Annotated in this window: 43 protein-coding genes, 2 rRNA genes and 1 other RNA gene (2 of these 46 running past the window's edge); 27 read left to right on the top strand and 19 right to left on the bottom strand. The window is 72.7% G+C overall.

What is annotated here, in order from left to right; all coding sequences use genetic code 11:
• Together R4Z63_RS12115 and rrf are read left to right on the top strand one after the other, a co-directional pair.
• Positions 1-45 (top strand): 23S ribosomal RNA (locus R4Z63_RS12115); it begins 3,074 nt to the left of the window's first position.
• A 79-nt stretch (positions 46-124) separates the two neighbouring features.
• Positions 125-241 (top strand): 5S ribosomal RNA (gene rrf, locus R4Z63_RS12110).
• A gap of 288 nt (positions 242-529) precedes the next feature.
• On the opposite strand, the gene R4Z63_RS12105 is transcribed toward rrf, so the two are convergent.
• The 5 genes from R4Z63_RS12105 to R4Z63_RS12085 all read right to left on the bottom strand — a co-directional run bounded on the left by R4Z63_RS12105 (position 530) and on the right by R4Z63_RS12085 (position 6,144).
• Positions 530-1,840, bottom strand: a complete 1,311-nt coding sequence (locus tag R4Z63_RS12105; protein WP_384455541.1) for a DUF58 domain-containing protein — start codon at positions 1,838-1,840, stop codon at positions 530-532.
• Complete coding sequence (locus R4Z63_RS12100) at positions 1,840-2,826, bottom strand: AAA family ATPase (protein ID WP_384455537.1); 987 nt, start codon at positions 2,824-2,826, stop codon at positions 1,840-1,842. Before R4Z63_RS12100 ends, R4Z63_RS12105 begins: the two co-directional genes overlap by 1 nt.
• A complete protein-coding gene (locus tag R4Z63_RS12095; protein ID WP_491522537.1) occupies positions 2,823-4,094 on the bottom strand; it encodes a DUF4350 domain-containing protein in 1,272 nt (423 codons plus the stop codon). The genes R4Z63_RS12100 and R4Z63_RS12095 overlap by 4 nt, the downstream gene beginning before the upstream one ends.
• A 114-nt stretch (positions 4,095-4,208) precedes the next feature.
• A complete protein-coding gene (locus R4Z63_RS12090) occupies positions 4,209-4,886 on the bottom strand; it encodes a DUF4129 domain-containing protein (RefSeq protein WP_384455532.1) in 678 nt (225 codons plus the stop codon).
• Between the two features lie 7 nt (positions 4,887-4,893).
• The gene (locus R4Z63_RS12085) at positions 4,894-6,144 is read right to left on the bottom strand and encodes a hypothetical protein (RefSeq protein WP_384455529.1); all 1,251 of its coding nucleotides are present in this window, start codon (positions 6,142-6,144) and stop codon (positions 4,894-4,896) included.
• Between the two features lie 234 nt (positions 6,145-6,378).
• Here R4Z63_RS12085 and mtrA point away from each other — a divergent pair, with 234 nt between their 5' ends.
• The 6 genes from mtrA to R4Z63_RS12055 all read left to right on the top strand — a co-directional run bounded on the left by mtrA (position 6,379) and on the right by R4Z63_RS12055 (position 13,658).
• Complete coding sequence (gene mtrA, locus R4Z63_RS12080; protein WP_189747360.1) at positions 6,379-7,068, top strand: two-component system response regulator MtrA; 690 nt, start codon at positions 6,379-6,381, stop codon at positions 7,066-7,068.
• An 88-nt stretch (positions 7,069-7,156) separates the two neighbouring features.
• Positions 7,157-9,019 carry an MtrAB system histidine kinase MtrB gene (mtrB, locus tag R4Z63_RS12075; RefSeq protein WP_037924216.1) on the top strand — a complete coding sequence of 621 codons (1,863 nt, stop codon included), beginning with the start codon at positions 7,157-7,159 and terminating at the stop codon, positions 9,017-9,019.
• The gene (locus R4Z63_RS12070) at positions 9,009-10,901 is read left to right on the top strand and encodes an LpqB family beta-propeller domain-containing protein (RefSeq protein ID WP_384455525.1); all 1,893 of its coding nucleotides are present in this window, start codon (positions 9,009-9,011) and stop codon (positions 10,899-10,901) included. The genes mtrB and R4Z63_RS12070 overlap by 11 nt, the downstream gene beginning before the upstream one ends.
• Before the next feature lie 58 nt (positions 10,902-10,959).
• Complete coding sequence (locus tag R4Z63_RS12065) at positions 10,960-11,688, top strand: ComF family protein (protein WP_037923211.1); 729 nt, start codon at positions 10,960-10,962, stop codon at positions 11,686-11,688.
• Between the two features lie 330 nt (positions 11,689-12,018).
• Positions 12,019-12,714, top strand: coding sequence for a ribosome hibernation-promoting factor, HPF/YfiA family (gene hpf / locus R4Z63_RS12060; protein WP_384455544.1), 696 nt, complete (start codon positions 12,019-12,021; stop codon positions 12,712-12,714).
• A gap of 191 nt (positions 12,715-12,905) precedes the next feature.
• Positions 12,906-13,658 carry a response regulator gene (locus R4Z63_RS12055; RefSeq protein ID WP_037923214.1) on the top strand — a complete coding sequence of 251 codons (753 nt, stop codon included), beginning with the start codon at positions 12,906-12,908 and terminating at the stop codon, positions 13,656-13,658.
• A 207-nt stretch (positions 13,659-13,865) separates the two neighbouring features.
• On the opposite strand, the gene R4Z63_RS12050 is transcribed toward R4Z63_RS12055, so the two are convergent.
• Together R4Z63_RS12050 and R4Z63_RS12045 are read right to left on the bottom strand one after the other, a co-directional pair.
• Entirely contained in the window at positions 13,866-15,047 is a 1,182-nt protein-coding gene (locus R4Z63_RS12050; protein ID WP_384455521.1) for a winged helix-turn-helix domain-containing protein, read from the bottom strand.
• 53 nt (positions 15,048-15,100) lie between these two features.
• A complete protein-coding gene (locus R4Z63_RS12045; protein ID WP_384455518.1) occupies positions 15,101-15,676 on the bottom strand; it encodes a GNAT family N-acetyltransferase in 576 nt (191 codons plus the stop codon).
• 239 nt (positions 15,677-15,915) lie between these two features.
• On the opposite strand from R4Z63_RS12045, the gene secA reads away from it, so the two are divergent.
• Entirely contained in the window at positions 15,916-18,705 is a 2,790-nt protein-coding gene (gene secA / locus R4Z63_RS12040) for a preprotein translocase subunit SecA (protein WP_037923220.1), read from the top strand.
• A 185-nt stretch (positions 18,706-18,890) separates the two neighbouring features.
• On the opposite strand, the gene R4Z63_RS12035 is transcribed toward secA, so the two are convergent.
• Positions 18,891-19,340 (bottom strand): Rv3235 family protein, encoded by a 450-nt coding sequence (locus R4Z63_RS12035; protein WP_384446224.1) that lies wholly within the window; start codon positions 19,338-19,340, stop codon positions 18,891-18,893.
• 314 nt (positions 19,341-19,654) lie between these two features.
• On the opposite strand from R4Z63_RS12035, the gene R4Z63_RS12030 reads away from it, so the two are divergent.
• The 3 genes from R4Z63_RS12030 to R4Z63_RS12020 all read left to right on the top strand — a co-directional run bounded on the left by R4Z63_RS12030 (position 19,655) and on the right by R4Z63_RS12020 (position 26,134).
• Positions 19,655-20,155, top strand: a complete 501-nt coding sequence (locus tag R4Z63_RS12030) for a DUF6912 family protein (protein WP_037923224.1) — start codon at positions 19,655-19,657, stop codon at positions 20,153-20,155.
• Positions 20,152-20,817, top strand: a complete 666-nt coding sequence (locus R4Z63_RS12025; protein WP_037923227.1) for an HAD family hydrolase — start codon at positions 20,152-20,154, stop codon at positions 20,815-20,817. Before R4Z63_RS12030 ends, R4Z63_RS12025 begins: the two co-directional genes overlap by 4 nt.
• Before the next feature lie 367 nt (positions 20,818-21,184).
• A complete protein-coding gene (locus R4Z63_RS12020; RefSeq protein ID WP_037923229.1) occupies positions 21,185-26,134 on the top strand; it encodes an NAD-glutamate dehydrogenase in 4,950 nt (1,649 codons plus the stop codon).
• An 88-nt stretch (positions 26,135-26,222) separates the two neighbouring features.
• Here R4Z63_RS12020 and R4Z63_RS12015 read toward each other — a convergent pair whose 3' ends face one another.
• On the bottom strand, positions 26,223-27,008 hold the full coding sequence (locus R4Z63_RS12015) for an ABC transporter ATP-binding protein (RefSeq protein WP_384446221.1): 786 nt from the start codon (positions 27,006-27,008) through the stop codon (positions 26,223-26,225).
• Positions 27,001-27,909: an ABC transporter permease gene (locus tag R4Z63_RS12010; protein ID WP_384446219.1), complete on the bottom strand. Its 909-nt coding sequence runs from the start codon at positions 27,907-27,909 to the stop codon at positions 27,001-27,003. The genes R4Z63_RS12015 and R4Z63_RS12010 overlap by 8 nt, the downstream gene beginning before the upstream one ends.
• Before the next feature lie 116 nt (positions 27,910-28,025).
• Here R4Z63_RS12010 and R4Z63_RS12005 point away from each other — a divergent pair, with 116 nt between their 5' ends.
• Entirely contained in the window at positions 28,026-28,658 is a 633-nt protein-coding gene (locus R4Z63_RS12005; protein ID WP_037924223.1) for a TetR/AcrR family transcriptional regulator, read from the top strand.
• Positions 28,659-28,728: 70 nt separating this feature from the next.
• On the opposite strand, the gene R4Z63_RS12000 is transcribed toward R4Z63_RS12005, so the two are convergent.
• The 5 genes from R4Z63_RS12000 to R4Z63_RS11980 all read right to left on the bottom strand — a co-directional run bounded on the left by R4Z63_RS12000 (position 28,729) and on the right by R4Z63_RS11980 (position 38,084).
• Positions 28,729-30,987: a bifunctional glycosyltransferase/CDP-glycerol:glycerophosphate glycerophosphotransferase gene (locus tag R4Z63_RS12000; RefSeq protein WP_384446217.1), complete on the bottom strand. Its 2,259-nt coding sequence runs from the start codon at positions 30,985-30,987 to the stop codon at positions 28,729-28,731.
• A 120-nt stretch (positions 30,988-31,107) separates the two neighbouring features.
• A complete protein-coding gene (locus R4Z63_RS11995) occupies positions 31,108-32,052 on the bottom strand; it encodes a carbohydrate ABC transporter permease (RefSeq protein ID WP_384446215.1) in 945 nt (314 codons plus the stop codon).
• A complete protein-coding gene (locus R4Z63_RS11990; protein WP_384446213.1) occupies positions 32,049-33,365 on the bottom strand; it encodes a carbohydrate ABC transporter permease in 1,317 nt (438 codons plus the stop codon). Before R4Z63_RS11990 ends, R4Z63_RS11995 begins: the two co-directional genes overlap by 4 nt.
• 4 nt (positions 33,366-33,369) lie before the next feature.
• The gene (locus R4Z63_RS11985) at positions 33,370-34,728 is read right to left on the bottom strand and encodes an ABC transporter substrate-binding protein (protein ID WP_384446211.1); all 1,359 of its coding nucleotides are present in this window, start codon (positions 34,726-34,728) and stop codon (positions 33,370-33,372) included.
• A gap of 266 nt (positions 34,729-34,994) precedes the next feature.
• Positions 34,995-38,084 carry an FHA domain-containing protein gene (locus tag R4Z63_RS11980; protein ID WP_384446209.1) on the bottom strand — a complete coding sequence of 1,030 codons (3,090 nt, stop codon included), beginning with the start codon at positions 38,082-38,084 and terminating at the stop codon, positions 34,995-34,997.
• A 433-nt stretch (positions 38,085-38,517) separates the two neighbouring features.
• Here R4Z63_RS11980 and R4Z63_RS11975 point away from each other — a divergent pair, with 433 nt between their 5' ends.
• Both R4Z63_RS11975 and R4Z63_RS11970 read left to right on the top strand, forming a co-directional pair.
• Positions 38,518-40,314: a serine/threonine-protein kinase gene (locus tag R4Z63_RS11975; RefSeq protein WP_384446207.1), complete on the top strand. Its 1,797-nt coding sequence runs from the start codon at positions 38,518-38,520 to the stop codon at positions 40,312-40,314.
• A gap of 158 nt (positions 40,315-40,472) precedes the next feature.
• A complete protein-coding gene (locus tag R4Z63_RS11970) occupies positions 40,473-41,723 on the top strand; it encodes a serine/threonine-protein kinase (RefSeq protein ID WP_037923245.1) in 1,251 nt (416 codons plus the stop codon).
• Positions 41,724-41,862: 139 nt separating this feature from the next.
• Here the strand turns inward: R4Z63_RS11970 and R4Z63_RS11965 are convergent, their stop codons facing one another.
• Entirely contained in the window at positions 41,863-42,864 is a 1,002-nt protein-coding gene (locus R4Z63_RS11965) for an isopenicillin N synthase family dioxygenase (protein ID WP_384446205.1), read from the bottom strand.
• 315 nt (positions 42,865-43,179) lie between these two features.
• Between R4Z63_RS11965 and prfB the strand changes: the two genes are divergently transcribed.
• The gene (prfB, locus tag R4Z63_RS11960; RefSeq protein ID WP_037923250.1) at positions 43,180-44,289 is read left to right on the top strand and encodes a peptide chain release factor 2; all 1,110 of its coding nucleotides are present in this window, start codon (positions 43,180-43,182) and stop codon (positions 44,287-44,289) included.
• Between the two features lie 141 nt (positions 44,290-44,430).
• On the opposite strand, the gene R4Z63_RS11955 is transcribed toward prfB, so the two are convergent.
• Entirely contained in the window at positions 44,431-44,622 is a 192-nt protein-coding gene (locus tag R4Z63_RS11955; RefSeq protein WP_037923252.1) for a hypothetical protein, read from the bottom strand.
• A 238-nt stretch (positions 44,623-44,860) separates the two neighbouring features.
• Between R4Z63_RS11955 and ftsE the strand changes: the two genes are divergently transcribed.
• From ftsE to ssrA, 5 genes are all read left to right on the top strand, one after another.
• Positions 44,861-45,550 (top strand): cell division ATP-binding protein FtsE, encoded by a 690-nt coding sequence (ftsE, locus tag R4Z63_RS11950; RefSeq protein WP_030011324.1) that lies wholly within the window; start codon positions 44,861-44,863, stop codon positions 45,548-45,550.
• A gap of 15 nt (positions 45,551-45,565) precedes the next feature.
• Positions 45,566-46,516, top strand: a complete 951-nt coding sequence (ftsX, locus tag R4Z63_RS11945) for a permease-like cell division protein FtsX (protein WP_037923256.1) — start codon at positions 45,566-45,568, stop codon at positions 46,514-46,516.
• A gap of 67 nt (positions 46,517-46,583) precedes the next feature.
• A complete protein-coding gene (locus tag R4Z63_RS11940; RefSeq protein ID WP_384446202.1) occupies positions 46,584-47,762 on the top strand; it encodes a S41 family peptidase in 1,179 nt (392 codons plus the stop codon).
• 18 nt (positions 47,763-47,780) lie between these two features.
• Positions 47,781-48,266 (top strand): SsrA-binding protein SmpB, encoded by a 486-nt coding sequence (smpB, locus tag R4Z63_RS11935; protein WP_037923261.1) that lies wholly within the window; start codon positions 47,781-47,783, stop codon positions 48,264-48,266.
• 82 nt (positions 48,267-48,348) lie between these two features.
• Positions 48,349-48,737: a transfer-messenger RNA gene (gene ssrA / locus R4Z63_RS11930) on the top strand.
• A 424-nt stretch (positions 48,738-49,161) separates the two neighbouring features.
• Here the strand turns inward: ssrA and R4Z63_RS11925 are convergent.
• Positions 49,162-50,343: an SH3 domain-containing protein gene (locus R4Z63_RS11925; RefSeq protein ID WP_384446199.1), complete on the bottom strand. Its 1,182-nt coding sequence runs from the start codon at positions 50,341-50,343 to the stop codon at positions 49,162-49,164.
• A gap of 49 nt (positions 50,344-50,392) precedes the next feature.
• Complete coding sequence (locus R4Z63_RS11920) at positions 50,393-51,724, bottom strand: MFS transporter (protein ID WP_052030961.1); 1,332 nt, start codon at positions 51,722-51,724, stop codon at positions 50,393-50,395.
• Positions 51,725-51,817: 93 nt separating this feature from the next.
• Between R4Z63_RS11920 and R4Z63_RS11915 the strand changes: the two genes are divergently transcribed.
• From R4Z63_RS11915 to R4Z63_RS11890, 6 genes are all read left to right on the top strand, one after another.
• Complete coding sequence (locus tag R4Z63_RS11915) at positions 51,818-52,810, top strand: LysR family transcriptional regulator (protein WP_037923262.1); 993 nt, start codon at positions 51,818-51,820, stop codon at positions 52,808-52,810.
• Between the two features lie 97 nt (positions 52,811-52,907).
• Positions 52,908-54,275, top strand: a complete 1,368-nt coding sequence (locus R4Z63_RS11910) for an MFS transporter (RefSeq protein ID WP_037923264.1) — start codon at positions 52,908-52,910, stop codon at positions 54,273-54,275.
• A 95-nt stretch (positions 54,276-54,370) separates the two neighbouring features.
• On the top strand, positions 54,371-55,549 hold the full coding sequence (locus R4Z63_RS11905) for a uroporphyrinogen-III synthase (protein WP_052030812.1): 1,179 nt from the start codon (positions 54,371-54,373) through the stop codon (positions 55,547-55,549).
• 9 nt (positions 55,550-55,558) lie between these two features.
• Positions 55,559-56,107, top strand: coding sequence for a GNAT family N-acetyltransferase (locus R4Z63_RS11900; protein ID WP_384446196.1), 549 nt, complete (start codon positions 55,559-55,561; stop codon positions 56,105-56,107).
• 135 nt (positions 56,108-56,242) lie between these two features.
• Entirely contained in the window at positions 56,243-56,803 is a 561-nt protein-coding gene (locus R4Z63_RS11895; RefSeq protein WP_037924233.1) for a CGNR zinc finger domain-containing protein, read from the top strand.
• 104 nt (positions 56,804-56,907) lie between these two features.
• A protein-coding gene (locus tag R4Z63_RS11890) for a HelD family protein (protein WP_384446194.1) crosses the window boundary here: on the top strand, positions 56,908-57,671 show its beginning. It continues 1,570 nt past the right edge of the window; 764 of the gene's 2,334 nt are visible here — the first part of the coding sequence; the start codon lies at positions 56,908-56,910; its stop codon lies off the right edge, out of view.

Raw genomic sequence — 57,671 nt, 5'->3', positions numbered from 1 at the left:
AACGGGTGGAGCTGACTGGTACTAATAGGCCGAGGGCTTGTCCTCAGTTGCTCGCGTCCACTGTGTTAGTTCTGAAATAACGAACGGCTGTGATTACATGCCAGCGTTCTAAATTTCATAGTGTTTCGGTGGTCATAGCGTTAGGGAAACGCCCGGTTACATTCCGAACCCGGAAGCTAAGCCTTTCAGCGCCGATGGTACTGCAGGGGGGACCCTGTGGGAGAGTAGGACGCCGCCGAACAATTGTTGTGGGGAAGCCCCGTACCTTCTGGTACGGGGCTTTTCCGCGTTCACGGGCCGGTCGCGCCGGCATGACCAGTGCCGCATCCGGCGCATACGCGCGTAACGGCGTCGCTGCCGCCCCGTGTCACCAGTCCGCGGGGCAGCTCGTGAGGCCGCTCGTGTCGAGCGTCCAGACGTCGGTGAGCGAGTGCGTCCCTGGGACGACTTCCACCACCATCAGAACATTGCCGGAGATGACCCTGAGGGGTGCCCGCCCAGGGCGCCCGGGGCATCCAGCCGCGGTGCCCTACAGGCGGCCTGCGGCCTTGAGGGAGAGGTAGGCGTCGGCCAGGGCCGGGGCCAGGGCGTCGGGCGTGGAGTCCACCACGTGGACGCCATGGCGGGCGAGCTGGTCGGCCGTGCGGCGGCGCTGGGACTGGGTCTGGACGGCGGCCGCGGCCTCGTACACCGCGTCCACGCTTCCCCGTGAGGCGGCCATCGCCGCCACATGGGGGTCGGCCACCGAGGCCAGCAGGACCGTGTGACGTTGCGTGAGCCGCGGCAGGAGCGGCAGCAGGCCCTCTTCGATCGGGGCGGCGTCCAGGCTCGTCAGGAGGACCACCAGGGACCGGCGTGGGGCATTCCGGAGGATGGTCGACACCAGAGTGCGGGAGTCGGTCTCGACCAGCTCCGGTTCGAGGGTGGCCATGGCGTTGACGAAGGACGGCAGGACGTCGGCCGCCGCGCGGCCCTGCACCTGGGCGCGGGGGAGGCGGTCGTGGGCCAGGAGGTCCACCCGGTCACCGGCGCGGGTCGCCAGGGCGGTCAGGAGCAGGGCCGCGTCCATGGCCGAGTCCAGGCGGGGGGAGTCTCCCACCCGGCCCGCCGAGGTGCGGCCGGTGTCGAGGCAGATCAGGATGTGCCGGTCCCGTTCGGGGCGCCAGGTGCGGACGGCCACCTTGTGCTGGCGGGCCGTGGCACGCCAGTCGATCGAACGAGTGTCGTCGCCCGGCACGTAGTCGCGCAGGCTGTCGAACTCTGTGCCCTCGCCGCGGGTCAAGAGGCTGGTACGGCCGTCCAGTTCACGCAGTCGGGCCAGCCGGGACGGCAGGTGCCTGCGGCTGGTGAACGGCGGCAGGACGCGGACCGTCCAGGGCGCCGGCCGGGACGCCTGGCGGGCCCACAGACCCAGCGGGCCGTACGAGCGGATGGTGACACGGTCGGCGTGGCGGTCGCCGCGACGCGTCGGGAGCAGCCGGGTGGTCAGGCGGCGGCGCTCGCCCGCCGGGACGACCAGCTCGTGGCGGGAAGCGGCCGCCTCCGTGCCCGGGGCCCAGCTGCTCGGCGGCCACGCGTCGCGGACACGGGCCCGGAGCGTGCGGCCGGAGGGGTTGGTGATGGCCAGGTGGACGTCCGCCGGCTCGCCGAGGCGTACCGAGCTGTCGCCGGAGTGGGCCAGCACGAGGCCGCGTACCGGTGCGGCCAGGGCGTAGTCGACCGCGCAGGCCAGGGCGATCGGGCCGTTGACCGCGAGCATGCCCGCCCAGCTCGGCTCCAGGAAGCCGACCGGGATGCTGCCGAGGGCCGCCAGCAGCGCGGCGCGTCCGGTGAGGGCCATCAGCGCGGGACGGGGACGTGGGAGAGGATCGCCGTGATGACGGCGTCGGCGGTGACACCCTCCATCTCCGCCTCGGGACGCAGCCGGACCCGGTGGCGCAACGTCGGGAGGGAGAGGGCCTTGACGTCGTCGGGAGTGACGTAGTCGCGGCCGGTGAGCCAGGCCCAGGCGCGGGAGGTGGCCAGCAGGGCGGTCGCGCCGCGGGGCGAGACGCCGAGGACGAGCGAGGGCGAATCGCGGGTGGCGCGGCAGATGTCGACGACGTAGCCGGCGATCTCGGGGGAGACGGACACCCGGGAGACGGCCTCCCGGGCCGCATCGAGCTGGGCCGGTCCGGCGACCGGGCGGATACCGGCGGCCTTCAGGTCGCGGGGGTCGAAGCCGGCGGCGTGGCGGCTCAGGACGCCGATCTCGTCCTCGCGGGAGGGGAGGGGCACGGTGAGCTTGAGGAGGAAGCGGTCCAGCTGGGCCTCGGGGAGGGGGTAGGTGCCCTCGTACTCGACCGGGTTCATGGTGGCGGCGACGAGGAACGGCTCGGGGAGCCGGCGGGCGGTGCCGTCCACGGTGACCTGGCGTTCCTCCATCGCCTCCAGGAGTGAGGACTGCGTCTTGGGCGGGGTCCGGTTGATCTCGTCCGCGAGGAGGAGGTTGGTGAAGACGGGGCCGTCCTGGAAGGAGAACGCGGCGGTCCGGGCGTCGTAGACGAGCGAGCCGGTGACGTCGCTGGGCATCAGGTCCGGGGTGAACTGGACGCGCTTGGTGTCGAGCTCCAGGGACGCGGCCAGCGCGCGCACGAGCAGGGTCTTGGCGACACCGGGGACACCTTCGAGGAGGACGTGGCCGCGGCACAGGAGCGCGACGACGAGACCGGTGACGGCGGAGTCCTGGCCCACCACGGCCTTGCCGATCTCCGTGCGGAGCGCTTCGAGGGAAGCGCGGGCGCTGTCCGCGGTCGCGGCCGTGGACTCGGTGGCCGGGTACGTCATGAGGTGCGGACCTCTCTTTCGAGGGCGTCGAGGTGGCCGGCGAGCGCGACGAGCGCCGCGTCGTCGGAAGGGGTGGTACCGAAGAGGAGGGCGGTCACGTCCAGGGATCCGCCGGTCAGGCGGGCGGAGACGGCCGGGACCAGCGCGGCCGCCTCGTGGGCCTGGGCGGGGGATACGCCGACCAGTGCGGCCAGACGCTCGCGGGAGGCGGCGCGCAGTACGGTCGCGGCGCGGTCGCGGGCCCCGGCCCTGCGGTAGAGGCGGGCGCGGCCCTCGGTGGTCTCGGAGGCGCGGATGGCGACAGGGAGCCTCTCGGTGACGAGGGGGCCCAGTCGGCGGGCGCGCCACAGGGCGGCCAGGACGGCCGCGAGGAGGAGCTGGAGCAGGGCCCAGGACCAGCCGGCCGGAACGAGCTGGAAGAGGGTCTTGTCCTCGTCGCCGGATCCGGTGCCGGCGTCGGAGTCGGCGAGGGACGGCAGGTACCAGACGAGGTCCGGGCGGGAGCCGAGGAGCTGCAGGGCGAGGGAGGCGTTGCCCTCCTCGGCGAGGCTCTCGTTGAGGAGGACCGTCTCCGAGCCGAGGAGGACGGTGTCGCCGCCGGTGGTGCCGGTGGGCAGGACGAGGAGGGTGGGGTGGCCGCCGCTGGGGTAGCAGGCGATGGCGCCGGGGAGGGCGGTGCTGTAGCGGAGGCCGCCGCCGGTGCCGGCGCGGCCGGCGGATTCGGCGGCGGGCAGCGTACAGCGGGGGGCGAGGTCGTCGGTGGCGGCGTCGCCCTCGGTGCGGACCCCGGGGGAGAGGTCGGAGAGGCTGGGGTCGCCGGGGGCGAGCAGGACGGTGCGGCCGCCGGAGAGGTCGATGGCCGAGCGGATGGCGCTGCGCTGGGCGGCGCCGAGCAGGTCCGGCTCGGTGACCAGGAGGGTGGTGCCGGGGCCGGCCGCGTCGGCGGCCTCGCGGGCGGTGGTGACGACGCGGGTCGTGACGCCGCGTTCCTTGAGGAGCTCGGCGACGGCACGGCTGCCCGCCGGGTCGGCGGAGCGGGGGTCGAGGGCGCCGTGCCGGGTGCCGGAATTCAGGGCGGCGAGGATGACGGCGCCGGCGGCGACGACGGCCAGGACGGCGGCGGTGCGGCGTACCGTGCGGGTGGCGCGGCGCGGGTGGTGCGCTGCGGCGGGGGTGGCGGCCGTGACCGTACCCCGGCCGGGGCCTTCGCCGGGTCCCGCGGCGGCCGGGGCCCGGGGCGGGACCGGGCCCGGACGATGGCGCGGCATGCTGCTCGGCGCTGCGCGGGGACGGCCCCGGCTCGCGCCCGGCCGGGGCGGAAGCCGCGGTGCCGGACCGTGCCGGGGGGTGCTCCGGGGTGCTCCAGGGCTGGGTCGGGCCGGTCATGAGGCGGGTCCCGTCAGGAGCGGCTTGGCACGGTCCAGGGTGAGGTCGAGGGTGCGCAGGCGGGCGTAGGCGTCGGCGTCCGCGGTGCGGCCGCCGTAGGTGACGTCGTCGAAGGTGCGGGCGGCGGCGCGGAGGGCGGCGGCATGCTCCGGCAGGGAGACTGCGGCCTCGGCGGCCGCCTCGTCGGCGGTGCGGCCCGGGCGCGGATCCAGCAGGGTGCGCTCCTCCAGGGAGCGGACCACCGCGCGCATGCGTTCCTGGACGGCCTCCGTCCAGCGGCCGGCGGCGGCGTGGGCCTCCGCGGCGGTGCGGTGGTCGGCCGCGCTGCGGACGCCGTCGTCGAAGAGGGTGCCGGCGGCGGCCGTGCGGCGGGGGGAGCCCAGGCGCCACCACAGCGCGGCGGCCGCGAGGACGACCAGGAGCAGGATTGCGACCAGGCCCGCGGTGCCTCCGGGGGTCGTCCCGGAGGCGGCACCGAACAGGTCGTCGAGCCACTCGAAGAACGCGCGTAGGGCGCGGTCCACCAGGCTCGGGTCGCTCTCGTGGTACATCGGCTTGGACAGTTCGTGCTCCGCCGCTTCCTGGGCGGGCGCGCGCGGTGTCGTCACCGGTGGTGTCTCCGCACCCGGCAGGAGCGCCGCGGTGCGGTTGATGAGGCCCCCCGTGCTCATCATCGGTGGGTCAGCCTCCGGTCGTGCCGTAGTTCTCGATGCCGGCCGCCCGTGCGAGTTCCAGGTCCAGGCCCTCGCGGCGGATGCGCTGGTCGACGTAGAGGAGGACGGTGACGCCGGACTGGATGGGCATGATGATCGTCTGGGCGATGATCAGGCCGATCCCGGCGAAGATCAGCGGTGCCCAGGCGGTCTGGGCGCTGCCGTCCTCCAGGGATCCGAGGCCGCCGCCGAAGGCGAAGATGCCGATCATCTGGAACGGCGCCACGACCATCAGCGCGACCATGAAGGCGATCAGGGCGGTGAGGACCGTGATGCCGAAGATGCGCCACCATGCGCCGGCGACGAGCTTCGAGGAGCGCTGGAAGGCCTTGACGACGGTGCTCTTCTCCAGCATCAGGGCCGGGGATGCCAGGCTGAACTTGATGCCGAGCCAGGCGACGAGCGGCAGCCAGGCGGCGAAGCCGACGAAGGCCAGGCCCACGTTGCCCGCGAGGGCTCCCGGCAGGACCAGGACGGCGCCGAGCAGGATGATGCCGAGGGCCAGCAGCAGGGTCAGGCCGATCAGGCGCAGCAGCTGGGGGCGGGCCTCGCGCCAGGCGGCCGACACCGTGGAGTGCTGTCCCAGGATCGCCCGACTGAAGATCATCGTCAGCATGGCGGTGACCACGATCGTCCCGAGGACCTGGATGAACTGGTCCACCATCGACACCGTGAGTGTGCTGCCGAGGCTGTCGATCGCCTCTTCGGCGGTCATGTCCTCGGCCGAGCTGAGGGGCAGGTCGCTCAGCATGTACTTCTGCACGAAGACGCTGATCACCTGGATGACGGTGGCCACGACCAGGGTGATGGGCACGATGGAGCGCCAGTGCGTGCGCAGGGTGGCGACCGAGCCGTCGAGGATCTCGCCGAGGCCGAGCGGGCGCAGCGGGATCACCCCGGGCTTGGCGGCGGGCGGCTGCTGGCCCCACTGGCCCGGTCCGCCCGGGTAGCCGTACTGGCCGCCGTACGGGGCCGCGGGCTGCTGCCCCCAGCCGCCGGAGGGCTGCGCCGGGGGCTGCGGGGTGTCGGCCGGGGGCGTGGCGCCGGGGCTCGACCACTGGCCCGGCGGTGGCTGGTCGGCGGACCACTTGGGGTCGCCGGTGGGCCGTGCGGGCTGTTGCGCGCCGCCGTCGCTGCCCGGCCGGTCGGCAGGGGAGCCCTGCCGGTCGCCGTCGGACGGAGAGGATCCGGGCGTAGCCCAGCCCGGAGAGTCGTTCATCGTCGCTCCTTCACATCCACCTGCTGCGGCGGGGGCGCTGGTCGCTGCCATCGTGCCATGTGAGGGCCCCGAACGGACCAGCCGTCCCCCCGGATACCCGGCAGCCCGTACCTTCAAGTGTCGCCCGGATCCGGGCGAGACCGGCCGGGCCGACGTCCACGCAGGTCCGAGGGGCGATTTCCAGCCCTTTTGGCTGTGGGACAGCTCACCGCCGGGTCACGATTGGCTAATGGGATGATGTCAACCATGAAGGGACGCGTGCTCGTCGTCGACGACGACACCGCGCTGGCCGAGATGCTCGGCATTGTGCTGCGGGGAGAAGGTTTTGAGCCGTCGTTCGTAGCGGACGGCGACAAGGCGCTGGCCGCCTTCCGGGAGGCGAAGCCCGATCTGGTGCTGCTGGACCTCATGCTGCCCGGACGGGACGGCATAGAGGTCTGCAGGCTGATCCGGGCCGAGTCAGGCGTGCCGATCGTCATGCTGACCGCCAAGAGCGACACGGTGGACGTGGTCGTGGGCCTGGAGTCCGGGGCCGACGACTACATCGTCAAGCCGTTCAAGCCGAAGGAGCTGGTGGCCCGTATCAGGGCCCGTCTGCGCCGGTCGGAGGAGCCCGCGCCCGAGCAGCTGGCCATCGGTGACCTGGTCATCGACGTGGCCGGACACTCGGTCAAGCGCGACGGCGCCTCGATCGCACTGACCCCGCTCGAGTTCGACCTGCTGGTCGCGCTCGCGCGCAAGCCCTGGCAGGTCTTCACCCGCGAGGTGCTGCTGGAGCAGGTCTGGGGCTACCGGCACGCGGCGGACACCCGCCTGGTCAACGTGCACGTGCAGCGGCTGCGCTCCAAGGTCGAGAAGGATCCGGAGCGCCCCGAGATCGTCGTGACGGTGCGTGGTGTCGGCTACAAGGCCGGACCCAGCTGACGTGCAGTCCGGCACCTCGGGCAGGGTCCGGGGCGGTTCCCGCCTGTGGACCGGCAGGCTGCTCCGGGACGGGGCTCCCGCCGGCCGGATGCTGCGGCTGTTCGTACGTCTCGTACGGCGGCCGCTGCTTCCGGCTGTCCGGCTGTGGCGCCGCAACATCCAGCTCCGGGTCGTCGCGGCCACCCTGCTGATCTCGCTCTCCGTGGTGCTGGCCCTGGGCTTCGTCGTCATCGCGCAGGTCAGCAAGGGCCTCCTCGACGCGAAGGAGGAGGCCGCGCAGAGCCAGGCCGCGGGCGGGTTCGCGGTGGCGCAGGAGAAGGCCAACACCCCCGCGACCGTGGACGGGCCCGACGCGACCGACAACAAGGTCGGTCGTGACGCCAGTACGTGGATGAACTCCCTGGTCAAGCAGCTGGCCAGTGGCGGCCAGACCGCCTTCGAGGTGGTCGCGCTCGGTGCCGGCACCGGAGAGGAGCCCCAGCCCGGCGCGCAGGGCGTCCGGGGCGCCCGCGCCTCCGGGAACGTGGATCCGACGGCCAGCGTGCCGATCAGTCTGCGCCGGGCCGTCAACCACGGCACCGGCACGTTCGAGACCTTCTCGCAGATCCGCTACTCCAGCGGGGCCGACAAGAAGGAGCCCGAGCCGGCGCTGGTCGTCGGCAAGCGGCTGACCGACATCAACGGTGACCCGTACGACCTGTACTACCTCTTCCCGCTGACCCAGGAGGAGGAGTCCCTCAACCTGGTCAAGAGCACCATCGCCACCGCCGGGCTGTTCGTCGTCGTCCTGCTGAGCGGTATCGCCTGGCTCGTCGTGCGCCAGGTCGTGAGCCCGGTGCGGATGGCCGCCGGGATCGCCGAGCGGCTGTCGGCGGGTCGGCTCCAGGAGCGGATGAAGGTCACCGGCGAGGACGACATCGCGCGCCTCGGCGAGGCCTTCAACAAGATGGCGCAGAACCTCCAGAACAAGATCCAGCAGCTGGAGGAGCTGTCCCGGATGCAGCGCCGCTTCGTCTCGGACGTCAGCCACGAGCTGCGGACCCCGCTGACGACGGTCCGGATGGCCGCCGACGTCATCCACGACGCCCGCGTCGACTTCGACCCGGTGACGGCGCGCTCCGCCGAGCTGCTCGCCGGGCAGCTCGACCGCTTCGAGTCGCTCCTGGCGGACCTCCTGGAGATCAGCCGCTTCGACGCCGGAGCCGCGGCCCTGGAGGCGGAGCCGATCGACCTGCGGGAGGTCGTGCGCCGCGTCATCGACGGGGCGGAGCCGCTGGCCGAGCACAAGGGCACCCGGATCCGGGTCCTCGGCGACTCCCAGCCGGTGATCGCCGAGGCCGACTCGCGGCGCGTCGAGCGGGTCCTGCGCAACCTCGTCGTCAACGCCGTCGAGCACGGCGAGGGGCGCGACGTGGTGGTGCGGCTGGCGTCCGCCGGCGGGGCCGTCGCCGTCGCCGTACGGGACTACGGCGTCGGACTCAAGCCCGGCGAGGCGACCCGTGTCTTCAACCGCTTCTGGCGGGCCGACCCGGCGCGGGCGCGCACGACCGGCGGGACCGGCCTCGGCCTGTCCATCGCCGTGGAGGACGCCCGACTGCACGGCGGATGGCTCCAGGCATGGGGCGAGCCGGGCGGCGGTTCGCAGTTCCGGCTGACGCTGCCGCGTACCGCGGACGAGCCGCTGCGGGGCTCGCCCATCCCGCTGGAGCCGGAGGACTCCCGGGCCAACCGGGCCAAGGCTGCCGCGGACGCCGCGGCCGCGGCGTCGGGCACCGGGACCGAACGCACGGTGCCCGATGCCGGGGACCGCTCGCCGATACCGCCGCGCCCGCCCGTCGCCGGGGCGCAGGCGGTGCCCGCCGACCCGACCGCCCTGCCGGGGAGCGGGGCGCGGGTCGTTGCCCGCCCGGCCGAGCAGGTACAACAGGAGGATCGAGCCGATGGACGGTGAGCCCGTGGACGCGCGGTGGGAAAGCGCACGGGTGAAGGGCCGGCGCCGGCGCCGGCGCCTGCGCACCGTGCGGGCGTACGCCTTCGCTGCGGCCGGGCTGATGCTGGCGGGCTGCGCCTCGATGCCCGACAGCGGCGAGATTCGCGCGGTGCAGGCCTCGCAGGGCGTGGACTCGCAGGTGCGGGTGTTCGGCGTGCCGCCCGCGGACAAGGCCACCCCGGCGGAGATCGTCGACGGTTTCCTTGAGGCGATGACCAGTGACGACCCGCAGCTGGAGACCGCCCGCAAGTACCTCACGCCGGCGGCCGCGAAGTCCTGGAAGCCGAGTTCCGTCGTCACCGTGCTCTCCTCCGGCCTCAACCGGGTCGCGGTGCGCGGCGAGAAGGATCCCGAGGGGCCTCGCTGGAAGGTGACGGGCAAGCTGCTCGCGACCGTCGACGAGCACAGCGCGTACCAGCCGCAGACCGGCGCCAGGGAGTACGAGGAGCAGCTCCAGCTCGTCCAGGACGAGGACCGGCAGTGGCGCATCTCGACGCCGCCGAACGGCCTGGTGCTGAGCGAGTCGGACTTCCAGCGCATCTACATGCCGGTGAACAAGTACTACTTCGCCGGCGACACGCTCGTCGCCGACCCGGTCTACGTGCGCCAGCGCAGCGACCCCGATTCGCGGATGGACCCGACCACGCAGACCGTGCAGTCGCTCCTCGCCGGGCCGTCCCGGTGGCTCGCGCCGGTCGTGGAGTCCAGCTTCCCCACCGGTACGGAACTGCGCACGGGCACCAAGTCCCTCTCGTACGACGGCCAGAACACGCTGCGCGTGCCGCTCAACGACAAGGTGGGGAACGTCGCGCAGCCGCAGTGCAAGAAGATGGCCACCCAGCTGCTCTACACGGTCAAGGACCTGACGGGTTCCCGGCTCGACCAGGTCGAACTGCTGCGCTCCTCCGACGACAAGACGTCCTCGTTGTGTTCGGTGACCTCGGTGAGTGCGGACGCCATCGCCAACCGGCCGAAGATCCCGGAGTACCAGTACTTCGTCGACAACGAGAAGCGTCTGGTCCGGATGAAGCTCGACGTGGGCGGTGAGGACCAGCAGATCCGTACCGAGCCGGTGCCGGGGCCGCTGGCGACCGCTCCGGTGTTCAAGGTCAGCTCGGCGGCGGTCTCGCACGACGAGCGGCGCGCGGCAGTGGTGTCCGAGGACGGGCACGGCCTGTACGTGGTGTCGCTGGTCGGGGGCGGGCCGATGCCGGCCCAGGTGCCGATCGGCCGGGGCGGCAAGGCGGAGACGCTGACGGCGCCGAGCTGGGACGCCTCGGGCGACCTGTGGGTCGCGGACCGGGATCAGCAGCACCCGGGTCTGTGGCGGGTGCCGGGCGGGACCGGAACGCCCGAGAGGGTGCAGGTGGCGGGGCTCGACAACCGGCGGATCGTCTCGCTGAAGGCGTCCGCGGACGGGGCGCGGATCGCGCTGCTGCTGGAGGAGGACGCGCGCAGCAAGCTCCTCTACATCGGGCGGGTCGAGAGGCCCGACACGAAGGGTGACATCTCCGCGGTGTCGGTGCGCGAGCTGCGTCCGGCGGCCCCGCAGATGGCGGACGTGACCACGATGAGCTGGGCGCCGCGCGGCCGGCTGCTGGTGGTGGGCCGGGAGAAGCGCGGGGTGCAGCAGGCCCGCTACATGCTGGCGGACGGCTCGGTGGTCGCGGCGAGTCTGCCGGGGGCCACGGGGCTGGCCGAGGTCGCGGCTGCCGCGGCGGAGGACGAGTCGAAGCCGAAGCCGGTCGTGGCGTACTCGGAGGACGGGATCGTCTGGCTGCCGCCGGGGGCGCAGTGGCGCACGGTGGCCGAGGGCGGCGGGTCTCCGGTCTACCCGGGCTGAGGTCCTGCGGTCGTCCACAGGGGTGGCGGGCGAGGGGCCGGGCCGCCAGGGTGGAGTCATGCGGGGGTGGTGGCAGGAGCTCGCCGGTCTGGTGCTGCCGGCGGACTGCGCCGGGTGCGGTGCCGCCCGCGTGCTGGTGTGCGACGACTGCCGGGGCGCGCTCGGCGGGTCCCTGGCGCGGCCGGTGCGGCCGTCTCCGTGCCCCGAGGGGCTGCCGGTGGTAGCGGCTGCGGCCGCCTACCAGGGGGCCGTACGGGGCGTGCTGCTGGCCCACAAGGAGCGCGGGGCGCTGCCCCTGGCCGGGGTGCTGGGTGACGCGCTGGCGGCGGCCGTCCTGGCGGGCGGTACGGGGCCGGGCCGGGCCGAGGTGGCGCTGGTGCCGGTTCCTTCGGCGCGGCGGCAGGTGCGGGCGCGCGGGCACGATCCGGCCCGCAGGATCGCTCTGGCCGCGGCGGGGCGGCTGCGGCGGGCCGGGGTCGCCGCACGGGTGGCGCCCGTACTGGGGCTGCGGCGGGCCGTGGCCGACCAGGCGGGTCTGGGGGCCCGTGAGCGCCGGGAGAACCTCGCCGGGGCGCTGGCGGTGTGCCGGGACGGGGCACGGCTGACGGGCGGGGCCCGGGTCGTACTGGTGGACGACGTGATCACCACCGGGGCGACGCTGGCCGAGGCGGCCCGGGCGGTGCGCGCGGCGGGTGCCGGGGCGGGCCCGGGGGCCGTGCTGCGGGCAGCGGTGGTCGCCGCGCCGGCGGACTCCTTCGCGCGATCTCGCGGGACGGCGGCGCGGTGACCTGCAACGTCTCCGGGAGGAAAATCCCGTGAATACATTTGGAACTGGAGGGGAAGGCCCATCGTTGCAGGTAGTACGAGGGAACGGCCACTGGACTGGAAGTACGTGCCGGTAGCGGGTGCCGACAACCGTCATACAGGGATATGTTCGGTTGTGAGGAACTCAGGAGGCTGTTCTCTCGACTCCGAAGTCGGTGGGGTGTAGATCTTGCCGATGGGGGAGGAGGAGGTGAAAGTCGCCAAGTCCGAGGCTCCGGCCTTCACCGGAGTCTGGTGCGAAAGGGAGACGCTTCGCCCCGTCGGGCGGAGCTATCCGGGAACGGAGTTCTGCGTGGACATCGTCGTCAAGGGCCGCAAGACCGAGGTGCCCGAGCGGTTCCGCAAGCACGTGGCCGAGAAGCTGAATCCGGAGCGGATCCAGAAGCTCGACGCCAAGGTGATCAGCTTGGACGTCGAGGTGTCCAAGGAGCACAACCCGCGCCAGGCCGACCGTTCCGACCGCGTGGAGATCACCCTGCGTTCGCGGGGCCCGGTGATCCGGGCCGAGGCCGCCGCCGCCGACCCGTACGCGGCGCTCGACCTCGCCCAGGACAAGCTGGAGGCCCGGCTGCGCAAGCAGCACGACAAGCGCTACACCCGCCGTGGCAGCGGCCGGATCCCGGCTGCCGAGGTCGCCGACGTCGTGCCGGGCGTCGCCTCGCTCAACGGCAGTGGCCAGCCGGTCACCGAGGAGAAGACGGACGGAGTTCCGATCACCCGGATCGGTTCCATCGAAGTGCAGGGCGAAGGCCCGCTGATCGTCCGCGAGAAGACCCACTCGGCCGCGCCCATGTCGCTCGACCAGGCTCTCTACGAGATGGAGCTGGTCGGCCACGACTTCTATCTGTTCGTCGACTCCGAGACGAAGTTGCCCAGTGTCGTCTACCGGCGGCACGCCTACGACTACGGCGTCATCCACGTGAACCCCGACGGTGCCTCCAGCTCGGAGGAGCCGCGGGGCGGCGCGGGTGGCGCGCTCGGCGGCTGAGCAGACCGTTCGCTGCCCCCGCGGGACGCTCCGGCGCCTCCGCGGGGGCACCTGCATGGCGGGTATGCGCCAGGAGGTCCGCCGGCATCCCCCGCGCCGTGGTGCGGGCATGGAATCATGGCGGGCAGTCAACCGGCTGCGGAACGTGTCCGGTTGGCCCGGCAGCTCAGCACCATGCAGGGGGAGGGACGATGGCGGACAGCTTCGGTCCGGTACGCGCGGACGACGGCGCGGCCTGCCGCGGGGCGGACCCGTCGGGGGAGACCGCCGACGCGTCGGACGGGGAGCCCATCAGGGTCCTCGTGGTCGACGACCACGCGCTCTTCCGGCGGGGACTGGAGATCGTCCTCGCGCAAGAGGAGGACATCCAGGTCGTCGGCGAGGCCGGAGACGGCGCGGAGGCGGTGGACAAGGCCGCCGATCTGCTGCCGGACATCGTGCTCATGGATGTGCGGATGCCCCGGCGGGGCGGGATCGAGGCGTGCACCTCGATCAAGGAGGTGGCTCCCTCCGCGAAAATCATCATGCTGACGATCAGCGACGAGGAGGCGGACCTCTACGACGCGATCAAGGCGGGCGCAACCGGCTACCTCCTGAAGGAGATCTCCACGGACGAGGTGGCCACCGCCATCCGCGCGGTGGCCGACGGCCAGTCGCAGATCAGCCCGTCGATGGCATCGAAGCTCCTCACCGAGTTCAAGTCGATGATCCAGCGGACCGACGAGCGGCGGCTGGTGCCGGCGCCGCGGCTGACGGACCGGGAGTTGGAGGTCCTCAAGCTGGTCGCCACCGGCATGAACAACCGCGACATCGCGAAGGAGTTGTTCATCTCCGAGAACACCGTGAAGAACCACGTCCGCAACATCCTGGAGAAGCTTCAGCTGCACTCCCGGATGGAAGCCGTGGTCTACGCGATGCGGGAGAAGATCCTGGAGATCCGCTGAGGGCTGTGCCGCCGTCACCGGTGGATCGGCCCGCGGCGCGGGACGGCGCACGGCGTCGGACGCGGTGCCCCGCACGGGCAGGCACGCCCTCGTGCGGGGCGCACCCGGGCGGTCCGGCGGCACGGTGAGGTGCCGCGGCCGGCGCCGCGCGCCCGCGGGGCCACGGAACAGCCCCCGGCCTCCCCACTCGGGGTCGGCGGAGCGCGGTCAGGCGCCCAGTGCCGCCAGCTCGGCCGTTACCGCCGCGGCCTCGGCGGCGTCCTGCGCGCGCTCCACGCGGACCGCGTCGCAGCCGACCCACTCCGCGGCCTCCCGCAGCGCCTGCGCCATCGCTCCCGCGGCCGCGGGAGAGGTCAGGGAGAGCTGCCGGGCGACCAGCGTGCGGCCCTCGCGGGCCGGGTCGGCGCGGCCCTGGAGCCGGCCGCCGGCCAGCAGGGGCATCGCGAAGTACCCGTGTATCCGCTTCGGCCTGGGGACGTACGCCTCCAGGCGGTGCGTGAAACCGAAGATCCGCTCCGTGCGCGGACGGTCCCAGACGAGGGAGTCGAACGGAGACAGCAGCGTCGTGCGGTGGCGGCCCCGAGGAGCCGTCGCGAGGGCCGACGGGTCGGCCCAGGCGGGCTTGGACCAGCCCTCCACCTCCACCGGTACCAGCCCGGAGTCCGCCACCACCGCGTCGAACTGCTCCCCTTTGAGCCGGTGGTAGTCCGCGATGTCGGCGCGGGTGCCGACCCCGAGGGACCGGCCGGCCAGGGCGACCAGGCGGCGCAGGCACTCGTGGTCGTCCAGGTCGTCGTGGAGCAGCGCGTCGGGCACGGCCCGCTCGGGGAGGTCGTAGACCCGCTTCCAGCCGCGGCGCTCGCTGCACACCACCTCGCCGGTGTCGAGCAGCCACTCCACCGCGATCTTGGTCTCGGACCACTCGAACCATTCGCCGCCGTTCTTGGCGCCGCCCAGCTCGGTGGAGGTCAGCGGGCCGTCCGCCGTCAGGCGGTCCAGGACCGCCCGCGTCGAGTGCTCCTTGTCCCGGAGGACGTGCCAGCGGTGGCCGCGCGCCCGGTTGGCCCGGCGGCGGAAAGCGAAGTGGGGCCATTCCTCGATCGGCAGGATGCAGGCCGCGTGCGACCAGTACTCGAAGGCGTGCCGCTCGCTCCAGTAGGCCTTCTCCACCGTGTCCCGGCCGACCGCGCCGAGCCGTGCGTACGGGATCAGCTCGTGGGAGCGGGCCAGCACCGAGATGGTGTCGAGCTGGACGGCGCCCAGGTGGCGCAGGACCCCGCGGACCCCGCCGCGCCGGTCGGGGGCTCCGAGGAAGCCCTGGGCGCGCAGGGCGATCCGGCGGGCCTCGTCGGCGGACAGGGACACGGTCGGCGGCGGCAGGCTGGTCATGCGCCGAAGCCTAGGGGCCGCCACTGACATTGAGCGGGCCGGACCCGGCGGGGTCAGGCGGTCGGCGACGGCAGGTACGGCAGGCGCGCGGACAGGCCCAGGTCGGAGGGGAGCAGACCACCGACGCGGCAGTCGCGCAGGGTGCCGCGGTGGGAGATCCCGGCGCGCAGGATCCCCTCCATCCTGAAGCCGGCCTTCTCGGCGACGGCCCGGGAGGCCGCGTTGCCGGGCTCGGCCCGCCATTCCAGGCGTCCGGCGCCGAGTTCGGCGAAGGCCCAGCGGGCGGCGGCGCCGACCGCCTCGGTCACGTAGCCGCGGCCGCGGTGCTCCTTCACCGCCCAGAAGCCGACCTCGAACACGGACTCGCCGCGTGGGTGCACGCCCAGGGCCGCCACCAGCGGACCCGGTGGCCGCAGCCGGACGGCGAAGCTGTATGCGGTGTCCTCGCGCCAGCCCGCCGGCACGGTCTCGTTGACCCAGGTGTCCGCGTGCGCGTGCCCGTAGGGGGAAGGGACCTCGTTCCAGCGCTGGATGTCCGGGTCCTGGCAGGCCGCGTACACCTCGGGGGCGTCCTCGGGGGCGAAGGGGCCGAGCACGAGGCGTTCGGTGGTCAGTGTGATGGGCTCCATGCGCGGATTCTGCTGTCGCCGAGACCCCCGGGCGAACACTTTCCGGGAATCCCTCGGGGCGATGCGGCACCTTCGGTGTCCCCCGTACGTTCTCAATCCGGGCACCCGTGCCCTCATGGGAACGGCGGACCTCCCGACGCGGCCGCGTCCTCGCTTACGATGGCCGTTGCGGTGGGGCCCACCTGCCGTGCCCGGCTACGTAAAGTGCCCAGGCCCGACCGGCAAGGAGACCAGCCTCAGTGTCCGTCTTCAACAAGCTCATGCGTGCAGGCGAAGGCAAGATCCTGCGCAAACTGCACCGCATCGCGGACCAGGTCAACTCCATCGAAGAGGACTTCGTCAACCTCTCCGACGCCGAGTTGCGGGCGCTCACGGACGAGTACAAGCAGCGGTACCAGGACGGTGAGAGCCTGGACGACCTGCTGCCCGAGGCCTTCGCGACCGTGCGCGAGGCGGCCAAGCGCGTCCTCGGCCAGCGCCACTACGACGTCCAGATCATGGGTGGCGCGGCGCTGCACCTCGGCTATGTCGCCGAGATGAAGACCGGTGAGGGCAAGACCCTCGTCGGCACCCTGCCCGCCTACCTCAACGCGCTGTCCGGCAAGGGCGTCCACCTGATCACGGTGAACGACTACCTGGCCGAGCGCGACTCCGAGATGATGGGCCGCGTCCACAAGTTCCTGGGCCTGTCCATCGGCTGCATCCTGGCGAACATGTCGCCGGCGCAGCGGCGCGAGCAGTACAACTGCGACATCACCTACGGCACGAACAACGAGTTCGGCTTCGACTACCTGCGCGACAACATGGCGTGGTCCCAGGACGAGCTCGTCCAGCGCGGCCACAACTTCGCCGTGGTCGACGAGGTCGACTCGATCCTCGTCGACGAGGCCCGCACCCCGCTGATCATCTCCGGCCCCGCGGACCAGGCCACGAAGTGGTACGCGGACTTCGCCAAGCTCGTCACCCGCCTGACCAAGGGCGAGGCCGGCCAGCCGCTCAAGGGCATCGAGGAGACCGGCGACTACGAGGTCGACGAGAAGAAGCGCACCGTCGGCATCCACGAGGCCGGTGTCGCCAAGGTCGAGGACTGGCTCGGCATCGAGAACCTCTACGAGTCGGTGAACACCCCGCTCGTCGGCTACCTGAACAACGCCATCAAGGCGAAGGAACTGTTCAAGAAGGACAAGGACTACGTCGTCATCGACGGCGAAGTCATGATCGTCGACGAGCACACCGGCCGTATCCTCGCCGGCCGCCGCTACAACGAGGGCATGCACCAGGCGATCGAGGCGAAGGAAGGGGTGGACATCAAGGACGAGAACCAGACCCTCGCCACGATCACCCTGCAGAACTTCTTCCGCCTGTACTCGAAGCTGTCGGGCATGACCGGTACGGCCATGACCGAGGCCGCCGAGTTCCACCAGATCTACAAGCTCGGTGTCGTCCCGATCCCGACGAACCGGCCGATGCAGCGCGTGGACCAGGCCGACCTGATCTACCGGACCGAGGTCGCCAAGTTCGCCGCCGTCGTCGACGACATCGCGGAGAAGCACGAGAAGGGTCAGCCGATCCTCGTCGGCACGACGTCGGTCGAGAAGTCCGAGTACCTCTCGCAGCAGCTCTCCAAGCGCGGCATCCCGCACGAGGTGCTCAACGCCAAGCACCACGAGCGCGAGGCCGTGATCGTCGCGCAGGCCGGCCGCCGCGGCGCCGTCACGGTCGCCACGAACATGGCCGGCCGCGGTACCGACATCAAGCTCGGCGGCAACCCGGACGACCTGGCCGAGGCCGAGCTGCGCCAGCAGGGCCTGGACCCGGAGGAGCACATCGAGGAGTGGGCGCACGCCCTCCCCGCGGCGCTCACCCGGGCCGAGGCCGCCGTGAAGGCTGAGTTCGAGGACGTCAAGGGGCTCGGCGGGCTGTACGTGCTGGGCACCGAGCGCCACGAGTCGCGCCGAATCGACAACCAGCTGCGCGGCCGTTCCGGCCGTCAGGGCGACCCGGGCGAGTCCCGCTTCTACCTGTCGCTGGGCGACGACCTGATGCGCCTGTTCAAGGCCCAGATGGTCGAGCGCGTCATGGCGATGGCCAACGTCCCGGACGACGTGCCGATCGAGAACAAGATGGTGACCCGCGCGATCGCGTCGGCCCAGTCGCAGGTCGAGACCCAGAACTTCGAGACGCGCAAGAACGTCCTGAAGTACGACGAGGTCCTCAACAACCAGCGTGAGGTCATCTACGGTGAGCGCCGCCGCGTCCTGGAGGGCGAGGACCTCCAGGAGCAGGTCCACCACATGATGGACGACACGATCGACGCGTACATCGCGGCCGAGACGGTCGAGGGATTCGCCGAGGAGTGGGACCTGGAGCGCCTGTGGAGCGCCTTCCGGCAGCTCTACCCGGTGAAGGTCACCATCGAGGAGCTGGAGGACGCCGCCGGCGACCGCGCGGGCATCACCGCCGAGTTCATCGCGGAGTCGGTCAAGGACGACATCCACGAGCAGTACGAGGCCCGTGAGAAGGCCCTCGGCTCCGAGATCATGCGCGAGCTGGAGCGGCGCGTGGTGCTGTCGGTGCTGGACCGCAAGTGGCGTGAGCACCTCTACGAGATGGACTACCTCCAGGAGGGCATCGGCCTGCGGGCGATGGCCCAGAAGGACCCGCTGGTCGAGTACCAGCGCGAGGGCTTCGACATGTTCAACGCCATGCAGGAGGGCATCAAGGAGGAGTCCGTCGGCTACCTGTTCAACCTGGAGGTCCAGGTCGAGCAGCAGGTCGAGGAGCTTCCGGTGCAGGACGCCGCTCCCTCGCTGACGAAGGAGCCGGTGGCCGCCGCCCGCCCGGAGATCCGGGCGAAGGGTCTCGACGCTCCGCAGCGTCCGGACCGGCTCCACTTCTCGGCGCCGACGGTCGACGGCGAGGGCGGTGTGATCGAGGGCGACTTCGAGAGCGAAGCGGGCGACGGGATGACGCGGGCCGAGCGCCGTAAGGCGCAGAAGGCCGCAGGCGGGCGCCGTCGCAAGAAGTGAGCCGTGGCCCCGCGGGGTCCTGGGGCGTCGGCCGGGGCCGGACACCGTACGGGTGTCCGGCCCCGGCCGTTCGGTTCCCGCCGGGGCCGCGGGGCGTTCCCGGGGGCGGAGCCGTCCGGGCGCGCCGCACCCGGGCCGGCGCGCCTCGACCGCCGGCGGGTCCGGGCACGTGCCGGGGGAGGGGGTCACGGCAGCGGGCCCCGGATCTCGATCGCAGCGCAGCGCCAGCGGAGGTCCGGGCCCTGTTCCAGGCGGAAGGCCATCGCGGTCAGCCGGTCGCCGGTGGCGATGCGTGCGAAGGCCTCGATGACACCGGGGCCGGGGACGAAGCGGCCGCACTGGCGGACGACCGGTGACCGGCGCACGCGCCGGGCCTGCTCGGCAGGGGCCAGGTTCACCAGCTGCTGGTAGGCCGGGCCGACGGTGTGGCCGAGCAGCGAGTGCACCGGGCGCCGGCCGCTGACCACGGCCAGCAGGCGTTCGGCGAACCAGTGGTGCGGGCCGAGGCGCGGGGTGGGCGGGGAATCCGCGGGGCGGCGGGTGTCGCGCCGCCCGGCCGGGCGGGTCCCGGAGCGGCCGGCGGGCCTGCGGCGGCCGCTGTTTCCGCCGATCGTGCCGCGCGTCGTGGTGTCCATCGCGATCTGCCCCCGAACAGGCCGGGCCCGGCGTGGTACCGGGCGGTAACTTGATGGGGATCTTCTACGGTCGGCGAACACGCTCCGCAACCACGGCGGCGGCCGGTCCGGCCGCCCGCCCGGTTCACCTATCCGAGTAGCCCGACCGCCGCCCCGGGGCGTGCACCCGATCGCGGCCGGGTACTCGGGTGGACGGGCACCCGGCGGGCCGCGGCAGCCCGATGGGGTACCGCGGCCGTCACCCTGCCGCACCCCGGCCGGCCGCCTCCGAGTCGTATCCTGGGTGCGTTTCCGACTACCGAAAGCAGCCGGCCATGCGCGTGTACGTCCCCCTGACCCTCCCCGGGCTCGCCGAGGTGCACACGGCGGGTGAGCTGGGCCCCGCCCCGCTGCGGGCGTACGCCGTCACCCCCGGCCTGCGCGAGTGGTACGCCTCGGACGACATCGAGGAGCTGGAGTACGCGGCCCTGGGCCGGGCCGCGGCCGCCTCACTGCGGCTGCTCGCCGCCGACCCCGGCGCACCCCGACGGCGCGTCGTCGTCGCCGTCGACGTGGACGACAAGGCCGCCACCGCCACGCCCGGGGACGACGAGGCCGCCCTCGGCCGGGTGAGCCTCGCCGCCGCCGTGCGCCTCACCGTGGCCGCCGCCGTGCACGCGGACGCCGACGACGCGGACGAGGACGTCACCGCCGCCGTGCTGGCCCTGCCCGCCGCCGACGGCGGGGACGAGGACGCGCGGTCCACCGTCGACGGGGCCGAGGACCACGAGCTCCTGTGGTTCGGAGTCCAGGAGATCCCGGGGCTGCTGACATGACGCACACGCACCACATCGTGTGGGACTGGAACGGCACGCTGCTCCACGACATCGAGGCCGTCATCACCGCGACGAACGCCTCCTTCGCCGAGCTCGGCCTCGCGCCGATCACCCTGGAGACGTACCGCGAGCTGTACGTCGTACCGGTGCCGAAGTTCTACGAGCGCCTCATGGGGCGCCTGCCCACCGACGAGGAGTGGCTCGTCATGGACGAGGCCTTCCACCGCCACTACTGGGCCGCCGCCGCGGACTCCGGGCTGGCCGAGGGCGCCCGGGACCTGCTCCAGGGGTGGCAGCGCGACGGGCTCACCCAGTCCCTGCTGTCCCTCGCACCCCACGACAGGCTCGTCCCGCTCGTGCGCGCCCATGGCATCGACGCGCACTTCCTGCGCGTCGACGGGCGGACCGGCCCGTCCCACACCTCCAAGGCAGGACATCTCGTACGCCACATGCAGGCCCTGGACGCGACGGGAGTGACCGCCGACCGTACGGTCCTCATCGGAGACGCCGTCGATGACGCGCTCGCGGCCGCCCACGTCGGCGCGCGCGCCGTCCTCTACACCGGAGGCTCGCACAGCCGCCGCAGTCTGGAATCAGCCGGAGTGCCGGTCGTGGACACCCTGGCGGAGGCCGTTCTCACAGCTCGCGAGCTGGCCGAATAGCGACTGGACAGGCTGCTGCACGGAAGGCTCGCAACGTCGCTGGCCAGAGTGTCAAAGTTCCACCCCAAGATTTGTACAGATGCAGTGAATGACGACTTGGGGGTAGGTCGGGATAGCCTTGTACCCGTGATCAGCGCGATATCCCTCGGGGGCACTGGAGCCTCCGTCCTGCGCCCGGCGTACGACAGTGCCCGGGCCATCGCTGATCCCCGCCACCGGGACCTTCTGCCGATCTTGGCTCATTCCCTCCCGGTCGGCTCTCACGACGGCATAGCGTCGGCCCAGAACGGACACCCCGCCTCGCGGCGCTACGCCATTCCTTCCTTCACCTACGTCACGCAATGGCGCGCGACAGGAGCCAGAGGACATGCAGACCAAGCTGGACGAAGCAAAGGCCGAGCTGCTCACACGGGCGGCCCGGGTAGCTGAGCACAGCCCGGCCGGGGGGCTACTTCCGACTGGGGCCGAGCAGGGAGAGCGTCCGGACCGGGACACGGTCCTCTCCTACCTCCAGCGCTACTACCTGCACACGGCGCCCGAGGACCTCACGGACCGGGACCCGGTGGATGTGTTCGGAGCCGCGCTCTCCCACTACCGCCTGGCCGAGAACCGCCCGCAGGGTACCGCGAACGTACGCGTGCACACCCCCACGGTGGAGGAGAACGGCTGGACCTCCAGCCACTCCGTGGTCGAGGTCGTCACCGACGACATGCCCTTCCTCGTGGACTCCGTGACGAACGAGCTGTCCCGCCAGGGCCGCGGCATCCACGTCGTGATCCACCCGCAGGTCGTCGTCCGCCGTGACATCACCGGCAAGCTGATCGAGATCCTCGGCCCCGACTGCGACGCGCACGGCCTCCGCACCGAGCGCCCCCACGACTCCCTCGTCGAGTCCTGGATCCACGTCGAGATCGACCGCGAGACCGACCGCGCCGACCTCAAGCAGATCACCGTCGACCTGCAGCGCGTCCTGTCCGACGTACGCGAGTCCGTCGAGGACTGGGAGAAGATGCGCGAGGCCGCGCTGCGCATCGCGGACAGCCTCCCCGACGAGCCCACCGCCCCGGACCTGCGCGAGTACGAGCTCGAAGAGGCGCGCGAGCTGCTGCGCTGGCTCGCCGACGACCACTTCACCTTCCTCGGCTACCGAGAGTACAACCTCGTGGACGGCGACTCCCTGTCCGCCGTGCCCGGCACCGGCCTCGGCATCCTGCGCTCCGACCCGCACCACAGCGGCAAGGAGGACGGCCACCCGGTCTCGCCTTCCTTCAACCGGCTGCCGGCCGACGCCCGCGCCAAGGCCCGCGAGCACCGCCTGCTGGTGCTGACCAAGGCCAACAGCCGTTCCACCGTGCACCGCCCCTCGTACCTCGACTACGTGGGCGTCAAGAAGTTCGACGCCGACGGCAACGTCGTCGGCGAGCGCCGCTTCCTCGGCCTGTTCTCCTCCGCCGCGTACACCGAGTCCGTGCGCCGCGTGCCGGTCATCCGCCGCAAGGTCGCCGAGGTACTGGAGCGGGCCGGCTTCTCGCCGTCCAGCCACGACGGCCGCGACCTGACGCAGATCCTGGAGACCTACCCCCGCGACGAGCTGTTCCAGACCCCGGTCGACCAGCTCCAGTCCATCGTCACCTCCGTCCTGTACCTCCAGGAACGCCGCCGGCTGCGGCTGTACCTGCGCCAGGACGAGTACGGGCGCTACTACTCGGCGCTCGTCTACCTGCCGCGCGACCGCTTCACCACGGGTGTGCGGCTGCGTCTGATGGACATCCTGCGCGAGGAGCTCGGCGGCATCAGCGTCGACTTCACCGCCTGGAACACCGAGTCGATCCTCTCCCGCATCCACTTCGTCGTCCGCGTCCCGCAGGGCACCGAGCTGCCCGTGCTGACCGACGGCGACGTCGAGCGCATCGAGGGCCGACTCGTCGAGGCCGCCCGGTCCTGGGCCGACGGCTTCGACCAGGCGCTCAACGCCGAGCTCGGCGAGGAGCGCGCCGCGGAGCTGCTGCGCCGCTACGGCAGCGCCTTCGCCGAGGGCTACAAGGCCGACCACTCGCCGCGCGCCGCCGTCGCCGACCTGGTGCACCTGGAGAAGCTGCGCGACGGCGACAAGGACTTCGCGCTGTCGCTCTACGAGCCCGTCGGCGCGGGCCCCGGCGAACGCCGCTTCAAGATCTACCGCGCCGGTGAGCAGGTCTCCCTGTCCGCCGTCCTGCCGGTCCTCCAGCGCCTCGGCGTCGAGGTCACCGACGAGCGCCCGTACGAGCTGCGCTGCGCCGACCGCACGACCGCGTGGATCTACGACTTCGGTCTGCGGCTCTCCGCGGGCGACCTCGGCGACGATGCCCGCGAACGCTTCCAGGACGCCTTCGCGGCCGTCTGGAACGGCCAGGCCGAGAACGACAACTTCAACACCCTCGTGCTGAGCGCCGGCCTGACCTGGCGCCAGGCCGTCGTCCTGCGCGCGTACGCCAAGTACATGCGCCAGGCCGGCTCCACCTTCAGCCAGGACTACATGGAGGACACCCTCCGCAACAACGTCCACACCACCCGGCTGCTGGTCTCGCTCTTCGAGGCCCGGATGTCACCCGTCCGCCAGGCCGCCGGCAGCGAGCTCGTGGACGCCATGCTGGAGGAGCTCGACGGGGCCCTGGACCAGGTCGCCTCGCTCGACGAGGACCGCATCCTGCGGGCCTTCCTCACCCTCATCAAGGCGACCCTGCGCACGAACTTCTTCCAGCTCGACTCCCACGGCGAGCAGCACGCCTACGTGTCGATGAAGTTCGACCCGCAGGCCATCCCGGACCTGCCGGCGCCGCGCCCGGCGTACGAGATCTGGGTGTACTCCCCGCGCGTCGAGGGCGTCCACCTGCGCTTCGGCAAGGTCGCCCGAGGCGGCCTGCGCTGGTCCGACCGCCGCGAGGACTTCCGTACGGAGATCCTCGGCCTGGTCAAGGCGCAGATGGTCAAGAACACCGTCATCGTGCCGGTCGGCGCCAAGGGCGGCTTCGTCGCCAAGAACCTGCCCGACCCGTCGGTGGACCGCGACGCCTGGCTCGCCGAGGGCATCGCCTCGTACAAGATCTTCATCTCGGCGCTGCTCGACATCACCGACAACATGGTCGCCGGCGAGGTCGTGCCGCCGCGCAGCGTGGTCCGCCACGACGAGGACGACACCTACCTCGTCGTCGCCGCGGACAAGGGCACCGCGACCTTCTCCGACATCGCCAACGGCGTGGCGGAGGACTACGGCTTCTGGCTCGGCGACGCCTTCGCGTCCGGCGGCTCGGCCGGCTACGACCACAAGGGCATGGGCATCACCGCCCGCGGCGCGTGGGAGTCCGTCAAGCGGCACTTCCGCGAGCTCGGACACGACACCCAGACCCAGGACTTCACCGTCGTCGGCGTCGGCGACATGTCCGGTGACGTCTTCGGCAACGGCATGCTGCTCTCCGAGCACATCCGCCTGGTGGCCGCCTTCGACCACCGGCACATCTTCATCGACCCGGCCCCGGACGCGGCCACCTCGTACGCCGAACGCCGCCGCCTCTTCGAGCTGCCGCGGTCCTCGTGGGCGGACTACGACACCTCGCTGATCTCGGCGGGCGGCGGCATCCACCCGCGTTCGGCCAAGGCCGTCCCGGTCACCGCGCAGATGCGCGCGGCGCTCGGCATCGAGGCCGGCGTCACCAAGATGACCCCGGCCGAGCTGATGCAGGCGATCCTCAAGGCCCCCGTGGACCTGGTGTGGAACGGCGGCATCGGCACCTACGTCAAGGCGACGTCCGAGACCCACGCCGACGTCGGCGACAAGGCCAACGACGCCATCCGCGTCAACGGCTCCGACGTGCGGGCGCAGGTCATCGGCGAGGGCGGCAACCTGGGCCTGACCCAGCTCGGCCGTATCGAGTTCGCCCGCAGCGGCGCCGGCGGCGAGGGCGGCAAGGTCAACACCGACGCCATCGACAACAGCGCGGGCGTGGACACCTCCGACCACGAGGTGAACATCAAGATCCTGCTCAACGCGGTCGTCGCCGACGGGGACATGACCGTCAAGCAGCGCAACAAGCTGCTCGCGCAGATGACCGACGAGGTCGGCCACCTGGTCCTGCGCAACAACTACGCGCAGAACACCGCGCTGGCCAACGGCTCGGCCCAGGCCCCCAGCCTGCTCCACGCCCAGCAGCGCTTCATGCGCCGCCTGGAGAGCGCCGGACTGCTCAACCGCGAGCTGGAGTTCCTGCCCACCGACCGGCAGATCCGCGAACTGCTCAACAACGGCAAGGGGCTGACCCAGCCGGAGCTGGCCGTGCTGCTGGCCTACACGAAGATCACGACGGCGGACGAGCTCATCGCCACCGGGCTGCCGGACGACCCGTACCTGCGCCGCCTGCTCTTCGCGTACTTCCCGGCGGTGCTGGGCGACACGTTCGCCGAGCAGATCGACGGGCACGCGCTGCGCCGCGAGATCATCACGACGATCCTGGTCAACGACACCGTCAACACCGGTGGTTCGACCTTCCTGCACCGTCTGCGCGAGGAGACCGGAGCCTCCACGGAGGAGATCGTCCGGGCGCAGCTCGCGGCCCGCGAGATCTTCGGCCTGGCCGACGTGTGGGACGCGGTGGAGGCGCTGGACAACAAGGTGTCCGCGGACGTCCAGACCCGGGTGCGCCTGCACTCGCGCCGCCTGGTCGAGCGCGGTACCCGCTGGCTGCTCAACAACCGGCCGCAGCCGCTCCAGATCACCGAGACCATCGCCTTCTTCGGGGAGCGGGTGTCCCAGGTGTGGGCGGAGCTGCCGAAGCTGGTGCGCGGCGCGGACCTGGAGTGGTACCAGCTGGTCATGGACGAGCTGACCGGCGAGGGCGTGCCGGAGGAGCTGGCGGCGAAGGTCGCCGGGTTCTCGTCCGCCTTCCCGACGCTGGACATCGTCGCGATCGCGGACCGGACGGGCGTGGACCCGCTGGGGGTCGCCGAGGTGTACTACGACCTCGCCGACCGCCTGGACATCACGCAGCTGATGGACCGGATCATCGAGCTGCCGCGGGCCGACCGCTGGCAGTCGATGGCCCGCGCGTCCATCCGCGAGGACCTGTTCGCGGCGCACGCGGCCCTGACGGCGGACGTGCTGTCGGTGGGCGGCGGCGCCTCGACTCCCGAGGAGCGCTTCCAGGCGTGGGAGGAGAAGAACGCGGCGATCATCGGGCGTGCCCGGACGACCCTGGAGGAGATCCGGGGCTCGGACGACTTCGACCTGGCGAACCTGTCGGTGGCGATGCGGACCATGCGCAGTCTGCTGCGCGCGCACAGCTGATCGCGACGGCGTGACGAACGGGCCGGGCCCGGGACCATAGGGTCCCGGGCCCGGCCCGTTCGCGTCCGCGGTGGCGCAGGGCGGCGCCTCAGGCGCCGGAGCGGCTGGACTTCTCGTAGGCGGCGCAGACCTGATCCGCCGGACCGTCCATCCGCAGGACGCCCGAGTCCAGCCAGATCGCGCGGTCGCAGGTCTCGCGGACCGTGTTGACGGCGTGGCTGACCAGGAAGACGGTGCCGGCGCGCGCGCGGAGTTCCTCGATGCGGGCCTGACTGCGCCGCTGGAAGGCGGCGTCACCGGTGGCCAGCGCCTCGTCGATCATCAGGACGTCGTGGTCCTTGGCGGCGGCGATGGAGAAGCGCAGCCGGGCGCCCATGCCGGAGGAGTACGTCCGCATCGGCAGGGAGATGAAGTCGTCCTTCTCGTTGATGCCGGAGAAGTCGACGATCCCCGCGTACCGCTCGTGGATCTGCTGCCTTGTCATGCCCATCGCGAGGCCGCCCAGCATGACGTTGCGTTCGCCGGTCAGGTCGTTCATCAGGGCGGCGTTCACACCGAGCAGGGACGGCTGGCCGCGCGAGTAGATCCGGCCGCGGGCCACCGGTTGGAGGCCGGCGACGGCCTTGAGGAGGGTGGACTTGCCCGAGCCGTTGGACCCGATGAGGCCGATGGCCTCGCCCTCGTAGGCGGTGAAGGAGACGCCCTTGACCGCGTGCACCTCGCGCATCCCGGGGGCGGGGCCGCGGGTGAAGATCCGGCTCAGCGCCGCCGTGGCAGCGCCCTTGCGGGCGCCGGCGCCGTGGACCTTGTAGATGACGTGGACCCCGTCCGCGATCACGGTGGGCACCCGGGTGCCGGTCTTCGTCTCAGCCACGTCCGTACGCCTCCTCGGCCTTCCAGAAGTAGATGAACCCGCCGACGCCCGCCAGCAGCGCCCAGCCGGCGGCCAGAAGCCACACGTGGTGCGGGAGCGCGTGCGCGGGGAAGCTGTCGATCAGCGCGAAGCGCATCAGGTCGATGTAGACGGCCGGCGGGTTGGCCTTCAGCGCCACCAGCACCCAGTGGGGCAGGTCGTCCGCCTTGAGCACCTGGTCGATGGACCACATGACGCCCGAGGTGTACATCCACGTACGCAGGGCGAACGGCATCAGCTGGCTGACGTCGGGGCTCCTGCTGCCGATGCGGGCCATGACCATGGCGCAGCCGGCGGCGAAGACGGCGGTGAGCAGGAGCGCCGGCAGGGCCAGGAGCCAGGCCGGGCCGGGCCGCTGGCCGAAGGCCAGCAGCAGGACGACCAGGGCGGCTATGGAGACGAGCAGCTGCTGGAAGAGCTGTACGACGGTGGAGATCGGCAGGCTCGCACGCGGGAAGTGCAGGGCGCGGACCAGACCGAGGTTGCTGTGGACGGCGCGGGTGCCGGCGTTCACGGAGCTGCTGATGAAGTCCCAGACGAAGATCCCGGTGATCAGGAACGGGACGTAGTCCGGCACCCCGTGGCTGGCCTTCAGGACGAGGCCGAAGATGAAGTAGTAGACCGCGGCGTTGAGCAGCGGGGTCACCAGGTGCCAGACCTGGCCGAGCCTCGCCGTGCTGTACGTGGCCTGCATGCGGGCGGTCGCGTAGGCACTCACGAAGTGGCGGCGCTGCCAGAGCTGCGCGATGTAGCGGGGGAGCGTGGGGCGGGCGCCGCTGAGCGTGAGGCCGTGTGCGGCGGCCAGCCGTGCGCGTTCCGCGGAGGCGGCGGGCGCGTTCTTGGATGCGGTCGCGGTGGTCACAGGTTCGCTTTCGACGTTGGTCGGGACGGGTCCGTATCGTCGCTACGGCGAGGTTAGGGCGTTGATCGATGGAACGCAACCGTATCGTCGTGACGGGGCGCGGCTATGCTCTGTGCATGACCATGGACCCCTCCGCCTCCGCCGCCTCCGCCCGCCGCGCCCCCGCCGGTGCCGCCGTCCTGCGCGAGGACGTAACCGAGGCGATCCGCAACGCGGTGCTGGAGGAGCTGGCCGCGGTCGGGTTCGCCCGGATGTCCATCGAGGGCATCGCCCGGCGGGCCGGGGTCGGCAAGACGGCCGTGTACCGGCGGTGGAAGTCCAAGCTGCACCTGGTGCTGGACCTGGTCGGGGCCTTCGCGGTGGACGGCCTGCCGGTGCCGGCGACCGGCTCGCTCCACGGGGACGTACGCGCCCTGCTGGAAGTCATGTCACACGTACTACGGCACCCCGTGGCCTCGGCGGTGATCCCCGACCTGCTGGTCGAGGCCTCCCGCAACCCGGAGATCGCGGACGCGGTCCGGGGAGCCCTCCTGGACGGCCAGCACCGCATGGCGCAGGGCATCGTCTCGGACGCCGTCGCCCGCGGTGAACTCCCGGCGGAGATCAGCCCCGACCACGCCCTCGACCTGCTGATCGGCCCGCTCTACTGGCGTCAGGTCGTCGTCCGCGACACGGTGACCCCCGCCCACCTGGATGCCCTGGCCGACCAGGTCGTGGCGGGCCTGAGGTCGGCCGCGGGCCCGGCCTGACGTCGCCGGGCGGCACGTCGTCGGGGGGCTTCTTCGCTCGCGGGTAGCCGCCCGGGGCGGTCCGCGGGCCCTACGGCCAGACGGGGGACAGCGCCAGCTCCGGGGCGGTGGGGGCCGGGGCCGGTGGGGCCGGGTGGCGGTCCGGGAAGGGGGTGACCGCCGGGGACGGGGTCGGCTGGCCCAGGAAGACCCGGCGGACCACCCGCTCCGCCGCGTGACCGTCGTCGTAGGAGCAGAAGCGCGCGCGGAAGGCCGAGCGCAGCTGGGCGGAGCGCGAGCCCTGCCAGTGGCCCGTGGTGAAGATGTCCACCAGCTCGTCCTGGGTGCGGGCGATCGCCCCCGGCGGGGCCGACCGCAGGTCGAAGTAGGTGCCCCGGGCGGCCTCGTACGCCTCCCAGTCGTCCGCGTGGATCACGATGGGCCGGTCCAGCACCGCGTAGTCGAACATCAGGGACGAGTAGTCGGTGACCAGCGCGTCGGAGGCCAGGCACAGCTCTTCCACCGACGGGTGGGAGGAGACGTCCACGAGGCGCGGATGGGGCTCCCACGGGTGGTCGGCGTCCGCGTACGTCAGGTGGGTGCGGACCAGCACCGTGAAGCGCGGGCCCAGCTCGCGCAGGAGCCGTTCGAAGTCCAGGTGGTCCGGCCGGCTGCGGCGGTAGTCGCGGTGGGTGGGCGCATACAGGATGGCCGTCGAGCCCGCCGGGATCCCCAGGCGTTCGCGCAGCTCCAGGACCTCCGTCCGGCTCGCCCGGTGGAAGAGGTCGTTGCGCGGATAGCCGTATTCGAGGGTCGTGTACGAGGACGGGACGGCCTTCTCCCAGACCAGCGTGGAGTGCCGGTTCGAGGAGAGCAGGTAGTCCCACTGGTCCGCGCCGCGCAGCAGGCCCGCGAAGTCCGTGGTCGGGGCGGCCGCGGGCCGGTCCTGGAGGTCGAGGCCGACCCGCTTGAGCGGGGTGCCGTGCTGTGTCTGGAGCAGGACCTGGCCGGGCCGCTTGACCAGTGCACGGTCGAAGGCGACGTTCGAGACCAGGTATCCGGCCCGGGCCAGGGCGCTCCAGTACGCCGCCGAACCCGGCCGCAGCGCCACCGTCTCCCGCGGGAGCGTCGCGGCGTGTACCGGGTCGCAGATCCACGCCGTCCGCATCCGGGGCGCCAGTTCGCGCAGCTTGGCCTCGATCGCCGCCGGGTTGCAGGCGTAACCGCCGTACCAGTAGGCGGAGAAGACGGCGAGCTCCGGGCGCAGTGGCAGCAGCCGCTGGATCCGGTAGTGCAGCCGCAGCGCGGACTCCCCGAGGCCCCGCCCCAGCGTCGAGGCGGCTCGGCCCAGCGCCAGCCCCGCCGAGCGCAGCACCGACAGCAGCCGGTAGCTCCGCCGGGCGCCCAGCAGCATCAGGGCGTGCCGGATCCGGTCGGTGCGTGACAGGGACAGCGGCGGCGAACTCCGGTCGCCCGGGGCGCGGTAGCGGCGCAGCAGGGCGGAGGCGCGGCGGAAGAACTCGGCCCGGACGGAGCGCGGGAGACGACGCGGGTCGGAGTGGACGGCGCAGAAGTGCTCGGCCATCCGGCGGTGCAGGGTGGAGCGCCACCGCTCCAGCTCGGGCCGGCCGGCGAGGTAGCCGAAGACCTGGTCGTACTGGTCGAAGATCTCCAGGTGGCGGGGGGTGCGGGTGGTCAGGATCGATCCGGTGCGCCGCTGACGGTAGTGGACGCAGACCCGGTCGAGGACGGCGACGGATTCCGCGGCCAGCAGCGCCGGATAGGTCCAGGGGGCGTCCTCGTAGAGCCCCGGAGGGAATGCGAGGCCCTCGCGCTCGACGTACTCGCGGCGGTACGCCTTGTTCCACACCACCATCAGCATGGCGAGCAGAGCGGGGCGGTCGGCGAGCCGGAAGCTGGCCGGCCCCTCCTCGGACAGCCGGTGCGAGAGCCGGTTGCGCACCAGTTCCCCGGACCAGTAGGCGCGTGCGTAGTCGTAGACGAGGACGTCGGGGGAGCCGGTGGCCTTCAGCCGGTCGGTGACGGCCTGCAGGGCGCCCGGGGCGAGGGTGTCGTCGCCGTCGAGGAAGATCACGTAGTCGCCGGCGGCCCGGGCCAGCCCGGCGTTCCGCGCCGGGCCCAGCCCCAGGTTGTGGGCCAGGTGCACCGCGGTCACCCGGGGGTCGCGGGCCGCGTACTCGTCGATGAGCGCACCACAGGCGTCGGGGGAGGCGTCGTCGACGGCGATCAGTTCCAGGTCCGGGTACGACTGGGTCAGGACCGAGTCCAGACACTCCTGGAGGTAGGCCTGCACCTTGTACGCGGGCACGATGACGCTGAACCGGGGCACGGCACATCCAGGGGTCGGCGCGGGCATTTCGCCCAGGAACCCCCGGCGTGGCGTTCGGGTTACGCGGTGTGTGGCATTCGGGTTACGGAGCGTCGACGTCGCACGGGAGTCGGGGCGGGGTTACTTGACCGCGCCGGCCATCACCCCCGTGACGAACTGCCGCTGGAAGGCGAAGAAGACGACGAGCGGCACCACCATCGACAGGAACGCTCCGGGCGCCAGCACGTCGATGTTGTTCCCGAACTGCCGTACCTGCTGCTGGAGGGCGACCGTGATCGGCGGGTTGGCCGAGTCGGCGAAGACCAGCGCCACCAGCATGTCGTTCCACACCCACAGGAACTGGAAGATGCCGAGCGAGGCGATGGCCGGGCCGCCCAGCGGCAGCACCACCCGTGTGAACAGCCGCAGTTCACCGGCGCCGTCGAGGCGGGCGGCCTCCAGCAATTCGCGCGGGATCTCCGCGAAGAAGTTGCGCAGCAGGAACACGGCGAAGGGCAGCCCGAACGCGGTGTGGAAGAGCACCACGCCCGCCGTGGTCTCGAACAGCCCGATGGTTCCGAACAGTTCCGACACCGGGATCAGCGCCACCTGCACGGGGACGACGAGCAGTCCGACGACGAGGAGGAAGAGCCAGTCCCGTCCGGGGAACTCCAGCCAGGCGAAGGCGTATCCGGCGAACGCGCCGAGGACCAGCACGAGCAGGGTGGCCGGCACCGCGATCGCGAACGTGTTCAGCAGCGAGGAGGTGATCGTCTCGTTGGCCAGCAGCCGCTCGTAGTTCCCAGCGGTCAGTTGCGACGGCGCGCTGAAGACCTGCCACCAGCCGCCGTCGTTCAGATCGGCCGGGGCGACCAGGGAGGAGACGAGCAGCCCCAGGGTGGGAAGCAGCCAGAACAGCGCCGCCACGACCAGGAAGACGCGCACGGCCCCGCCGGCCAGCAGGCCGGCGGCCCGCCCGGCCCACGGCGCCGAACGCGAGGCCGGCGCCGCGCCGGCGCCGGTGCGGGTTCCGGCTGCCGTGCCGGTGCCGGTGTCGGTGTCGGTGTCGGTCTCGGTACGGGTCATCGGGCCCCCTCCTTGCGCAGGCGGCGGATGTTCACGAGCATCACCGGGATCACCAGCACCAGCAGCAGCACGGCGATGGCGCTGCCCAGACCCGGATCGGCATCGGTGCCGAAGGAGGTCCGGTACAGCTGGAGCGCGAGGACGTTCGCGTCGTCCTGGACCGCCCCCGGCGCGATCACGAAGACCAGGTCGAAGATCTTCATGACGTTGATGACGAGCGTGACGAGCACGACCGCCAGGAGCGGCGCCAGCAGCGGGACGGTGATCCGCCGGAACACCTGCCACTCGTTCGCCCCGTCCACCCGCGCCGCCTCCAGCAGTTCACGCGGTACGGCGGCCAGCCCGGCCCCGATCAGCACCATCGCGAAGCCGGCCCACATCCACACGTAGGCGCCGATGACCGCCGGGGTGACCAGCGTCGGGCCGAGCCACTCCACGCCGCCGTACGCCTCCCGGAAGTTGGCCGCGGGCAGCCGCAGCAGTGCCCCGTCGGCCTTCGCCGACAGGGTGAAGGTGCCGTCGGCGCGGGCCGTGGCGGAATCGACCACCCGGCCGTCCTTGACCGCCTCGACCCGCATCCCGGAGAAGCCCTGCTCGTTCGGGTCGATCACGTTCGTCGCGCCGCCCCCGCCCCGGGTGAAGTCCTGCCAGACGGTGCCGGTGACCTTCCCCGCCGCCGCGGCCGGGGCGGCCGCCGTACGGGTCCCCTCGGGCAGCGCCTCCGGGGCCACGCCCACCAGCGGCAGCAGCACCGGGCTCCCCGCGCGCACCGGCTCGCGGGTCACGAAGGCACCCCCGCCCGCGTCCGCCAGCGGCGAGTCACGGCCCGGCCGGGCCTTGGGGAAGGCCGAGGACTGTACGAAGGTGTCGTGGACACCGACCCAGACCGCGTTGGCGGCGCCCCGGTCGGGATCGTGGTCGTAGACGAGCCGGAAGATGATGCCCGCCGCCAGCATCGAGATCGCCATCGGCATGAACACCAGCAGCTTGAATGCCGTGCCCCAGCGCACCCGTTCGGTGAGCACTGCGAAGATCAGCCCGAGGGCGGTGGCCGTGGCCGGTGCGAGCACCACCCACACCGCCGTGTTCTTCAGGGCGGTGCGAATGGCGTCGTCGGTGAGGATCTCCCGGTAGTTGTCGCCCCCGACGAACACCTCGCCGGACCGGTCGAAGAAGCTGCGGTAGAGCGAGAAGCCGATGGGCTGCACGACGAGTGCGCCGAGCAGGACCAGGGCCGGCAGGAGGAACGCCGCCGCCACCAGGCGGCGGCGCCGTGCCTCGGTGGACAGACCGTGCGCGGCGGGGGCCGTCACGGGATCAGTTCCCGTAGGCCTTGGCCGCGTCCGCCTCCAGTTTCGCCTGGGTGCCCGCCACGTCCGACGGGTTCGCCAGGAAGTCCTGGAGTGCCTTCCACTCGCCCGCGCCCGGCGTCCCGCCGAACGCCGACGGCGCCTGGTCCGACATGTCGAAACGGAAGTCGTCGCCCGCCGCGATCAGCGCCTTGGCGATGCCCCGCTGGATGTCGTCCGGGTACGCCGCCGGGTCGACCGCCTTGTTCGGGGAGATGAAACCGCCCTCACGGGCCTGGATCTGCGCCGCGTCCGCCGACGCCAGGAACGTCAGCAGCGCCTGCGCGCCCTTCGACGGCTTCAGCGCGACGGCGACGTCACCGCCCGAGACCACGGGGGCCTTCGCGCCGACCGCCGGGAAGGGGAAGACCAGGGCGTCCTCGCCGATCTTCGCCTCGGTCTGTCCGATGTTGACCGCCACGAAGTCGCCCTCGAAGACCATCGCGGCCGCCGGCCGGTCGCCGCCCGTGAAGGTCTGCGTCACCGACTTCGGGAACTCGGTGGCCAGTGCCCCGCTCGTGCCGCCCGCCAGAAAGTCCTTGCGTCCGAACAACTCACCGAGCGTGGTCAGGGCCTGCTGGACGCTGTCGTCGGTCCACTTGATCCGGTGCGCGGCCAGCTGGTCGTACTTCTCCGGGCCGGCCTGCGAGAGGTAGATGTTCTCGAACCAGTCCGTGAGGGTCCAGCCGTCCGCTCCTGCGACCGAGACCGCCGGGGTGCCCGACGCCGACAGGGTGTCCGCCGCGGTGATCAGTTCCTTCCAGGTCGTCGGCGGCTTCACGCCCGCCGCCTCGAAGGCCTTCGCGTTATACCAGATCAGCGACTTGTTGGCAGCCTTGTAGTAGACGCCGTACTGGGTGCCGTCGACCGCGCCCAGGGACTTCCAGCCCGCCGAGTAGTTCTTGTCGAGCTGCGCCTGCGCCTCCGGGCCCACCGGCTGCGCCCACTTGTTCTGCACCGCCGAGACCAGGGCCCCGACCTGCGGCAGCAGCGCGACGTCCGGTGGAGCCCCGCCGGCGATCTTGGTGCCGAGGAAGGTGACGATCGGGTCCTGGGCCGGGACGAAGGTGACCGACGCCCCCGTCCGCTTCTCGAACTCCTTCAGGACCTTGGTGAAGTTCTCCTGCTCGGGCCCCGTCCAGACCGCCGCGACCTGGAGTTCCTCGCCGTCCAGCCGGGGTAACTCCACTCCGGGCGAGGCCGTGGCGCCCTGCGGCGCCGGGGATTCCCGCTCCGCGTCGCTGCCGCACGCGGTCAGCGCGAGCGCGCCCGCCGCGGCCAGCACCGCCCACCTGAGATGCGTACGGCCCGTTCCGTGCTCGCGCATGGTTCTGCCCCCGATGCCCGTGGTGTGTCCCGGACCACAAGGTCTACGCCGACCCGCTCGACCCCGCAATACCGCCTCACCGGGACGGCCGCGCGGCCGGGGCCGTCATGTTCGGGCGACGCCGGCCGTGCCGCCCGGCACCGGGCGCTGCGGGCCCCGCCGACGCGAACCGCAGGAGAGGCCCAGGGGTGTCCCGGACGGTGCGGTGGCCGCGAAGGTCCATGGCGCCGGGAGGTGCCAGCGGGAAGTGCCACCGGGAGGCGCCGCTACGAGGCGTCCTGGGGCGCCGGAGGGAACAGCACGGGTATCGCCGAGACCAGGTGCGCGGCTCGGTCCAGGGCGCTGGCCAGCAGCGCGAGGTCGGTCGGGCCGTTGCCCAGTTCGCGCACCGGCCGGCGGGCCGGCGGATCGCCCATCCGCTCCCACTCCACCGGCACCACCGTCGGTCGCAGGGTCGCCGTCCGGGGGATCCGCCCGGTGACCCGGCCTGCCTGGAAGGGGACCGTGCGGCCGTCCGCGAAGCGCAGCACGCCGCGGCCGGGCCCCGGCTGGTCCGGGCCTTCGAGCTCCACCCGCAGGGCCGCCGTCCGGGCCGGGCCGGTGTCGGCCGTGCGGTCCGGTCGGGAGGTGCTCGCGACCAGGTGCACGCCGAGCCGGGCACCGTCACGGGCCACCGCCTCCAGCGCCCGCACCACCGAGCCGGCGGCGGGCCGGCCGGCACTGCCCAGCCCGGGCGCGACCAGCGCGTCGAGGTCGTCGACCAGCACCACCAGGCGGGGCAGCGGGCTCGGCCCGACCGGTTCCGTACGGGTCGCCGCGGCGCGCAGCCGGAGCGTCCCCGTCCGTACCGCCTCGCCGGGGCCCGGCGAGGCGGGTGCGGAGCCGTCGTCGCCGCGGACCTCGCCCGGGGCGGGCCGGCGGGGCGCGACCATCCGGCCCGACACCTCGCGCTGCGCGTGCCATTCGGCGAAGGGGACGCCGTCCAGCAGCTCGGCCCGCCGCTTGAGCTCCGCGCCCAGTGCCTGGGCGAACTCCCGCATGCGCAGCGGATCGGAGGCGACCAGGTGCGCGGAGACGTGCGGGAGTTCGGTGCAGGGCAGCAGCCCGTCGCCGCGCTCGCCGCCCGCCCCGTCGAGGAGGACCAGCCCGAGCCGGTCCGGGCGGGCGCCCGCGGCCAGTGACGCGGCCACCGACCGCAGGAGCTCGGTCCGCCCGCTCCCGGCGGGCCCCTCCACGATCAGGTGCGGGCCGTCGTGGACCAGCTCGGTGCCGACGGGGCCGCGCCGCCCGCTGCCGAGCACGATCTCGGCGAGGCCGCCCTGGCCCTGGCCCTGGTCGGTGGCGGCCGCCCAGCGGGCCATCAGGGAGGCCGGGGTGGCCCGGGCCAGTCCCAGCTCGTCCAGCAGCCGGGCCGTGGCGGGCAGCGTCGCGGCCGTGGGACGGCCCGGTCCGCAGGCCCCGCCGTCGGTGGGCCGCAGGGGGGCCAGGGCCCGGGCGAACCGCTCGGCCCAGGCGGTGGAGACGGCGTCGGAGACGGCCGTGCTGCCGGACGGAACGGGATGGCCGCCCCGGACCGCGAAGGTCTGCACGGCCGTGGCCACGTCCCCGCTGAGCAGGGCGACCGCGCCGCAGTCCCGGAACGCGGGGGTGGCCGCGCAGGCGGCCTCGTAGGTGTCGTGGACCGGCGAGGCGGGGGTGGCGGCCGGAGCCTCGGCGAGCACCAGCACGTGGATCCCGGCGGCCGGGCCGTGCGAGGCGAGCCGGCCGGTGATGTCGCGCAGCGCGCCGGTGCCGGGGTCGCCGTCGAGGACGAGGAGCGTGTACGGACCCGCGTAGGCGTCGGCCGCCTCCCGGACCTGCTCGGGAGAGGTACTCGCCCAGTGCGCGCCGAGCGGACCGTCGTCGAGCCGCCGGGTCAGCTCCGCCGTGCGGGCGGCGGCCTGGTCGCGGTCGTACGCGAGGAGCAGGCGGCAGTCCTGGCCGTGCGCGGGCCGTACGTGGGGCAGCCAGCCCAGCCAGCCCCAGTCGCGCCGCCGGTCGGCGAGCGGGCGGACCCGGTCGGCGCAGACCAGCACGATCTCCAGCTGCCCCGGTGCGTGCAGTCCCGCGAGCTGTGCGACCACCCAGCGGGCGGCCCCGGACAGCCGGGCCCGCGGGCCCGCCAGGCCGAGGGCGCCGACGGCGGGCAGCGACAGCCGGTTCCCGGCGCCGAGCCCGACCTCCAGCAGCGCGGAGCCACCGGCCCGCCCGGACGTACGCGACCACAGGCGCCCGGTGGGCCCCATCGCGGCCAGCAGCAGCGCGGCCGGGTCGTCGGGGTGCGGCGCGGCGGCTGCGACGACCGCCTCCGCGATGTCCTCCGCGATGTCCTCCCCGCGCACCCACCGGCGGGCCCACGCGCCGAGGCCCCGGCGGCGGCCGGATCCGGGCCGGGCCCCGTCCGGACCGGCCGCGCCGGGGCCTCCGGGGGAGGCGGGCGTGTCCGGACGGGCGGCGCCGGCCGCGCCGGTCGGTCCGTACGGCCCGGTGGTCTCCGGGGCGGTCCCGGAGGCGCCCGGTGTCGTACGGGGGGCGGTGGCCGGGGCGTGCAGGCCGCGCGGCCCGTGCGGGTCGTACTCCTCCGGCCCGGCCGGGCCGCGGGCGCCCGCCGCGCTCCCGGGGGCGTCGGGGAAGGCGCCCGTGGGGCCCTCGGAGCCGCCGGAGCTCGCGGGGGCCGCGAGCGACAGGTGGCCTTCCTGGTCGGGGGTCACCGCCAGCGCGGGCGCGCTCGCGGGCGCCAGCCGCAGGGTGGACTCGCCGACCCGCAGCAGGGCTCCGGGGGGCAGGGCGACCGGCTGGAGCCCGACCGGGGAGCCGTCGACGGCGGTGCCGTTGGTGGAGCCGAGGTCGGCCACGGCGACCCGGCCGCCGCCGATCACCGTCACCGCGCAGTGCATCCGGGACACGTCGGGGTCGTCCAGCGGAACGTCGGCGTCGGCGGACCGTCCGACGCGGATCTGCCCGCCGTGCAGCAGGTGCACGCCGCCCGCGTCGGGTCCGGCCACGACGTGCAGCTGGGGTGTGCCGAGGCCGTCCTCGGGCAGTACGTCCGGCATCGGCGCGTTCACTGCCAGCACCGCGCCGTCCACCAGCGGCGGCTGGCCCAGCACCCGCCGCTGGAGGTCGAGGCGCTCGGAGCCCGCGTACAGCACGACCGTGCCCCCGGTGTCGGGGCCGCCGACGGTGGCCGCGAGCCCGGAGGCGACCGCGGCCAGCGCGGTGCCGGCGGGCGCGGTGACGAGCACGTCACAGCTCGCGGGGGCGGTCGCGGTCTGGTGGCCGCTGCGCGACCCGAGGACGGTCAGCCGGATCTGCATCGCCGTCAGCGGTCCCTTCTGCGCGGTGCGCCGGTGTGTGCGCCCGGCAGGGGACCCGCGACACGCGTGCCGATCGCCCCCCGCCCGGCACGGACGCGTCGTCCGGTCAGGTCTGCCCGGAAGGCGGGGCTCCCGTCCCGTGCCGTCCGTACGGGTGCATCCTCGCACCTGTCGCGGACAACACGCCCGGCACCCGGCAATAAATGATCTTGATCTGTCGCGGGTCGGACCGTGGTCCGGCCGAATCCGAACCACGAGCGGGTGAAAGAGGGGAAAATCGCCTCCGGCATACCCCGAAAACGTCACCCTCCGTACATATGTGCGGCAACCAACCTCCGGGGACCGGCGTCTTCCGGGGGGACACCCCCTAGAGTGGGCCGGAAAACCATTCGACGGATCGACCACAGCAGACGACAGCAGGGGAGCGCGAGACGTGCGGCCAGTCGGCAGCAAGTACCTGCTCGAGGAGCCGCTCGGGCGCGGCGCCACGGGCACTGTCTGGCGTGCCCGCCAGAGGGAGGCCGCCGGCGCGGAGGCGGCGGTCGCGGGACAGCCCGGTGAGACCGTGGCCATCAAGGTCCTCAAGGAGGAGCTGGCCCAGGACGCCGACATCGTCATGCGCTTCCTGCGGGAGCGCTCCGTCCTGCTGCGCCTGACCCACCCCAACATCGTCCGCACCCGCGACCTCGTGGTCGAGGGCGACCTCCTCGCCCTGGTCATGGACCTGATCGACGGCCCGGACCTGCACCGGTACCTGCGCGAGAACGGCCCCTTCACGTCCGTCGCCGCGAGCCTGCTGACCGCCCAGATCGCCGACGCGCTCGCCGCCAGCCACACCGACGGCGTGGTGCACCGCGACCTCAAGCCCGCCAACGTGCTGCTCGACGAGCGCGGCGGGCAGATGCGGCCGATGCTCACCGACTTCGGCATCGCCCGGCTCGCGGATTCCCCGGGACTGACCCGTACGCACGAGTTCGTCGGTACCCCGGCCTACGTCGCCCCCGAGTCCGCCGAGGGCCGCCCGCAGACCTCCGCCGTCGATGTCTACGGCGCCGGCATCCTCCTCTACGAGCTGCTCACCGGCCGCCCGCCGTTCGCCGGGGGCACCGCGCTCGAAGTGCTCCACCGCCACCTCAGCGAGGAGCCGCAGCGCCCCTCGACCGTGCCCGAGCCGCTGTGGACGGTCATCGAGCGCTGCCTGCGCAAGGAGCCGAACGAGCGCCCCAGCGCCGCGAGCCTGGCCCGCGGCCTGCGCGTGGTCGCCGCCGGTATCGGCGTGCACTCCACGGCTGCCGAGGTGGAGGCCGCGCTCGGGGTGGGAGCCCTGCTCGCGCCCGACCCCTCGCCGGCCCCGGTCCCCGAGACCCCGGGCGCCGCGGACCCCACCCAGGTGCTGCCGTCCGGGGCGGCCTCCCCGGCGGGCGCGTACGACCCGGAGGCCATGACCGGCGTCCTGCCGCCGGTCGGCGCCGCCGACGCCACCTCGGTGCTGCCCACCGGGGCTCCCCGGCCCGGGGGGCCGGGGCAGACGGCCGGCCCCGGCGCCGACCCGACCTCGGTCATGCCACCAGTGCAGCAGCCCGACGCGCCGCACCCGTGGCAGTCGCAGATGCGGGCCGCCCGGGACCGCAACGAGCAGACGCAGATGCAGTACCTCGACCCCCAGGACGACCCGCTGCGCCGCCGCCCGCAGCGCCAGGCGCCCCCGCCGCACCGACCCCAGCAGCCGCCGCAGTACCGGCAGGGCCCGCCGCAGCAGCAACAGCAGTATCAGCAGCCGCAGCAGCCCCAATACCGCCAGCCGCAGCAGCCTCCACAGCAGCAGTACGCGCCGCCGCCCCCGCCGCCGCAGCACTACCAGCCGCAGCAGCGTCAGCCCCAGCAGTACCAGCAGCCCCCGCAGCAGCCGCAGTACCGGCAGCCGCAGCAGCCCCAGCAGGCCCCGCCGCAGCCCCCGGCCCCCCGGGAGCCGCGCGAGCCGCGCCGCCGCAGCGCCAACCCGGTGCGCATCCCCGGCCTCGGCTGCCTCAAGGGCTGCCTGGTGCTGATCCTGGTGTTCTTCGTGGCGGGCTGGCTGGTCTGGGAGCTGACCCCGCTCCAGGAGTGGGTCGGCACCGGCCGGGGATGGTGGGACCAGGTGTGGACCTGGGGCACCGACGTCGTGGACTGGGTCGCCGGCATCGGTGACGCGGCGGGCTCGTCGGGTTCCTCCGGCTCCGGCAGCCCCTGAGGCGGGGCCCCGGCGGCGACCTCGTGGATTTGTCGACATCCAGGGCGTGATTTCGCCCCCAGATGTGAAGGTCGTCGCGAATCGGGCCCCCTGCTGGCCTTCGAAGCCCGCCGGGCCGCGTAGCTTTGGGGCGTACGCCAGCCACTGAGGGAGCAGTCGTGGCACGGAAAATCGGCAGCCGGTACACGGCGCACCAGATCCTGGGGCGCGGCAGCGCGGGCACGGTGTGGCTGGGCGAGGGGCCCGACGGCCCCGTCGCCGTCAAACTCCTGCGCGAGGACCTCGCGTCCGACCAGGAACTGGTCGGACGCTTCGTCCAGGAGCGCAGCGCCCTGCTCGGCCTGGAGCATCCGCACGTCGTCTCCGTCCGCGACCTCGTCGTGGACGGCAACGACCTCGCCCTCGTCATGGACCTCGTACGCGGCACGGACCTGCGCACGCGGCTCGACCGCGAGCGCAGGCTGGCCCCCGAGGCGGCCGTGGCGATCGTCGCCGACGTGGCCGACGCGCTGGCCGCGGCGCACGCGGCGGGAGTCGTCCACCGCGACGTCAAGCCGGAGAACGTCCTGCTCGACATGCAGGGCGCGCTCGGCCCCGGTGGCTCGCACCCCGCCCTGCTGACCGACTTCGGCGTCGCGAAGCTGATCGACTCCCCCCGGCGGGCCGCAGCGGGCAGGTCCAACGCCCCGGCGACCCGCATCATCGGCACTCCGGACTACCTCGCCCCGGAGATCGTGGAGGGCCTGCCCCCGCGCGCGGCCGTGGACATATACGCCCTGGCCACCGTCCTGTACGAGCTGCTGGCCGGGTTCACACCCTTCGGCGGCGGCCACCCGGGCGCGGTACTGCGCCGGCACGTGACGGAGACCGTCGTCCCGCTCCCGGGCATCCCCGACGAGCTGTGGCAGCTGGTCGTGCAGTGCCTGGCCAAGGCCCCGGCCTCGCGCCTGCGGGCCTCGGAGCTGTCGGCCCGGCTGCGTGACCTGCTGCCGATGCTGGCCGGAATGCCGCCGCTCGACGTGGACGAGCCGGACGACGCGGAGCCGGAGCCGGCGGTGCCGGAGGAGCCCTCCACCGACCCGGTGCGGCGGCGCGGCGTGGTCCCGCTGGTGCCGGGGTCGGCCACCGACTCCAACCGGGACACCCACACCTCGATGCGGGTTCCGGGACCGGACGAGCTGGCCGGCGGGGCGCTGGGCACCGCCCGGGTGCCGCGCCCGGCCGGCGGGCACCGGCCCGGCTCGGCCCGGCACCGGGCCGAGGCCGCGCGCAAGCGGCGGCTGACCCTGTCCGCGGTCGCGGTGGCCCTGGCCGCGGCCCTCGGTCTGGGAGGCTGGCTGGCCTTCTCCGGGGGCGATGAGCCGCAGCCCCGCCAGGACAACAAGCAGTCCGTTCCGCGGGTGCCGTGACGCCGGGGCGGCGCCCCTGCGGGGCTCCGCCCGGAGGCAGGGCCCACTCCGGGCTCCGCCGCGCCCCCGGGCCTTGAACGCCGGACCTCCCCGCGAAGGTCCGGCCCCGGCACGCGCCGGTACGGGGCGCAGGCGCGGCTCAGGCGGCCACCAGCTCGGGGTGCCAGCGCCGGGCGACGGCCGGGTGAGCGCGGACCCAGCCCTTCAGTTCGTTGCGGCCGTACTCGGCGTGCAGCGGGTTGGACGCGTCGTGCGCGACCCCGGGGGCCGCGCGCAGGTAGTCGCCCGGCACGGTCTCCACCACCGCGTCCAGCCGCGGATTGTAGAAGAACGGCACCGAGAACCGCTCCACCGCACCCGGCGGGCTGACCACCCGGTGGTCGGTCGCCGTCAGGTAGCCCTCGGTCGCGATCTCCAGCAGCTCGCCCAGGTTCACCACGAAGGCCCCCGGCATCGGCGGCACGTCCACGTAGCCGCCGTCCCGGACCACCTGGAGGCCGCCCACGGAGTCCTGGAGCAGGAGGGTGAGGAAGCCGTAGTCCTTGTGCGCGCCGACCCCCTGGTCGGCGCCGGAGGGGGCGGACCCGGGGTAGCGGATCAGCTTGGTGTGCAGGTGGGGGCGGTCGGCGAAGGCCTCGTCGAAGAAGTCGGCCGGGGCGCCGATGGAGACCAGGAGTTCCTGGAGCAGGCGGTGCGCCACCGCCGCCAGGCGCGTCTGCCAGTCCAGGACCACCGTGCGGAGCTCGGGGAGGGCCGCCGGCCACTGGTTCGGGCCCTCCAGCCACAGGTACGGCGGGTCGTCCGGGCCCACCGCCGGCGCGGGCCGCTCGGCGCCCACGTCCAGCTGGTCGCGCCAGTCGGAGGCCCCGCCGGTCAGCTCGTGCCCGATCCGGGTGTACCCGCGGAAGTGCGGGGAATTCAGATTGCTCACCGCGAGCCGGTCGGCCTCCGGAAGGGCGAAGAAGGTCCGGGTGACCTCCAGGATGCGGGCACTCTCGGCGGCGGTCACGCCGTGCCCGGTCAGGTGCAGGAAACCGGTGTCCCTGGCTGCTGCGTGCAGCTTCTTCAGGAATGCGGCCCGCAGGGCCGGGTCGTCGGCCTGGGAGAGGTCCAGGACGGGGAGGGAGTGCACGGACGGCATGACGGCTCCGTTTCGGATGTCACGGGGTCCTGTTCCCCAGAGGTGGCGGGGCAGCGGGTGGGGCGGGGCCGTCGGCGGGGATGGTGCCGGCGACCGCTCGGACCGCGTACAGGACCAAGTCGGATCGGGGCGGATCAGGCTTGGGTTCGGTCCGGCGGCTGACAGCTCGCCGTCGTGACGCGCATGTAGTCCACATGGCGGCGCTTGACGAGGAGAACGGTCATACGGTGAGCGTACGCCCGCGCGAGCCTTCATCAGAACGGGTGATCCGGCCTGCCCGGACGGGCTCGCCCGCGGACCGGCTAGGCTGGACCCGTGGCAGTCGTCGATGTTTCCGAAGAGCTGAAGTCCCTCTCCTCGACCATGGGGTCGATCGAGGCCGTCCTGGACCTCGACAAGCTGAGGGCAGATATCGCCGTGCTCGAGGAGCAGGCCGCCGCGCCGTCCCTGTGGGACGACCCGGAAGCCGCCCAGAAGATCACGAGCAAGCTTTCGCACCTCCAGGCCGAGGTCCGGAAGACCGAGACCCTGCGCGGGCGCATCGACGACCTCGGGGTGCTGTTCGAGCTCGCCCAGGAGATGGACGACGCGGACACCCTCGCCGAGGCCGAGGCCGAGCTGGTGTCCGTCCGCAAGGCGCTGGACGAGATGGAGGTCCGGACCCTGCTCTCCGGCGAGTACGCCGAGCGCGAGGCCCTGGTCAACATCCGTGCCGAGGCCGGCGGCGTCGACGCCTCCGACTTCGCCGAGCGCCTCCAGCGCATGTACCTGCGCTGGGCCGAGCGCCACGGCTACTCCACCGAGATCTACGAGACCTCGTACGCCGAAGAGGCCGGCATCAAGTCGACCACCTTCGTCGTCAAGGCCCCCTACGCCTACGGCACCCTCTCCGTGGAGCAGGGCACCCACCGCCTGGTGCGCATCTCCCCCTTCGACAACCAGGGCCGCCGCCAGACCTCCTTCGCGGGCGTCGAGGTGCTCCCGGTCGTCGAGACCAGCGACCACGTCGAGATCGACGAGTCCGAGCTGCGCGTGGACGTCTACCGCGCCTCCGGCCCCGGCGGACAGGGCGTCAACACCACCGACTCGGCCGTGCGCATCACGCACATCCCGACCGGCATCGTCGTCTCCTGCCAGAACGAGCGCTCGCAGATCCAGAACAAGGCCAGCGCCATGAACGTCCTCCAGGCCAAGCTGCTGGAGCGGCGCCGCCAGGAGGAGCAGGCCAAGATGGACGCCCTCAAGGACGGCGGCAGCTCCTGGGGCAACCAGATGCGCTCCTACGTCCTGCACCCCTATCAGATGGTCAAGGACCTGCGCACCGAGTTCGAGGTCGGCAACCCGCAGGCGGTCCTCGACGGCGAGATCGACGGCTTCCTGGAGGCGGGCATCCGCTGGCGCAAGCAGCAGGAGCAGACCGCGTAAGGCGCGCACCGCGCATGCCGCGCGCACGGAACACGGGAAGGGCCCGGACACCACAGGTTGTCCGGGCCCTTCCGCCGCATGTGATCGGTACGCGGCGCGGGCACCGACGAGCACCGGCGCCGACCCGCCCGGCGGCGCCTCCTAGGCGGTCTGCTGGGCCACCAGCACCAGAGCTGCCACGAGGACCACCATGAGCGCGATGAGCGCCACGGGGTTCAGGCCGGAGAAGGGGCCCTCCTGCTGGAGGCGCTCCCGGTTCGCCCGGCACACCGGGCAGCGGCCCTGGCTGACGGGTGCGGCGCAGTTCGCGCACACGAGCCGGTCATATGTCATGCGCTCCTCCTCTCGTCCCCTCGGTCATCCTTCTTGCCTATAACGGCGCGGGGAACCGGACCGTTCCCCCTACCACTGTGCCAGCTTTGCCGACATTCGGCGCGGCCCGTCCGGGCAATCGCGGTCCGGACCCTCCAGGACCGAGGGATAAAGCGGACAACTCCGGATGCCGGGTCCCCACCTCGCGCCCGTTCGCGTAGGGTCACGCTCACCTACCCCCGGCGACCGTGGTGCACCCGTGATCCGATTCGACAGCGTCTCCAAGTCCTACCCGAAGCAGAGCCGTCCCGCACTCAGAGAAGTCTCCCTCGACATCGCGAAGGGCGAGTTCGTCTTCCTGGTCGGTTCGTCCGGCTCCGGCAAGTCGACGTTCCTCCGGCTCATCCTGCGCGAGGAGCGGGCGAGCCACGGCCAGGTGCACGTCCTGGGCAAGGACCTCGCCAAGCTCTCCAACTGGAAGGTCCCGCAGATGCGGCGCCAGCTGGGGACCGTCTTCCAGGACTTCCGCCTGCTGCCCAACAAGACGGTGGCCGAGAACGTGGCCTTCGCGCAGGAGGTCATCGGCAAGCCCCGGGGCGAGATCCGCAAGGCCGTCCCGCAGGTCCTCGAACTGGTCGGCCTGGGCGGCAAGGAGGAGCGCATGCCCGGCGAGCTGTCCGGCGGCGAGCAGCAGCGCGTGGCCATCGCCCGCGCTTTCGTCAACCGTCCGGCGCTGCTGATCGCGGATGAGCCCACCGGCAACCTCGACCCCCAGACCTCTGTCGGGATCATGAAGCTGCTGGACCGGATCAACCGGACCGGCACGACCGTGATCATGGCGACGCACGACCAGCAGATCGTCGACCAGATGCGCAAGCGCGTCATCGAACTCGAACAGGGCCGACTCGTGCGCGACCAGTCGCGCGGCGTCTACGGCTACCAGCACTGAAAGGCCCCCAGAGTCATGCGCGCCCAGTTCGTCATGTCCGAGATCGGCGTCGGCCTCCGCCGCAATCTCACCATGACCTTCGCGGTCATCATCTCCGTGGCCCTGTCGCTGGCCCTGTTCGGCGGCTCCCTGCTCATGAGCGAGCAGGTGGGCAGGATGAAGGGCTACTGGTACGACAAGGCCAACGTCTCGATCTACCTCTGCAACAAGCAGGACGCCCAGGAGGCCGGAGAGGCCGCCGCCAACAGCGCCGGGGGCGTGGCGACCTGCCGCAAGGGCGCCGTGACCGACGAGCAGAAGAAGCAGATCGAGTCCGAGCTCAAGGCGATGTCCCTGGTCAAGTCGGTGACCTACGAGTCGGCCGACGAGGCGTACAAGCACTACCAGGAGCAGTACGGGCACACGGCTCTGGCCTCCTCCATCACCCCCGACCAGATGCAGGAGTCCTTCCGGGTCAAGCTCAAGAACCCGGAGAAGTACAAGGTGGTCACCTCCGCCTTCGCGGGCCGTGACGGCATCCACACCGTCGACGACCAGCGCCAGGCGATCGACGACCTCTTCAGGATCCTCAACTACCTCAACATGGCGGCCATCGGCATCATGGCGATCATGCTGATCGTGGCGCTGCTGCTGATCGTCAACACCGTGCGCGTCTCGGCGTTCAGCCGCCGGCGGGAGACCGGGATCATGCGCCTGGTCGGCGCCTCCAGCTTCTACATCCAGGTCCCCTTCATCATGGAGGCCGCCGTCGCCGGGCTCATCGGCGCCTTCTTCGCCTGCGTCATGCTCGTCTCCGGCCAGTACTTCGTGATCGACCACGGTGTCGGCCTGCGGGACAAGATCCAGCTCATCGACTTCATGGGCTGGGGATCGGTGCTGGCCAAGCTTCCGTACGTGCTCTTCATCGGCCTCCTGATGCCCTCCATGGCCGCCTTCATCGCTCTGCGCAAGTACCTGAAGGTGTGACAAGCGCCCCGCAGGCGGTCCGGCCGACCATCCGTACCGGCGCGGGGCTTGTCCTAGACTCGGCGCCATGCCGGGTCTGCCCGCCTTCCGTCTCCGGCCCCGCGACCCACGTCGCGGGGCCGTTCTGACGTTAACCTTCGTCGCCGTCGTCGCCGTCGGCGCGTTGACCGGCTGCTGGGACCGCGACGACGGGGCCGCGGCCGCCGCGCCGGCGGACGCACCGGTGCCCGGTGCCCGGCGCGCGGAGGGCACGGCCGACCGCGAGGCAGTCGCCCGCGCCGCCGCCGAGGCCGTCGCCGAGGGCAAGTCGGGCAAGAAGGCCGCGCAGGAGGTGGTCAGCCGCAGCGGCGACCGCTGGGGCACCGTCTACGACCGGGGCGAGTACGCCGCCTTCGCCGAAGACCTGGACGGGCACTGGACCGGCGTCGGGGTCTGGGCCGTGCGCGCCCGGGACGGCATGATCACGGTCGACGAGGTCCAGTCCGGCAGCCCGGCCGCGCGGGCCGGGCTGCGCGCCGGGGACCGGCTGCTCAGCGTCGACGGGCACGCTGTGACCGGCCTGGCCGTGGCCGACGTGGTCGCCCTGCTGCGGGGTACCGCAGGCACCCCCGTCGTGCTCAACCTGAGCAGGAACGGCGCCGACCTCACCGAGACCGTCCTGCGCGAGCGGCTGAGTACCGAGCCGGTGACCGTCCGGCAGCTCGCCGGCGACGTCACCGTCATCAAGGTGACCTCCTTTACCCGCGGCTCGGGGGAGCGGGTCAGGGCGGCCGTCCAGGCGGCCCCGGCCGGCGGTGGCGTCATGCTCGACCTGCGCGGCAACCGCGGCGGGCTGGTCGCCGAGGCCGTCACGGCCGCCTCCGCCTTCCTGGACGGCGGGCTCGTCGCGACCTACGACGTGCGGGGCGAGCAGCGCGTGCTGAACGCCGCGCCGGGCGGGGACACGACCCGGCCGCTGGTGACCCTCGTCGACGGCGGCACGATGAGCGCCGCCGAGCTGGTCACGGGCGCGCTCCAGGATCGGGGGCGGGCGGTGGCGGTGGGCAGCCGGACCTTCGGCAAGGGCGCCGTGCAGATGCCGACCGAGCTCCCCGACGGCTCGGTGGCCGAGCTGACGGTGGGCACGTACCGCACCCCGGCCGGCCGCAGCCTCGACGGCGGCGGCATCACCCCGGACGTGCCGGCCGGCGAGCGGGCCGAGGAGCGGGCCGTCACGGTATTGGGTGGCCTCGGGGTGGGTCCGTAGTGCGAAAATGACCGCACTATGGCTAAGGAAAAAGGGCGCAAGCTGATCGCCCAGAACAAGAAGGCGCGGCACGACTACGCGATCCTCGACACCTACGAGTGCGGACTGGTGCTCACCGGTACCGAGGTCAAGTCCCTGCGCCAGGGACGGGCCTCGCTGGTCGACGGCTTCGTGTCGGTGGAGAGCAGGGAGGCCTGGCTCTACAACGTGCACGTGCCGGAGTACAGCCAGGGCACCTGGACCAACCACAGCGCCCGGCGCAAGCGCAAGCTCCTCATGCACCGCGAGGAGATCGACAAGCTGGAGCGCAAGGCGGACGAGTCGGGCCACACGATCGTGCCCCTCGCCCTGTACTTCAAGGACGGCCGAGCCAAGGTCGAGATCGCCCTGGCGAGGGGCAAGAAGGAGTACGACAAGCGGCAGACGATGCGGGAGAAGCAGGACACCCGCGAGACGAACCGGGTGATCTCAGCCATCCGTCGCAAGCAGCGGGGCACGGTGTAATCACCTGGCACGCGGTGGTCCACTTCGCGTACCATGACGTCAGCACCGCCCCCCGGGGTGGAGCACATTGTTAAAAAAACATGGGGATGATCGGTTTCGACAGCGGATGTCGATGCAGGGGAAGCGAGCCGAGGAAGCGGCAATGATCTCGCTAACCACATGTCGCAAAAAATAATCGCCAACTCCAAGAGCGATAACTCCCGCTTCACCCTCGCTGCCTAATAACAGTGAGCTGAAGCCTCTGTGAGGAGCGTCAGCCCGGAAGTGGTCCCGGTCCGGATCCTGGCGTCAACAAGGGATCTAAACCTCTAGCCCCGGTCACGGGGGTTGGAGGGAAATCAAACAGTGACTGAGCCCGTCGGAGACTTGTCCGTGTGATCTCCGGGGCCGAGAAAAGCGCAGCGGACTGCGCTCGGAGAAGCCCTGCTTCTGCACCGTTGGACGCGGGTTCGATTCCCGCCATCTCCACTCATCCCATGTGGGCGAAGGCCCCGCACCCCGGTTCCGGGGGGCGGGGCCTTCGTCATGCGCAGGCTGGTCGCTGTCGGCGGCGATGACCTCGATGGGGCACCGCGGTTTCCGAACGCCTCGTTCGATGCGCGCGTCCGCCGTCAGCAGGGGGACGCCCAGTGTCTCGGCGAGGGCGACGTACGCGGCGTCGATGCGCCGGCGGGCCGCTGCGCCCCGGGAGCCCCTGTCCGTGAGGAACAGGACCAGGGCGGAGGAGTCCACGACGATCAACGGCCCGCCCGGGCCTGCTGGAGGCAGGGCTTGTGGGCGGGGTCGATTCCCGCCCTCTCCCCTCATCCCGTGCCGGCGACCGCTTCCGGCGGCCGATGGGCCAACAGCCCCCCCGGCCGGCGGGCCGGGGGGCTGTGTCAGGCGGTGGCGGGGGTCAGCAGAACGGGACCTTGTTGAGGTTCAGGGCGTAGCGGGCGGAGATCCAGCCGGAGCCGTCGGCGAGCTTGTACCAGATCGCGTTCCCGTCGATGTTCTGGCCGTTGACCTTGCACTGGAGCTTGACCACCGTGCCGGTCGGGATCTTGCCGTGCTTCTTGTAGTGGGTGCCGGGGCCGGAGCGGACGCCCAGTCCCTTGCCGGGGCTGACGATCTTGGCCTTGGGGTGCTCGTGGTGGCCGCCGCCGCACTTGCAGTCGCCGGGCTTCCCGGGCTTGCCCATCTCGCCCTTCGGACCCTTGGGGCCCTGCGGTCCGACCGGGCCGGGCTTGCCGGGGTGGCCCTTGGGGCCCTGCGGGCCGCGCGGGCCCGGCTTGCCGGTCTCGCCCCTGTTGCCCTTGTCCCCCTTCTCGCCGCGGTCGCCCCTGTCTCCCTTCTCGCCCTTGTCGCCCTTGTCTCCCTTCGGGCCGCCGGCGGGTCCGGGCTCGCCCTGCGGGCCGCGGGGCCCCGTGTGGCCCGGCCTGCCGATCTCGCCCCTTTCCCCCTTGTCGCCCTTCTCGCCGCGGTCTCCCTTGTCTCCCTTCTCGCCCTGGTCTCCCTTCTCGCCCTTCTCGCCCTTGGGGCCGGGGCGCCCGGGCTTGCCGTGGTGGCCAGGCTTGCCGTCGTCTCCCCGGTCCCCCTTGTCTCCCTTGGGGCCGGTCACCGGGGTGGCGACGGCGAACAGCGCCGGCGCCGCACCGTCGGTCGACCACTCGCCGCCGTGCAGGGTGGTGCCCTGCGGGGCGTCCGCGTCCACCTGCAGGTCGACGCCCAGCCGGGTCTGCTCGTTCGACGGGAAGACGAAGCCGGCGCGGCTCCCGGCGTCGCACATCAGCTGACGGGCGTCCGCCGAGCGCGTGCACGGGACCGAGGAACGCTGCCCGTCCCAGTAGAAGCGGGCCTCGGGGAAGCTCGTACGGTCCGGCGCGACGATCCGGAAGGTGCTGCTGACGGCCCGGTCGGCCCCGTTGGCGGCCGCGATGACGACACGGCCCGTCCCGCCGGGGGCGATCGAGGGTACGTACGGCTGGAAGAACCGGATGTCGGACGAGTCGGCGGCGGCCGGCACGGCCGGTGCCAGGCAGGCGGCGGTGACGGCAGCGACGAACAGGGCCGCGGGCACGGAACGGGAAGCAGGCACGGGTAGTTCCTCCGCAAAGGGAAGGGCGCTGGGGGGAAGGCACCACCAGTTATTGCGGATCTTGGGCGGAGGTCGTGCGTACCACGCGGGAACGGTCACTCGGGCGCCGGATCGATCGGCCCGACAAGGCGATCGCCAGGGCGATCAGCGCGGCCGTCGCCGGCACCGCGTAGGCGGCGGTCGGGCCCGCGCCCTCCACGACCTGCCCGGCGCTCGCCGCGCCGACCGCGATGCCCGTGAGGATGGCGGTGACCGCCAGGGTCAGGCCCTCGTTCAGCCGTCCGCCAGGGGTGCGGGCGTGAACCTGCGACATCGCCGTCACCATCGTCGGGGCCGTGGCCATGCCGGCCAGCAGGAGCGCGCCGGCCAGCGCGGTCACCGAGCCGGAGGCCGCGGCGGCCCACGGGAGGGTCATCAGGACGGCCAGGGCGCACACACACGCCTTCAACGAGCGGGCGCGCACGGTGCCGTAGAGCAGGCCCGCCGCACAGGAGCCCGCCGCCTGGAAGGCCAGGACCAGGCCGGAGGCGGCGCCCAGCCCCCGGACGTCGAGGTAGGCGATCGAGGCGACCTCCATCGAGCCGAACACCACGCCCGTGACGAGGAAGAGCGGCAGCAGCGGACCCAGTGCGCGCAGCGGGGAGCCGCGCCGCGCCGCCGCCGTCACGGGGGGCTGGGTGGCGCGGCAGGCGGTGAAGACCAGCATGCCGGTGAGCAGCAGCACGGCTCCGGCGAGGGTGCCCGCCTCGGGGAAGAGCGCTCCGCACAGGAAGGCCGCCAGGACCGGCCCGAGCATGAAGCACAGCTCGTCCGCGGCCTGCTCGAAGGACATCGCCGTGTGGTGGGCGGCGGGGGAGTCGCGCAGCAGGTGCGTCCAGCGGGCGCGGGACATGCCGCCGATGTTGGGAGTGGTGGCGGTCGCGGCGTAGCAGGCGAAGAGCGTCCAGGCGGGAGCGCCGGTGCGGACGCAGATGACCAGGGCCAGCGAGCCGAGGACCGCGATCAGGGTGGCCGGTACGGCGATCCGGGCCTGGCCGTGGCGGTCGATCAGACGGGCGGTCCAGGGTGCGACCACCGCCGTGGCCGCCAGGCCGGTCGCCGTGACCGCGCCGGCGAGCGCGTACGAGCCCCGCTGGCCGGCGATCATCATGACCGCGCTGACCCCGAACATGCCCATCGGCAGGCGGGCGAGGAGGTTGCCGGCGGTGAACCCGCGGCTGCCGGGCAGGGCGAACAGCCGCCGGTAGGGGCCGGGCGCCCGCCCGGCGGCCCGGCGGCGGGCGGCGGCAGCGGGCGAGGGAGCGGCGGCCGGCGAGGGAGCGGCGGCAGCGGGGGAGGGGGCGGTGGCGGTGATGACGAGCGTGCCGCCGGTGACGGTCATGAGGGGCATGCGCCCACCCTCGGCCGGGGCGGTGTGCGGCGTCCAACACCTGTTCCGAAGCCATTCACCTGTTCCCGTTGTTAGTCTCCGGGGGTGAATCCCCGTGATGTGGAACCCCGTCTGCTCCGCGGGTTCGTCGCCGTCGCCGAGGAACTGCACTTCACCCGTGCCGCCGCCCGCCTGTACGTCGCCCAGCAGGCGCTCAGCAGGGACATTCGGCGCCTCGAACAGACCTTGGCGGCCACGCTGTTCCTGCGCACCACCCGCGCCGTCGAACTGACCGCCGACGGGCACCGCCTGCTGCCCCTGGCCCGGCGTGTGCTGGGTGCCCACGAGGAGCTGGCGGGCGCCTTCGCGCCCGGCACCGGGACCACATCCGGCGCGGCACCCCGCCCGCTCCTCGTGGACCTGAACACCGACGGGCCCGGCACCGCGCGCACCGTGCTCGAACGGGCCCGCGAAATCGCCCCGGACTGCGAGCTGATGGCCCGCTTCGAGAGCGGGCTCACCCATGCCGCCGCCGAGGTCGCGGCCGGCCGGCTCGACGTCGCCTTCGGATACGCCGACGGGCTCGACCCCGCACTGCGGGCGCCGCTCGCCCGGCGGCCGGTACGGTACGAGCCGCTCGCCGTGCTGCTGCCCGAGGGCCACCCTCTGGCCGCGGGGGAGTCCGTACCGCTGGACGCGCTGGCCGGGGAGACCGTGTACGCGGGCGCCGGCAACCCCCGGACGCTGGAGTGGACGGGGCTGGCGCGCGAGCTGTTCGCCGGGCGGGGGATCCTGGTGGCGCCGCCGGCGCCGGTCGCGATGGGCATGGACGAGTTCCGCCGGGTCATGGTCAAGACCGGCAACCCGGTGCTGGCGACCGTGGGCTTCCTGGAGATGCCGGGGTGCGTGAAGCTGCCGCTGACCGATCCGGTGCCGCTGTCGCCGCTGTCGATGGTGTGGCGCAAGGGTTTCGGCCACCCCGGGCTGGACGCCCTGCACGCCGCGACCGCCGGGCTGGCGGCCGAGCGGGGCTGGCTGGAGCCACCGGCCGGGAGCTGGCTGCCCGCCCCGCTCACACACGGCACGGGCGGCGGGTGAGAGCAAGGTTTCCCGGCGGTCATCCGGCGGGGACCGGGGCCGAAACGAGCCCTTCCTACGGTCGTTCCCACGGACGCGACAGCTGTGGAGGCGTGTGATGACCGGAACCGCACCGCGCAAGCGGGGCCGCTGGATCGAACAGTGGGACCCCGAAGACGAGACCTTCTGGAAGGAGACCGGGGAACGGATCGCCCGCCGCAACCTGCTGTACTCCGTCCTCTCCGAGCACATCGGATTCTCCATCTGGTCCCTCTGGTCCGTGATGGTCCTCTTCATGGGCCCCCAGTACGGCGTCGACCCGGCCGGGAAGTTCTTCCTGATCGCGACCGGGACCTTCGTGGGCGCGGTCGTGCGCGTGCCGTACACCTTCGCCGTCGCCCGATTCGGCGGCCGGAACTGGACCGTCTTCAGCGCGCTGCTGCTGCTCGTGCCGACGGTCGCCGCGATCGCGGTGATGGAGCCGGGTACCTCGTACGGGACCTTCCTGATCGTCGCCGCCCTCACCGGTGTCGGCGGCGGCAACTTCGCCTCCTCCATGACCAACATCAACGCCTTCTTCCCGATGCGGAAGAAGGGCTGGGCGCTCGGCCTGAACGCGGGCGGCGGCAACATCGGCGTGCCCGTCGTCCAGCTGGCCGGCCTGCTCGTCATCGCCACCGCCGGGGCCGGCCACCCGCGGCTGTTGCTGGGCGCCTACATCCCGCTGATCGTGATCGCCGCGCTGCTGGCGGCCGTACGGATGGACAACCTGGCGCCCGTGCGCAACGACACCGGCGCGGTCCGCGAGGTCCTGAAGGACCGGCACACCTGGATCATGTCCTTCCTCTACATCGGGACCTTCGGGTCCTTCATCGGCTACAGCTTCGCCTTCGGGCTGGTCCTGCAGACCCAGTTCGGGCGAACCCCGCTCCAGGCCGCCTCGCTGACCTTCATCGGACCGCTGCTGGGCTCGCTGGTCCGGCCGGTGGGCGGCGCGCTGGCGGACCGGTTCGGCGGGGCGCGGATCACCCTGGCCACGTTCGTCGCGATGGCCGCGGCGACCGGAGTCGTCGTGTTCGCCTCGCAACGGTCCTCGCTGCCGGTCTTCCTCGTCGGGTTCGTGGCCCTGTTCGTCCTGAGCGGACTCGGCAACGGCTCGACGTACAAGATGATCCCCGGCATCTTCCAGGCGAAGGCGCTGGCGCGCGGGATGAGCGGCGAGAGCGCGGCGGCGTACGGACGGCGGCTCTCCGGGGCCTCCATGGGGCTGATCGGCGCCGTCGGCGGGCTCGGCGGCCTGGGCATCAACCTGGTCTTCCGGGAGGCGTTCCGCTCCTCCGGGTCCGGGACGACCGCCTTCGCCACCTTCCTCGGCTTCTACGCGGTGTGCTGCGCGGTGACGTGGGCGGTATACCTTCGCCGCCCGGCGGCCCCGGTGGTCCACACGGCCGAGGCTCCGGTGAAACCCCAGCTCACGTCGGTGTAACCGGGGCGAAATGCGGGTGAACCGAGTCCGACACGCCGAGTTGGCAGGCTCGGTCCACCCGTACCGCCCCCCCATGCGTCAGTAGGCAGGTCACGATGGACGACAGGAACACCCGGCCGCTCGCGGGCTTCACCGTCGGGGTCACCGCCGCCCGGCGGGCGGACGAACTGATCGCGCTGCTGCGGCGGCGCGGAGCGTCGGTGCTGCACGCGCCGGCGCTGCGGATCGTGCCACTCGCCGATGACAGCGAACTGTTGGCCGCCACCAAGGAACTGATCGGCTGCCCGCCGGACGTGGTCGTCGCCACCACCGCCATCGGCTTCCGCGGCTGGGTCGAGGCCGCCGACGGCTGGGGGGTCGGCGAGCGGCTCCTGGAGACCCTGCGTTCCGCCGGACTGCTCGCGCGCGGGCCGAAGGTGAAGGGCGCCATCCGGGCCGCCGGACTCGTGGAGGAGTGGTCCCCGGACTCGGAATCGCTCGCCGAGGTACTGGACCGGCTGCTGTCGGCCGGCGTCGCCGGCCGGCGGATCGCGCTCCAGCTGCACGGGGAGCCGCTGCCCGGCTTCGTCGAGGCGCTGCGGGCCGGCGGGGCCGAGGTGGTGGTGGTCCCGGTGTACCGGTGGATGCCTCCGGAGGAGCTCGCGCCGCTGGACCGGCTGCTGGACGCGATCGTCGGCGGCGCGGTGGACGCGGTGAGCTTCACCTCGGCCCCCGCGGCGGCCTCGCTGCTGTCCCGGGCCGGGGAGCGGGGGATGCGGGAGGCGGTGCTGGACGCGCTGCGCGGCGGGCCGTTGTCCGCGTGCGTCGGGCCGGTGACGGCGCTGCCGCTCCAGGCGCTCGGCGTGGACACCGTCCAGCCGGAGCGCTTCCGCCTGGGCCCGCTGGTGCAGCTGCTCTGCCAGGAGCTGCCCGGCCGGGCCCGGGTGCTGCCGGTGGCTGGGCACCGGATGGAGATCCGGGGGCACGCGGTGCTCCTCGACGCGGAACTGAGGCCGGTGCCGCCCGCCGGGATGGCGCTGCTGCGGGCGCTGGCGCGGCGGCCCGGCTGGGTGGTGGGCCGGGCGGAACTGTTGCGGGCGCTGCCGGGCGCGGGCCGCGACGAGCACGCCGTGGAGACGGCGATGGCCCGGCTGCGGGCGGCGTTGGGGGTGCCGAACCTCATCCAGACGGTGGTCAAGCGCGGTTACCGACTGTCGCTCGACGCGGGCGGCGAGGACAAGTACGGCGAGCTTCCGCGGGACGTGGCGGTGACGGCCAGGGGGGTCCTGGGCTAGCGTACCGGGATGATCATCGACGGGGTGGAGATGAGGGGCGTCGCACTGGACGACGCCGCCGCACTGGCCGAGGCGTTCGCACGGAACCGGGCGTACATGACGCCGTTCGAACCGGCCCGGCCCGAGGCCTTCTACACGGAACTGGGCCAGCGGGAACGGATCGGGCAGCAGCTGCAGTCCCGGGCGGCCGGACGGCTGATGCCGTACGTGCTGGTGGACCTGGCGAGCGGCACGCCGCTGGGGACCATCAACCTCGGCAACATCCAGCACGGGCCGCTGAGCAGCGGCGGGCTCGGCTACTGGGTGGACGAGGCGTGCCGCGGCAAGGGGTTGGCCACGGCCGCCGCCCAGGAGGTCTGCCGGATCGCCCGCGACGAGCTGGGGCTGCACCGGGTGGAGGCCGGGACCCTGGTCGACAACCTTGCCTCGCAGCGGGTGTTGGCGAAGGCGGGCTTCGAGCAGTACGGACTCGCGCCGCGCTATCTGCACATCAACGGCGCCTGGCGCGACCACCGCCTCTTCCAGCGGATCCTGCACGATCACCCGCCGGCCCCCTGACCGGGACGCACCTCCGGTGATCCGGCGCCGGGCCGGGCCGAACACGGCGGGCCCCGCACCGGTTCGGGGGCTTCCCCCACGGGCGGGGGACGGGCACTCTGGGGAGGCGCCCGACGACGCGAGGCGGTGACGGACATGCGGTTCGACTCCGGGCGGGTCTGCCTGGACCTGGTGGCCACCCTTACCCCGCGCGAGGGGATCCCGGACGGCGACGAGCTGCGGCTGTGGCTCGCCGGGGCCGGCCTCGTGCCGGACCGGACACCGCTGGCGCGGGTGGGCGGCGACTGGGCCGAGGCCTTCCGTGCCCTGCGCGCCGACGTGGAGACCCTCGTACGGGCGGAGCTGTCCGGAGGCGATCTCGACGAGGGCGCCCTGGCCCGGGTCAACGCGCTGGCCGCCGGACCACCCCCGGGCCTGTGCGCCGTACGGGACCAGGAAGGGCACCTCGTGCGGGAGTTGTGCGGCGGGGTCGAATGCGGCGCCCTCCTCGCGGCCGTCGCCCGGGACGCCGTGGAACTGCTCACCGACCCCGGCGACCGCGCCCTGCTGCGGGCCTGCGCGGGCGACGGCTGCACCCGCGTCTACCTGGACACCTCCCGCGGCCACCGGCGCCGGTGGTGTTCCAGCGAGCTGTGTGGCAACCGCGAGCGCGTCGCCCGCCACCGCCGACGGCTGCTGGCGTCCGGATCCCGGTAGCCGTCGTATCACTGAGCGAGACGCGTTTCCGGAACGGGCGTGCGCGCAGGGCGCCGGTTCGCGTACGGTTGACGGTCGCCCATGCACGTCAGAAGGGGGCCTTGGTGGCCGCGCAGGATGCCGCTGTCGACAGCACGGCGGATTCCGTCCGCGATCGCGAGATCGCGGTCGAGCAGACGCACCTCGACCAGGTGTACCGCCGCCTCGAGGAGAAGATCCACGAGGCCGAGTTCCTCATGAACGACGCCGCCCAGCGCGGCCAGGTCGGCACCCCCGGAGCCCTGGCCGAGCGTGACGCGCAGGTCTTCCGGGCGGGCATCCACCTGAACCGGCTCAACAACGAGTACGAGGACTTCCTCTTCGGGCGCATCGACCTGCTGCTCGGCAAGGACGGCGAGCGCGGCCCGGACGGCGCGTACACCTCCGTCGAACCCGCCGATGCCGCGATCCGCGACGACCTCACGGCCGACATTGCCGAGACCCTGCACATCGGCCGCATCGGGGTCCTCGACTCCGACTACGCGCCGCTGGTCATCGACTGGCGGGCGCCGGCGGCCGCGCCCTTCTACCGCTCCACGCCCAAGGAGCCGGGCCGCGTCGTGCGCCGCCGCGTCATCCGCTCCAAGGGCCGCAGGGTGCTGGGCGTCGAGGACGACCTGATGCGCCCCGAGGTCACCGCCTTCCTCGACGGCCGCGAGCTCCCCGCCATCGGCGACGGCGCGCTCATGGCCGCACTCGGGCGGGCCCGTACGCACTCCATGCGCGACATCGTCTCCTCCATCCAGGCGGAGCAGGACCTGGTCATCCGGGCCCCCGCCGCCTCCGTCGCCGAGGTCGCGGGCGGCCCCGGCACCGGCAAGACCGCTGT

It is taken from the genome of Streptomyces sp. PL-29, assembly GCF_058344425.1.
Note: the sequence above shows the minus strand (reverse complement) of the source record. Positions and strands in the feature narration are given on the sequence as shown.

Excerpts from the sequence above, each read along its gene's own strand:
- R4Z63_RS12090 (WP_384455532.1), bottom strand. The coding sequence starts at position 4,886 with ATGATGAGCACGGGGGGCCTCATCAACCGCACCGCGGCGCTCCTGCCG.
- R4Z63_RS11995 (WP_384446215.1), bottom strand. The coding sequence starts at position 32,052 with ATGACCCGTACCGAGACCGACACCGACACCGACACCGGCACCGGCACG.
- R4Z63_RS12050 (WP_384455521.1), bottom strand. The coding sequence starts at position 15,047 with ATGACCAGCCTGCCGCCGCCGACCGTGTCCCTGTCCGCCGACGAGGCC.
- R4Z63_RS12005 (WP_037924223.1), top strand. The coding sequence starts at position 28,026 with ATGACCATGGACCCCTCCGCCTCCGCCGCCTCCGCCCGCCGCGCCCCC.
- R4Z63_RS11980 (WP_384446209.1), bottom strand. The coding sequence starts at position 38,084 with ATGCAGATCCGGCTGACCGTCCTCGGGTCGCGCAGCGGCCACCAGACC.
- R4Z63_RS12105 (WP_384455541.1), bottom strand. The coding sequence starts at position 1,840 with ATGGCCCTCACCGGACGCGCCGCGCTGCTGGCGGCCCTCGGCAGCATC.
- R4Z63_RS12070 (WP_384455525.1), top strand. The coding sequence starts at position 9,009 with ATGGACGGTGAGCCCGTGGACGCGCGGTGGGAAAGCGCACGGGTGAAG.
- R4Z63_RS11920 (WP_052030961.1), bottom strand. The coding sequence starts at position 51,724 with ATGACCGTCACCGGCGGCACGCTCGTCATCACCGCCACCGCCCCCTCC.
- R4Z63_RS12055 (WP_037923214.1), top strand. The coding sequence starts at position 12,906 with ATGGCGGACAGCTTCGGTCCGGTACGCGCGGACGACGGCGCGGCCTGC.
- R4Z63_RS12030 (WP_037923224.1), top strand. The coding sequence starts at position 19,655 with ATGCGCGTGTACGTCCCCCTGACCCTCCCCGGGCTCGCCGAGGTGCAC.
- mtrA (WP_189747360.1), top strand. The coding sequence starts at position 6,379 with ATGATGTCAACCATGAAGGGACGCGTGCTCGTCGTCGACGACGACACC.
- R4Z63_RS11985 (WP_384446211.1), bottom strand. The coding sequence starts at position 34,728 with ATGCGCGAGCACGGAACGGGCCGTACGCATCTCAGGTGGGCGGTGCTG.
- R4Z63_RS11910 (WP_037923264.1), top strand. The coding sequence starts at position 52,908 with ATGACCGGAACCGCACCGCGCAAGCGGGGCCGCTGGATCGAACAGTGG.
- smpB (WP_037923261.1), top strand. The coding sequence starts at position 47,781 with ATGGCTAAGGAAAAAGGGCGCAAGCTGATCGCCCAGAACAAGAAGGCG.
- R4Z63_RS11940 (WP_384446202.1), top strand. The coding sequence starts at position 46,584 with ATGCCGGGTCTGCCCGCCTTCCGTCTCCGGCCCCGCGACCCACGTCGC.
- ftsX (WP_037923256.1), top strand. The coding sequence starts at position 45,566 with ATGCGCGCCCAGTTCGTCATGTCCGAGATCGGCGTCGGCCTCCGCCGC.
- R4Z63_RS11965 (WP_384446205.1), bottom strand. The coding sequence starts at position 42,864 with ATGCCGTCCGTGCACTCCCTCCCCGTCCTGGACCTCTCCCAGGCCGAC.
- R4Z63_RS12065 (WP_037923211.1), top strand. The coding sequence starts at position 10,960 with ATGCGGGGGTGGTGGCAGGAGCTCGCCGGTCTGGTGCTGCCGGCGGAC.
- R4Z63_RS12045 (WP_384455518.1), bottom strand. The coding sequence starts at position 15,676 with ATGGAGCCCATCACACTGACCACCGAACGCCTCGTGCTCGGCCCCTTC.
- mtrB (WP_037924216.1), top strand. The coding sequence starts at position 7,157 with ATGCTGCGGCTGTTCGTACGTCTCGTACGGCGGCCGCTGCTTCCGGCT.
- R4Z63_RS12020 (WP_037923229.1), top strand. The coding sequence starts at position 21,185 with ATGCAGACCAAGCTGGACGAAGCAAAGGCCGAGCTGCTCACACGGGCG.
- R4Z63_RS12095 (WP_491522537.1), bottom strand. The coding sequence starts at position 4,094 with ATGCCGCGCCATCGTCCGGGCCCGGTCCCGCCCCGGGCCCCGGCCGCC.
- R4Z63_RS11905 (WP_052030812.1), top strand. The coding sequence starts at position 54,371 with ATGGACGACAGGAACACCCGGCCGCTCGCGGGCTTCACCGTCGGGGTC.
- R4Z63_RS11955 (WP_037923252.1), bottom strand. The coding sequence starts at position 44,622 with ATGACATATGACCGGCTCGTGTGCGCGAACTGCGCCGCACCCGTCAGC.
- R4Z63_RS12025 (WP_037923227.1), top strand. The coding sequence starts at position 20,152 with ATGACGCACACGCACCACATCGTGTGGGACTGGAACGGCACGCTGCTC.
- R4Z63_RS11900 (WP_384446196.1), top strand. The coding sequence starts at position 55,559 with ATGATCATCGACGGGGTGGAGATGAGGGGCGTCGCACTGGACGACGCC.
- R4Z63_RS12085 (WP_384455529.1), bottom strand. The coding sequence starts at position 6,144 with ATGAACGACTCTCCGGGCTGGGCTACGCCCGGATCCTCTCCGTCCGAC.
- R4Z63_RS11895 (WP_037924233.1), top strand. The coding sequence starts at position 56,243 with ATGCGGTTCGACTCCGGGCGGGTCTGCCTGGACCTGGTGGCCACCCTT.
- R4Z63_RS12100 (WP_384455537.1), bottom strand. The coding sequence starts at position 2,826 with ATGACGTACCCGGCCACCGAGTCCACGGCCGCGACCGCGGACAGCGCC.
- R4Z63_RS12035 (WP_384446224.1), bottom strand. The coding sequence starts at position 19,340 with ATGGACACCACGACGCGCGGCACGATCGGCGGAAACAGCGGCCGCCGC.